52 protein-coding genes and 1 tRNA gene (1 of these 53 cut by a window edge) are annotated in these 57,083 nt (G+C 59.8%); 19 read left to right on the top strand and 34 right to left on the bottom strand.

The window, feature by feature from the left end; genetic code table 11:
• The first annotated feature begins 54 nt into the window (after positions 1 to 54).
• On the top strand, positions 55 to 270 hold the full coding sequence (locus tag ASD36_RS03045; RefSeq protein ID WP_060504732.1) for a hypothetical protein: 216 nt from the start codon (positions 55 to 57) through the stop codon (positions 268 to 270).
• Positions 271 to 295: 25 nt separating this feature from the next.
• Here the strand turns inward: ASD36_RS03045 and ASD36_RS03050 are convergent, their stop codons facing one another.
• Entirely contained in the window at positions 296 to 925 is a 630-nt protein-coding gene (locus ASD36_RS03050; RefSeq protein ID WP_060504731.1) for a DNA-3-methyladenine glycosylase I, read from the bottom strand.
• A 248-nt stretch (positions 926 to 1,173) separates the two neighbouring features.
• On the opposite strand from ASD36_RS03050, the gene ASD36_RS03055 reads away from it, so the two are divergent.
• Both ASD36_RS03055 and ASD36_RS03060 read left to right on the top strand, forming a co-directional pair.
• Complete coding sequence (locus tag ASD36_RS03055) at positions 1,174 to 1,935, top strand: L,D-transpeptidase (RefSeq protein WP_060504730.1); 762 nt, start codon at positions 1,174 to 1,176, stop codon at positions 1,933 to 1,935.
• A gap of 168 nt (positions 1,936 to 2,103) precedes the next feature.
• Positions 2,104 to 2,796 carry a L,D-transpeptidase gene (locus ASD36_RS03060; protein WP_060504729.1) on the top strand — a complete coding sequence of 231 codons (693 nt, stop codon included), beginning with the start codon at positions 2,104 to 2,106 and terminating at the stop codon, positions 2,794 to 2,796.
• Positions 2,797 to 2,957: 161 nt separating this feature from the next.
• On the opposite strand, the gene glcF is transcribed toward ASD36_RS03060, so the two are convergent.
• From glcF to ASD36_RS03075, 3 genes are all read right to left on the bottom strand, one after another.
• On the bottom strand, positions 2,958 to 4,265 hold the full coding sequence (glcF, locus tag ASD36_RS03065; protein WP_060508737.1) for a glycolate oxidase subunit GlcF: 1,308 nt from the start codon (positions 4,263 to 4,265) through the stop codon (positions 2,958 to 2,960).
• 193 nt (positions 4,266 to 4,458) lie between these two features.
• Positions 4,459 to 5,661 (bottom strand): glycolate oxidase subunit GlcE, encoded by a 1,203-nt coding sequence (gene glcE / locus ASD36_RS03070; RefSeq protein WP_060504727.1) that lies wholly within the window; start codon positions 5,659 to 5,661, stop codon positions 4,459 to 4,461.
• On the bottom strand, positions 5,658 to 7,097 hold the full coding sequence (locus tag ASD36_RS03075) for an FAD-linked oxidase C-terminal domain-containing protein (protein ID WP_060504726.1): 1,440 nt from the start codon (positions 7,095 to 7,097) through the stop codon (positions 5,658 to 5,660). The genes glcE and ASD36_RS03075 overlap by 4 nt, the downstream gene beginning before the upstream one ends.
• A 116-nt stretch (positions 7,098 to 7,213) precedes the next feature.
• Between ASD36_RS03075 and ASD36_RS03080 the strand changes: the two genes are divergently transcribed.
• The gene (locus tag ASD36_RS03080) at positions 7,214 to 8,110 is read left to right on the top strand and encodes a LysR family transcriptional regulator (protein WP_060504725.1); all 897 of its coding nucleotides are present in this window, start codon (positions 7,214 to 7,216) and stop codon (positions 8,108 to 8,110) included.
• On the opposite strand, the gene ASD36_RS03085 is transcribed toward ASD36_RS03080, so the two are convergent.
• A complete protein-coding gene (locus ASD36_RS03085; RefSeq protein WP_060504724.1) occupies positions 8,095 to 9,546 on the bottom strand; it encodes a DUF6880 family protein in 1,452 nt (483 codons plus the stop codon). The genes ASD36_RS03080 and ASD36_RS03085 overlap by 16 nt on opposite strands.
• Before the next feature lie 37 nt (positions 9,547 to 9,583).
• A complete protein-coding gene (locus ASD36_RS03090; protein WP_060504723.1) occupies positions 9,584 to 10,867 on the bottom strand; it encodes a DUF3422 family protein in 1,284 nt (427 codons plus the stop codon).
• 188 nt (positions 10,868 to 11,055) lie between these two features.
• On the opposite strand from ASD36_RS03090, the gene ASD36_RS03095 reads away from it, so the two are divergent.
• From ASD36_RS03095 to ASD36_RS03115, 5 genes are all read left to right on the top strand, one after another.
• The gene (locus ASD36_RS03095; RefSeq protein ID WP_112834558.1) at positions 11,056 to 11,850 is read left to right on the top strand and encodes a FadR/GntR family transcriptional regulator; all 795 of its coding nucleotides are present in this window, start codon (positions 11,056 to 11,058) and stop codon (positions 11,848 to 11,850) included.
• A gap of 277 nt (positions 11,851 to 12,127) precedes the next feature.
• Positions 12,128 to 12,634, top strand: coding sequence for an NUDIX hydrolase (locus ASD36_RS03100; RefSeq protein ID WP_060504722.1), 507 nt, complete (start codon positions 12,128 to 12,130; stop codon positions 12,632 to 12,634).
• A gap of 104 nt (positions 12,635 to 12,738) precedes the next feature.
• A complete protein-coding gene (locus ASD36_RS03105) occupies positions 12,739 to 14,244 on the top strand; it encodes an inorganic phosphate transporter (RefSeq protein WP_060508740.1) in 1,506 nt (501 codons plus the stop codon).
• A gap of 10 nt (positions 14,245 to 14,254) precedes the next feature.
• Positions 14,255 to 14,992, top strand: coding sequence for a 16S rRNA (uracil(1498)-N(3))-methyltransferase (locus tag ASD36_RS03110; protein ID WP_060504720.1), 738 nt, complete (start codon positions 14,255 to 14,257; stop codon positions 14,990 to 14,992).
• A 147-nt stretch (positions 14,993 to 15,139) separates the two neighbouring features.
• Positions 15,140 to 16,513, top strand: coding sequence for a glutamate--cysteine ligase (locus ASD36_RS03115; RefSeq protein WP_060504719.1), 1,374 nt, complete (start codon positions 15,140 to 15,142; stop codon positions 16,511 to 16,513).
• A gap of 3 nt (positions 16,514 to 16,516) precedes the next feature.
• Here ASD36_RS03115 and ASD36_RS03120 read toward each other — a convergent pair whose 3' ends face one another.
• On the bottom strand, positions 16,517 to 16,948 hold the full coding sequence (locus ASD36_RS03120) for a GNAT family N-acetyltransferase (RefSeq protein WP_060504881.1): 432 nt from the start codon (positions 16,946 to 16,948) through the stop codon (positions 16,517 to 16,519).
• Between the two features lie 180 nt (positions 16,949 to 17,128).
• Here ASD36_RS03120 and ASD36_RS03125 point away from each other — a divergent pair, with 180 nt between their 5' ends.
• A complete protein-coding gene (locus ASD36_RS03125) occupies positions 17,129 to 17,968 on the top strand; it encodes a DUF937 domain-containing protein (RefSeq protein WP_060504718.1) in 840 nt (279 codons plus the stop codon).
• A gap of 116 nt (positions 17,969 to 18,084) precedes the next feature.
• Here ASD36_RS03125 and ASD36_RS03130 read toward each other — a convergent pair whose 3' ends face one another.
• The gene (locus tag ASD36_RS03130; RefSeq protein WP_060504717.1) at positions 18,085 to 18,840 is read right to left on the bottom strand and encodes an alpha/beta fold hydrolase; all 756 of its coding nucleotides are present in this window, start codon (positions 18,838 to 18,840) and stop codon (positions 18,085 to 18,087) included.
• Positions 18,841 to 19,215: 375 nt separating this feature from the next.
• The gene (locus ASD36_RS03135) at positions 19,216 to 19,509 is read right to left on the bottom strand and encodes a DUF1127 domain-containing protein (protein ID WP_060504716.1); all 294 of its coding nucleotides are present in this window, start codon (positions 19,507 to 19,509) and stop codon (positions 19,216 to 19,218) included.
• A gap of 328 nt (positions 19,510 to 19,837) precedes the next feature.
• Between ASD36_RS03135 and ASD36_RS03140 the strand changes: the two genes are divergently transcribed.
• Positions 19,838 to 20,788 carry a LysR substrate-binding domain-containing protein gene (locus ASD36_RS03140; RefSeq protein WP_060504715.1) on the top strand — a complete coding sequence of 317 codons (951 nt, stop codon included), beginning with the start codon at positions 19,838 to 19,840 and terminating at the stop codon, positions 20,786 to 20,788.
• 394 nt (positions 20,789 to 21,182) lie between these two features.
• Here the strand turns inward: ASD36_RS03140 and ASD36_RS03145 are convergent, their stop codons facing one another.
• Complete coding sequence (locus ASD36_RS03145; RefSeq protein WP_244482198.1) at positions 21,183 to 21,347, bottom strand: NepR family anti-sigma factor; 165 nt, start codon at positions 21,345 to 21,347, stop codon at positions 21,183 to 21,185.
• A 286-nt stretch (positions 21,348 to 21,633) separates the two neighbouring features.
• On the opposite strand from ASD36_RS03145, the gene ASD36_RS03150 reads away from it, so the two are divergent.
• A complete protein-coding gene (locus ASD36_RS03150) occupies positions 21,634 to 22,431 on the top strand; it encodes a response regulator (protein ID WP_060504713.1) in 798 nt (265 codons plus the stop codon).
• Between the two features lie 5 nt (positions 22,432 to 22,436).
• Here the strand turns inward: ASD36_RS03150 and ASD36_RS03155 are convergent, their stop codons facing one another.
• The 6 genes from ASD36_RS03155 to ASD36_RS30985 form a co-directional block, all read right to left on the bottom strand.
• Entirely contained in the window at positions 22,437 to 23,684 is a 1,248-nt protein-coding gene (locus tag ASD36_RS03155) for an FAD-dependent oxidoreductase (RefSeq protein ID WP_060504712.1), read from the bottom strand.
• 50 nt (positions 23,685 to 23,734) lie between these two features.
• The gene (locus ASD36_RS03160; RefSeq protein ID WP_060504711.1) at positions 23,735 to 24,862 is read right to left on the bottom strand and encodes an AI-2E family transporter; all 1,128 of its coding nucleotides are present in this window, start codon (positions 24,860 to 24,862) and stop codon (positions 23,735 to 23,737) included.
• Positions 24,863 to 25,045: 183 nt separating this feature from the next.
• Positions 25,046 to 26,104, bottom strand: coding sequence for a histidine kinase dimerization/phosphoacceptor domain -containing protein (locus ASD36_RS03165; RefSeq protein ID WP_060504710.1), 1,059 nt, complete (start codon positions 26,102 to 26,104; stop codon positions 25,046 to 25,048).
• Entirely contained in the window at positions 26,104 to 26,550 is a 447-nt protein-coding gene (locus tag ASD36_RS03170; RefSeq protein WP_200954865.1) for a response regulator, read from the bottom strand. Before ASD36_RS03170 ends, ASD36_RS03165 begins: the two co-directional genes overlap by 1 nt.
• Complete coding sequence (locus tag ASD36_RS03175; protein WP_060504709.1) at positions 26,547 to 28,040, bottom strand: ATP-binding protein; 1,494 nt, start codon at positions 28,038 to 28,040, stop codon at positions 26,547 to 26,549. The genes ASD36_RS03170 and ASD36_RS03175 overlap by 4 nt, the downstream gene beginning before the upstream one ends.
• 160 nt (positions 28,041 to 28,200) lie before the next feature.
• Entirely contained in the window at positions 28,201 to 28,371 is a 171-nt protein-coding gene (locus tag ASD36_RS30985) for a hypothetical protein (RefSeq protein ID WP_164491954.1), read from the bottom strand.
• A gap of 184 nt (positions 28,372 to 28,555) precedes the next feature.
• On the opposite strand from ASD36_RS30985, the gene ASD36_RS03180 reads away from it, so the two are divergent.
• On the top strand, positions 28,556 to 28,942 hold the full coding sequence (locus tag ASD36_RS03180) for a hypothetical protein (protein WP_060504879.1): 387 nt from the start codon (positions 28,556 to 28,558) through the stop codon (positions 28,940 to 28,942).
• 65 nt (positions 28,943 to 29,007) lie between these two features.
• Here the strand turns inward: ASD36_RS03180 and ASD36_RS03185 are convergent, their stop codons facing one another.
• The 6 genes from ASD36_RS03185 to ASD36_RS03210 form a co-directional block, all read right to left on the bottom strand.
• Positions 29,008 to 29,352: a RidA family protein gene (locus tag ASD36_RS03185; RefSeq protein WP_060504707.1), complete on the bottom strand. Its 345-nt coding sequence runs from the start codon at positions 29,350 to 29,352 to the stop codon at positions 29,008 to 29,010.
• A 118-nt stretch (positions 29,353 to 29,470) separates the two neighbouring features.
• Positions 29,471 to 30,298, bottom strand: coding sequence for a dipeptide ABC transporter ATP-binding protein (locus tag ASD36_RS03190; protein ID WP_060504706.1), 828 nt, complete (start codon positions 30,296 to 30,298; stop codon positions 29,471 to 29,473).
• Positions 30,295 to 31,149, bottom strand: a complete 855-nt coding sequence (locus ASD36_RS03195) for an ABC transporter ATP-binding protein (RefSeq protein WP_082512169.1) — start codon at positions 31,147 to 31,149, stop codon at positions 30,295 to 30,297. The genes ASD36_RS03190 and ASD36_RS03195 overlap by 4 nt, the downstream gene beginning before the upstream one ends.
• Positions 31,149 to 32,042 (bottom strand): ABC transporter permease subunit, encoded by an 894-nt coding sequence (locus ASD36_RS03200; protein ID WP_060504705.1) that lies wholly within the window; start codon positions 32,040 to 32,042, stop codon positions 31,149 to 31,151. Before ASD36_RS03200 ends, ASD36_RS03195 begins: the two co-directional genes overlap by 1 nt.
• A 9-nt stretch (positions 32,043 to 32,051) precedes the next feature.
• On the bottom strand, positions 32,052 to 33,056 hold the full coding sequence (locus tag ASD36_RS03205) for an ABC transporter permease subunit (RefSeq protein ID WP_060504704.1): 1,005 nt from the start codon (positions 33,054 to 33,056) through the stop codon (positions 32,052 to 32,054).
• Between the two features lie 106 nt (positions 33,057 to 33,162).
• The gene (locus ASD36_RS03210; protein ID WP_060504703.1) at positions 33,163 to 34,758 is read right to left on the bottom strand and encodes an ABC transporter substrate-binding protein; all 1,596 of its coding nucleotides are present in this window, start codon (positions 34,756 to 34,758) and stop codon (positions 33,163 to 33,165) included.
• Between the two features lie 496 nt (positions 34,759 to 35,254).
• Between ASD36_RS03210 and ASD36_RS03215 the strand changes: the two genes are divergently transcribed.
• Both ASD36_RS03215 and ASD36_RS03220 read left to right on the top strand, forming a co-directional pair.
• Positions 35,255 to 35,959: a helix-turn-helix transcriptional regulator gene (locus ASD36_RS03215; RefSeq protein WP_162246373.1), complete on the top strand. Its 705-nt coding sequence runs from the start codon at positions 35,255 to 35,257 to the stop codon at positions 35,957 to 35,959.
• A 64-nt stretch (positions 35,960 to 36,023) separates the two neighbouring features.
• Positions 36,024 to 36,410, top strand: coding sequence for a response regulator (locus tag ASD36_RS03220; protein WP_060504701.1), 387 nt, complete (start codon positions 36,024 to 36,026; stop codon positions 36,408 to 36,410).
• 50 nt (positions 36,411 to 36,460) lie between these two features.
• Here ASD36_RS03220 and rirA read toward each other — a convergent pair whose 3' ends face one another.
• From rirA to ASD36_RS03240, 4 genes are all read right to left on the bottom strand, one after another.
• The gene (gene rirA, locus ASD36_RS03225) at positions 36,461 to 36,922 is read right to left on the bottom strand and encodes an iron-responsive transcriptional regulator RirA (protein ID WP_060504878.1); all 462 of its coding nucleotides are present in this window, start codon (positions 36,920 to 36,922) and stop codon (positions 36,461 to 36,463) included.
• Between the two features lie 273 nt (positions 36,923 to 37,195).
• A complete protein-coding gene (locus ASD36_RS03230) occupies positions 37,196 to 38,263 on the bottom strand; it encodes a M48 family metallopeptidase (RefSeq protein ID WP_060504700.1) in 1,068 nt (355 codons plus the stop codon).
• Positions 38,253 to 39,344, bottom strand: coding sequence for a YjgN family protein (locus ASD36_RS03235; RefSeq protein WP_060504699.1), 1,092 nt, complete (start codon positions 39,342 to 39,344; stop codon positions 38,253 to 38,255). Before ASD36_RS03235 ends, ASD36_RS03230 begins: the two co-directional genes overlap by 11 nt.
• Before the next feature lie 176 nt (positions 39,345 to 39,520).
• Positions 39,521 to 41,017, bottom strand: a complete 1,497-nt coding sequence (locus ASD36_RS03240) for a CoA-acylating methylmalonate-semialdehyde dehydrogenase (RefSeq protein ID WP_060504698.1) — start codon at positions 41,015 to 41,017, stop codon at positions 39,521 to 39,523.
• A 123-nt stretch (positions 41,018 to 41,140) separates the two neighbouring features.
• Here ASD36_RS03240 and ASD36_RS03245 point away from each other — a divergent pair, with 123 nt between their 5' ends.
• Together ASD36_RS03245 and ASD36_RS03250 are read left to right on the top strand one after the other, a co-directional pair.
• Positions 41,141 to 41,458: an antibiotic biosynthesis monooxygenase family protein gene (locus ASD36_RS03245; RefSeq protein ID WP_060504697.1), complete on the top strand. Its 318-nt coding sequence runs from the start codon at positions 41,141 to 41,143 to the stop codon at positions 41,456 to 41,458.
• 10 nt (positions 41,459 to 41,468) lie between these two features.
• Positions 41,469 to 42,350, top strand: a complete 882-nt coding sequence (locus tag ASD36_RS03250; RefSeq protein ID WP_060504696.1) for a LysR family transcriptional regulator — start codon at positions 41,469 to 41,471, stop codon at positions 42,348 to 42,350.
• Positions 42,351 to 42,356: 6 nt separating this feature from the next.
• Here ASD36_RS03250 and bcsN read toward each other — a convergent pair whose 3' ends face one another.
• The 4 genes from bcsN to bcsA are packed head-to-tail and all read right to left on the bottom strand — an operon-like array spanning position 42,357 to position 50,026.
• Positions 42,357 to 43,319, bottom strand: coding sequence for a cellulose biosynthesis protein BcsN (gene bcsN / locus ASD36_RS03255; protein WP_060504695.1), 963 nt, complete (start codon positions 43,317 to 43,319; stop codon positions 42,357 to 42,359).
• Complete coding sequence (locus tag ASD36_RS03260) at positions 43,316 to 45,406, bottom strand: bacterial transcriptional activator domain-containing protein (RefSeq protein WP_060504694.1); 2,091 nt, start codon at positions 45,404 to 45,406, stop codon at positions 43,316 to 43,318. The genes bcsN and ASD36_RS03260 overlap by 4 nt, the downstream gene beginning before the upstream one ends.
• The gene (locus ASD36_RS03265; RefSeq protein WP_060504693.1) at positions 45,403 to 47,769 is read right to left on the bottom strand and encodes a cellulose biosynthesis cyclic di-GMP-binding regulatory protein BcsB; all 2,367 of its coding nucleotides are present in this window, start codon (positions 47,767 to 47,769) and stop codon (positions 45,403 to 45,405) included. The genes ASD36_RS03260 and ASD36_RS03265 overlap by 4 nt, the downstream gene beginning before the upstream one ends.
• Positions 47,762 to 50,026: a UDP-forming cellulose synthase catalytic subunit gene (bcsA, locus tag ASD36_RS03270; RefSeq protein ID WP_060504692.1), complete on the bottom strand. Its 2,265-nt coding sequence runs from the start codon at positions 50,024 to 50,026 to the stop codon at positions 47,762 to 47,764. The genes ASD36_RS03265 and bcsA overlap by 8 nt, the downstream gene beginning before the upstream one ends.
• A 249-nt stretch (positions 50,027 to 50,275) precedes the next feature.
• Here bcsA and ASD36_RS30990 point away from each other — a divergent pair, with 249 nt between their 5' ends.
• A complete protein-coding gene (locus ASD36_RS30990; RefSeq protein ID WP_164491955.1) occupies positions 50,276 to 50,431 on the top strand; it encodes a hypothetical protein in 156 nt (51 codons plus the stop codon).
• A 102-nt stretch (positions 50,432 to 50,533) separates the two neighbouring features.
• On the opposite strand, the gene ASD36_RS03275 is transcribed toward ASD36_RS30990, so the two are convergent.
• The 4 genes from ASD36_RS03275 to ASD36_RS03290 all read right to left on the bottom strand — a co-directional run bounded on the left by ASD36_RS03275 (position 50,534) and on the right by ASD36_RS03290 (position 53,041).
• A complete protein-coding gene (locus ASD36_RS03275) occupies positions 50,534 to 51,169 on the bottom strand; it encodes a DUF1062 domain-containing protein (protein WP_060504691.1) in 636 nt (211 codons plus the stop codon).
• A gap of 399 nt (positions 51,170 to 51,568) precedes the next feature.
• Entirely contained in the window at positions 51,569 to 52,123 is a 555-nt protein-coding gene (locus tag ASD36_RS03280) for an NUDIX hydrolase (RefSeq protein ID WP_060504690.1), read from the bottom strand.
• A gap of 224 nt (positions 52,124 to 52,347) precedes the next feature.
• Positions 52,348 to 52,424 (bottom strand) — tRNA-His (locus ASD36_RS03285).
• A 167-nt stretch (positions 52,425 to 52,591) separates the two neighbouring features.
• Positions 52,592 to 53,041, bottom strand: a complete 450-nt coding sequence (locus ASD36_RS03290; RefSeq protein ID WP_037105817.1) for a phasin — start codon at positions 53,039 to 53,041, stop codon at positions 52,592 to 52,594.
• 250 nt (positions 53,042 to 53,291) lie between these two features.
• On the opposite strand from ASD36_RS03290, the gene ASD36_RS03300 reads away from it, so the two are divergent.
• Positions 53,292 to 57,083, top strand: partial view of a PAS domain S-box protein gene (locus ASD36_RS03300; RefSeq protein WP_060504688.1) — the 5' portion only. Its footprint extends 30 nt past the window's final position; 3,792 of the gene's 3,822 nt are visible here — the first part of the coding sequence; it begins with the start codon at positions 53,292 to 53,294; its stop codon lies beyond the right edge, outside the window.

Below are 57,083 nucleotides of genomic sequence, written 5' to 3' on the forward strand. Positions count from 1 at the left end.
TTGACCGAAAGCATCCTTCGGCACATAATTTCCTCCAGTGTGTGGGAGGACGTCATGAAGGTATTCAAGAATATCGCAGGCATCGTCATCATCTTGCTCGGCGGCCTTTGGATGCTGCAAGGTTCCAACATCATTCCCGGCATGGCCATGTCCGGCAACGGCGAATGGCTGGTGATCGGCGCCATGCTGGTGATCTTCGCCATCGGGCTGCTCTACCAGAACAACAGGCCCGCCACCCGGCTGCACGGCATGCCCGACGATCTCTTTTAGGTCACGTCCGTCTGAGGCGAGATATCTAGGGCCGAACGAACGCCCGCCGCAGGTCTTCAATCCTGCCGCGGCAGTAGCAGCCCTCGATGTGGTCGTTGACGAGGCCCATCGCCTGCATGAAGGCATAGACAGTGGTCGGCCCGACAAAGGTCCAGCCGCGCTTTTTCAAATCCTTTGATATCAGCGTCGAGGTCGGCGTGGTCGGGTTGGCGGCGATCGCCTCCCAGGTGACGACCTTCGGCCGCTCGTTGCCGCCCGGCTCGTGGCTCCAGAAATAGCGCGCCAGCGAGCCGAACTCGGCCTTCAGTTCCTGCGCCCGTTTGGCATTGTTGATGGTCGAGACGATCTTGCCGCGATGGCGCACGATCCCGGTATCGGCAAGGCAGCGGGCAATGTCGTCATCGCCAAATTGTGCCACAACATCGAAATCAAAGCCGGCAAAGGCTGCGCGAAACGCCTCGCGCTTGCGCAGGATGGTCAGCCAGGAGAGACCGGACTGGAAGCCTTCGAGGCATATCTTTTCAAACAGCCGGATATCATCGGCCATCGGCTTGCCCCACTCCTCGTCATGGTAGCGCTGATAGTCTGCCAGATTGGCATGCCAGCCGCAGCGGTCAACGCCGTCCTCTCCGGTGATGATACCCTTTGCCGTCATGCGTTTCTCCCTGAATTCTCTCGTTTTACCAATTGCCAACCATAGTCCTAAAGCCGGCGATAACCCTACCCAACGCTTTATCCGGACGCGCGGCTTTTAATGAGCCGGTATTTACCATTCGGTTGCTGCCGGGTGCCACGATCCCTCCATTCCGCCAATGTTTTTTTGGCGTCCATGCCGCTCGTCATCCGCCTTCACCGCGGACGGCGAAGCTGTGAGTTTCCGGCGAAAGGTAGTGAGTCCGTCCGATGATGAAGAAAACCCTGATCCTTGCCACATCCATGCTCGTTGCGTTTACCAGTCTTGCCGAGGCGCAGGACCGCTACCAGAACCGGCCCCCGGTCGTCATCAGCCCGGACCTGACCGCTCCCTGGGTGACCCAGCTGGGCGGCAAGCCCGAGCGTGTCGTCTATCGCCAGCAGCGGCCTATCGCGGTTCAACAGCCGGCCGCCACCCGAAAACAGTATCTGTTTCAAAAGCGTGTCCAGCGTTCCGGCGCCGGTGTCGCGCAGCCGGTGGCGATGACCCGTGCCCAGCGGCCGGTGCGCCAGCTGGATCCGCAATTCCTGCCGCAGACCGTTGCCTATGACAGCAAGGAGAAGGTCGGCACGATCGTCATCGATACCAACAACCGCTTCCTTTATCTGGTGACCGGCAATGGCGAGGCCCGCCGCTACGGCGTCGGCGTCGGCAAGCCGGGTTTCGAATGGGCCGGCGCCCACAAGGTGACCCGCAAGGCGGAGTGGCCGAACTGGACGCCGCCAGCCGAAATGCGCGCCCGCGAGGCGGCCAAGGGGCACTACCTTCCTGTCCGCATGGACGGCGGTCCGGAAAACCCGCTCGGCGCACGCGCCATGTATCTCGGCTCGACACTCTACCGCATCCACGGAACCAATGCGCCCTGGACGATCGGCTACGCTGTTTCCTCGGGTTGCATCCGCATGCGTAACGAGGACGTCACCGATCTCTACGAACGCGTGAAGGTCGGCACCAAAGTCGTCGTCATCTAAGCTCTTGTTGACCCGCCGGAGGGCCACATCGTGGCCTTTCGGCAACAGGGGTTCCCTGGGTTACAGCCCGACCGATCACATTTGCCCTAACCAGAACCCGTAAGACTTGCGTAAAACGCGATATTCAATAGCGTTTCGCAACTGGGGACAGGATGAGGGAAACTGCCTATGAAATATGCCTTGCAGACATTGGCCGCGATGGGGTTTGCAGCCGCGGTTACTTTTGGCGCCTCAAGCGCATCGGCTTTCATGCCGGGCGAACCGGCAGGGGCAAAGTCCAACTCCGACGTCACGCTGGTGGCGGCAGAGAAGAAGCCGGCCCAAAAGTTCTGGCGCACCAAGGTGCGGCTGAGCACGGATGAAGCGCCCGGCACCATCATCGTCGATACCAATAACAAGTATCTCTATTACATCGAAGGCCCGAACCGGGCGACCCGCTACGGTATCGGCGTCGGCCGCGAAGGCTTTGGCTGGTCGGGCGTCGTCAAGGTACAGCGCAAGGCCGAATGGCCGGGCTGGACACCGCCGAAGGAAATGATCGCCCGCGAGGCCAAGAAGGGCCATATCCTTCCGGCCTTCCAGGAAGGCGGCATCGACAATCCGCTCGGCGCACGCGCGCTCTATCTGTACAAGGGCAAGAACGATTCCGGCTTCCGTATCCACGGCACCAACCAGCCCTGGACGATCGGCCTCAACATGTCGTCCGGCTGCATCCGCATGATGAACAAGGACGTCGAGCATCTGTACGAACGCGCTTCGATCGGCACCAAGGTGATCGTCATCGGCCCCGGCAACAAGCAGGGCAACGTGTCCTACAATGACCGCGGCGTCGATATCCTGCGGACGATCTTTGGCGGCTGAGGGTCACCGCAGCCTCCCTCTTCTCCCCAGCGGGGAGAAGTGCCGAGCGTAGCGAGGCGATGAGGGGGATGCTTCGGTAAATTCGGAGCCTACCGCCCCCTCATCCGGCCCTTCGCTCCCCCTTCTCCCCGCTGGGGAGAAGGGGGAGCGATAGGCTACCCTCAAGGGGAGGGTAAAATGCCCGCCGGCTTTTCGCCGCCATAGGCCCAATCCAGCAGTTCCACCGTGTGCAGGATCGGCATGTCAGTGCCGGTGGCGATCTGGGTGATGCAGCCGATATTGCCGGTGGCGATGATGTCGGCCTTGGTCGCCTCGATATTCTTCACTTTTCGCGCCTTCAGTGTCGCTGAAATATCCGGCTGCAGGATATTGTAGGTGCCGGCCGAGCCGCAACAGAGATGACCCTCGGCCGGATCGCGCACGGTGAAGCCGGCATTCTTCAACAGAATCTTCGGTGCCATGGTGATCTTCTGGCCGTGCTGCATCGAGCAGGCGGAATGATAGGCGACGATGATCGCCTTCGGTTCCTGCCGCGGCAGGTCGAGCGTCGCCAGATATTCGGTAATGTCCTTGGCCAGCGCCGAGACACGCGCCGCCTTTTCCGCATAGGCCGGATCAAGCCGCAGCATATGGCCATAATCCTTAATGGTGGTGCCACAGCCGGACGCGGTGATGATGATGGCATCAAGCCCGCCCGCATCTGCGGCCTTGACCCAGACATCGACATTGCGGCGGGCGGCGGCAAGCGCCTGTTCCTCGCGGCCCATATGATGCACCAGCGCACCGCAGCAACCCTCGCCTTGCGGCACCACGACCTCGACGCCGAGCCGTGTCAACAGGCGGATGGTCGCCTCGTTGATCCCGGGTTTCAGCACCGGCTGGGCGCAGCCGGTGAGAATGGCGACACGGCCGCGTTTCTCCGTTTGGGCAGGGCGAATACCGGGCGTGGAAGCTGAGGATGCCGGGGCGATGCCTGCAGGCGCCAGATCCAGCATGATGCCGAAGCTTTTCAGAAACGGCACACGCTTCATTGCCGCCGCAAGTGGCTGGCCAAGCCGGGCTGCTTTCAGCGCGAGCCGGAACCGCCCGGGATAGGGCAAGACTGCCGCCAGCACGTTGCGCACCAGCCGATCCTTCAAGGGGCGCTTGTAAGTCTGCTCAATATGAATACGGGCATGATCGACTAGGTGCATGTAGTTGACGCCGGACGGACAGGTGGTCATGCAGGCAAGGCAGGATAGGCAGCGGTCGATATGGGTGACCACTTCCTCATCGGCCGGACGGCCGTTTTCCAGCATGTCCTTGATCAGATAAATCCGGCCGCGCGGACTGTCGAGCTCGTTGCCGAGCGTCACATAGGTCGGACAGGTGGCGGTGCAGAAGCCGCAATGCACGCACTTTCGCAGGATCCCCTCGGATTCGGCAACATGCGGATCGGTGAGCTGTTCGGGGGTGAAATTGGTCTGCATCAGGCGCGATGCTCCGAGTGTGCCGAGGCAAGTCCCCCTCTGTCCCTTCGGGACATCTCCCCCACAAGGGGGGAGATTGACGGCAAGCTTTGTGCCCGCCCTACGGAGAAACCGGCGTGGGAAAAGAATGATCTCCCCCCTTGTGGGGGAGATGTCACGCAGTGACAGAGGGGGGGAAGCTGCATACTCATCATCACCCCATCTTCCCCGGGTTGAATATTCCCTTGGGATCAAATTTTTCCTTCAACCGCACCGACAGCGCTGCAACGGGAGCAGGTTCCGGCTCGAAGGCCGGAGTGGCCGCGCGAACCGCATCCGAGGCGCGCACCAGTGTCGCATGACCGCCGCCGATACCCTTGATGAAGCGGCGCAGCATCTCTGACTCCGCGTCGGCCTCCATGCGCAACCAGACAAGGCCGCCCTGCCAGTCATAAAATGCATCGACACCGGTTTGCAGCCGCAGAGCTGCGACCAGCTGGTGGCCGGCGGTTGGCGCCACCGAGACGCGCCAGAGCGGTTTTTGCGTACCGTCAGCATAGGGTTTGACATCCCGGATATCCCGCCACAGCTTTTCCGTCGCCTCGTGGTCGAGCACCGTTGCGGGCGCGACCTGGGCGAAGGCAGCTTTCAGCTTTTCCGCCCGGACAGCGACCGAGGCCGGTAGCCCCTCAAGGCGCAGGACCGTTGCCGCGCCCTCCGGGTGACTGGTGCCGACAAAGCGGTACCGCACGCTCTCCGTCAGATGGGCGGCACCGGATACTTCGACCGGCATCGCCAGCGCATGCGCCATGGCGGCGGCAGCCTGCGCATCGTCGAGACCAAAAGCCACGATCGTGGCCGCAGCGGGCGGCAGGGGCAGGACCTTGAACGTGACTTCGGTCAGAAGCCCCAGCGTGCCGTGCGAGCCGCAGAGCAGCTTGACCAGATCGAGCCCGGTGACATTTTTCATCACCCGGCCGCCGGATTTGATCGCCTCGCCCGAACCGTTGATGAAACGGATGCCAAGCAGATGATCGCGCGCGGCACCGGCCGTGATGCGGCGCGGGCCGGAGACATTGGCGGCAAACACACCGCCGATGGTCGGCTCGCCGCTGGTGCCCATGACGCCGCGATGATCCATCGGCTCGAACGCCAGCATCTGGCGATTGCCGGCAAGTGCAGCCTCGATCTCCCGCATAGGTGTTCCCGCCCTGGCGCTCATCGTCATCTCGGCGGGATTGTAGCTGAGGATGCCAGACAGTCTTCGCGTCGAGAGGCCCCTCTCTGCGCGGACGCTATTTCCAAGGCCCGAACGGGTGCCGCCTCCGGTTATTGCCAGCGGCACTGCATGTGCGGCGGCCTGCCGGATGATATCGGCGGCTTCCGCTTCTGATGTCGGCTCGAAATTCATGCTCATGCGGCCGGGCGTCCTTCCAGCGGAAAGACCTTTGAAGGGTTCATGATCCATTGCGGATCGAAGGCGGCGCGCGCCGCCATCTGCTGGTTGAGATCGACTTGTTCGAACTGGTGCAGCATCAGGTCACGTTTCTCGATGCCGACGCCATGTTCGCCGGTCAGGCAACCGCCAGCGTCAACGCAGAGCTTCAGAATGTCATTGCCCGCCGCTTCGGCGCGTGCGGCGTCTTCCGGATCGTTGATGTTGTAGAGGATCAGCGGGTGCATGTTGCCGTCACCGGCGTGGAAGACGTTGGCGACGCGCAGGCCATAGCTGTCGATGATCTCACTCGTCTTCTTCAGGACATAGGACAGCTGCCCAAGCGGCACCGTGCCATCCATGCAGATATAATCGGCGATGCGGCCGGTGGCGCCGAAGGCGGATTTGCGGCCTTTCCAGATCAGCGCCGCTTGCGCCGCCGACTGGCTTTCGCGGATGGTGGCGACGCCATGGCGGCGGGCGATCGCGATGATGCTCGCCAGCATCGCCTCCATCTCGGCTTCCGATCCCTCGACCTCGACGATCAAAAGAGCCTCGACATCCATCGGATAACCTGCCTGCGCGAACGCCTCGCAGATGCCGATCGCCGGCTTGTCCATGAATTCGATGGCAACCGGGATGATACCGGAACCGATGACTTCGGCAACGCACGACCCTGCCTCTTCCGACGACATGAAGCCGAACAGAACCGGCCGCGACCCTTCCGGCTTGGCCAGCAGCCGCACGGTCGCCTCGGTGACGATACCGAGCTGGCCTTCCGAGCCACAGACCAGGCCGAGCAGGTCATAACCCGGCGCATCCAGCGCCTTGCCGCCAAGCTCGATCACCGTGCCATCGAAGAGGACCATCTTGACGCCGAGCAGATTGTTGGTGGTGACGCCATATTTCAGGCAATGGGCGCCGCCGGAATTCATTCCGATATTGCCGCCGATGGTGCAGGCAAGCTGCGAGCTCGGGTCCGGCGCATAGAAAAACCCGTCAGCGGAGACCGCTTCGGAAATATTGATATTGGTGACGCCCGCCTGCACTGTCGCGGTGCGGTTGGCAAAATCGACATCGAGGATGCGCGACATCTTCGAAAGGCCGATCACCACCGCGTCGGATTGCGGAATGGCGCCGCCCGACAGCGAGGTGCCCGCCCCGCGCGGCACGACGGGAATGCCGTAGCGGCTGCAATATTTCAGAACGGCCGCCACCTGCGCAGTGGTTTCCGGCAGCGCGACGGCCAGCGGCACCTGGCGATAGGCGATAAAGGCGTCCGTCTCAAACGGAACCAGTCCACGTTTTTCACTGATCAGACAACCGGGTGGCAGTATATCAGCCAGATCCTCGACGATCTGTTGGCGGCGTGCAAGCACGGATGGTTTCGGCTCCAGAAAGGCAATCGTTTCCGGCATATCGGCCTCCCGGCATAGTCACGCTGCGCATGATTGGTATTTTTTCTTTACCACTTTCATGACGACGCAGCAAATGCTAATCAGTTTTTCTGTTTTCGAAACAATGGTCAAGATTGATGACAAATCTGGGCGATCTTGAGGTGTTCACGCGTGTCGTATCCACCGGCAGTATGTCGGCGGCGGGGCGGACATTGGGGTTTTCCCCAGCTGTTATTTCCAAACGCATCAAGCGGCTGGAAGACCGGCTCGGAACGCGGCTCTTCCAGCGTACCACACGGCAGATATCGCTGACCGAAGCCGGACAGGGTTTTTATGACCGCGTGCTCGGGATCATGGCCGGGATCGAGGAAGCCGAGGCCTTTGCTTCCGGCCGCTCCGGCCAACCGCAAGGCACGCTGCGCATCACCGCCCCCACCTCCTTCGGCCGCATGCATGTCGCGCCGCATCTCGCCCGTTTCATCGAGGCCCATCCCGATCTCATTGTGAATATCGTGCTGTCGGATGAGTTCACCGACATCGTCGCCGAGAGTTTCGACCTTGCCATCCGCATCGGCGAACTCAGCGATTCGACACTGGTGGCGCGCAAGCTGGTGCCGGTAAGGCGTATCCTCTGCGCCTCACCGGCCTACATCGCACGCTACGGCACGCCGGAGACCATCGACGATCTCGGCGACCACATCTGCCTGCGCCAGCACAATCACGACACCTGGAAGCTGGAAAGCGAGGCGGGCTCGATGAGCTACAAGCCACAAGGCAGACTAATCACCAATTCTTCCGAAGTGGTGCGCGAAGCGGTGCTGTCCGGCGCGGGCATCGCGCTCCGGTCCACCTGGGATGTCGGCAGCGACCTGAAATCGGGAAAGCTCTTGCAGGTGCTGCCCGCCTGGGAGGGCTCCCGCAATCTGTTCGTCTCGGCGCTCTATCCCAGCCGCCAGTTCCTGCCCGCCAAAGTACGGCTGTTCATCGATTACCTCGCCGGGCTCTACGGGCCGGATCCCTACTGGGAACGGTAGGTTTCCGGCGGGATACGGTCCCAGAAACCGTGGCGGCGGATATGCTGCCTGCGCAGATCCGCGACATAATCGGCGTGGGACACCAGGCCGTCATTGCCGTGGGGGCGTTTTGCCAGGGCTGACAGCCGTGCGAGATAATCGGCACCATACCCATAGGCCTCTGACAGGCCCCGGCCGATGATACGGTCCAGAAGCGCACGGTAAAGTGCGGTTGCCGCCGCCGGATAATCGGCGGCTTCGAACGCTTCGGCGGCAGGCAAAAGAAACTCGTAGAACTCACCCTCCCAGACGCCCCAGCGGGCAACGACATAGCGGGCAGCCAGATCGAGCCTTGGCCAGACAAGATAGAAGCGCAGCACGGCATGCGGTTCGCGGTGCTGCTCGGCAAAGGCGAAAGCCTTGTCCAGCGCTTCGAATTCTTCGAAATCACCGGCCTTGGCAATATATTCGCGCAACATCTCCGCATCGAGCCCCTGCTCGAAAATCTTCCAGCGTATGGCCTGCGATGCCGTGCGGTCCTTGAGACCGTCGAGGATCGCAGCCTCGAGCCGGTCCCTGTCAGACAGCGCCTTTACATCGCCGCTCAGAACTTCGGCACGGCGGACAAAGCCGACACGCGATTTACGGGGCTTCCGGACCCAGATCAAAGCCTCCGCGTGACGGCCAGCGGCGTGCAACCGCTCGGCAATAGCGACCGGCTCGCGCAGCGAGTCCGGCAGGCTTTCCTCGATCGCGATATACGCATCGAGATCGCCGCGCGCATCGGCAATGGCCCGGCGCACGTAAACGATCGCAGGAAGCAGCGTGGTACCGGCGGGGATCTTCATCGCTGCTGCCAGCGTTTCGTCCCAGGATTTCAGCACATCCGGCGAAAGCGCGGCCGCAATCCGCACGGCAAGCAAGGTTCTGACGCCGTGATAATCCATGATCGGCAAACCCGGCGTGATCAATGCGGGTATGCGCGCCTGCTGATCCGTAGGCACGGTCAGTGCCAGACGGCCAGCGGCTTCGCAGGCCTGAACATAAAGCCCGGCAATGCGGCCGCTGGAATCGTTGACGCGGTCCGAGATGCCCTCATAACCGAAGACGAAGCGGATCAGCCTTTCCAGCGCCATGCCCGGATCGACGGCACCGAATTCCTTGATGATGCTGGCGGAGATGCTGTCGAGGTCGTTGCCGAAGGCACGCTCCTTCTGCCAGCGGATACGGGTCTGCGACTTTTCGAGTGCATTCAGGCGGCTGTCGATCAGCTTGGCCACATTGGCAGCACCGGCCGCGCCGCCGATGCCGGCCAGCGCAGCATTCAGCCGCTTCTTGAAAGAAGGATTGAGGGCTGCCTCATCCAGCGCGATCTCGATCAACCGCTCCAGCCCGAGCGCGGTCAGGCCGTCCCTATCGAGTTTTGCCTTTTTTGCTGCTTTTACAACTTTTGCCATGGTCTTGCAGATCGATTCGTTTCGAATATCCCAAGACTTAAAGGCTTTCGCGGTCCTCGTCTTCATGATGCTTGCGGATACGCCGCACGACAAACCATATGGCAAGCACCGCAACCGGAACGAAGAAGCCGGTCAGCACGCTGGATTTGACCGGAATGCCTTCACTTTCCACGGCCTTGGCGAGATAACCGAACAGGCCGACCACATAATAGGAAATCGCAGCAACCGAGAGCCCCTCGACCGTCTGCTGGAGACGAAGCTGCAGCTTGGCGCGGCGGTCCATCGAATTCAACAGCGCACTGTTTTGCCGTTCAAGCTCAACATCAACCCAGCTCCGAAGCAGTGCCGTGGCGCGGGTGAGCTTGCGCGACAGGTTGGCCTGGCGCTCCTCGACCGACTGGCACGTGCGCATGGCCGGGGCCAATCGCCGCTCCAGGAAGGTGCCGAGCGTTTCATAGCCTGGTACGCCGGTTTCGATCAGTGAACGGATGCGCTCCTGAACGATGCCGTAATAGGCGCGGCTGGCGCCGAAACGGTAGAGACTGAGGGCCGCCCCCGCCTCGAGCTCTGCTGCCAGCAGGGTGATTTCGGCCAGCATCTCGTCCGCCTTTTCGCGGGCGCTGGTACGCATGCGTTGGGTGACACCGGTAAGCCCATCCTCGATCCGGCGGATATCCGGCGACAGCGACTGCGCCAGCGGCAGCCCGAGCATGGCAAGCGTACGATAGGTTTCGATGTCGAGCAGGCGCTGCACAAGCGCGCCGGTTCCAGCCTCCGTCATGCCCCGGTCTATGACGAGGATCTGCGTCAGGCCGTCGCCATTCTGGCGAAAGTCCGTCAGCACCACCGACTGGCCATTCTTGATATCGCTGTAACAGAGGCTGGTGGGGTCGAACGCAGACATTGCGGCGCGGGTTTCCTCCGTATCCGGCCGGATTTCCAGACGGATACCGGAGATCAGCGTTCCCGGCGGCGAAAAGCCATCGCCGAAAGGATGGGTGGTAACGTCGCCGCCAAACTGATCGGGAATGACGCCATCCCAGAAATAGGTCGAAAATTCGGTATGGCGCTCCCAGCGTAGCGTGCCCTGCCCCCAGGAGATCGCATGATGGCTGGCCTCGCGGCTGGGCGGCGAGACGCCGCGCGCGCGTGACAGCTCAGAGAGCACGGCATGATCGACAGCCGCCCCGCCATCGGTCATGAAGGCAAGCTGGAAAATGACGCGCGGCGACGTCACCAGCGCATATGGACGCGCGTGAATCTCGCCCAGCGCCTGCGCGCGGGCCGGAGCCGACGGAAATGCAAAACTGCGTTTGGCCATGAAGCGTTTTCCCCTCTCACGCATCAATCAGCACTGTCTTATCAACAGGCCGGGCAAAAAGGAAAGGACGCTTTGACGCAGGCCCGGCTTTGTTTCGCTTAAGCGTGGGCAGGCCTGATCTGGAAAAGTGGCTAAAGAAATTGACCACTTTCGAGCCGGTGACTAAGTTGGCATCGAGGAGAGCCGCCGTGACCGACGACACCATCGATGCTTTTGCCCGCATCCCGCATAGCCGGACCTCCGGCGAAATCATCCAGCAAATCGAACTTCTGATCCTTGAAGGCGTGCTGCGCGACAGCGAGCGCCTGCCGAGCGAACGGGACCTTTCGCGCCGCTTTGACGTTTCGCGGCCGATCCTGCGCGAGGCCCTGAAGGAACTGGAGGCGCGCGGGTTGCTGATCAGTCATCATGGCGGCGGCACGTTCGTTGCCGACGTCATCGGCCAGGTGTTTTCCAAACCTGTGATTGACCTGATCTCCCGCCACCAGAAGGCGACGCAGGATTATCTCGAATATCGCCGCGAACTGGAAGGCATGACGGCGGAACTCGCCGCACGCCGCGCCACCCGCTTCGACCGGGACATGCTGACCCGGATCATGGAAGAGATGCGGGCGGCGCATCTGTCCGGCTCGGCGGAGGGCGGGTTAAGGACCGATGTCGAGTTGCACAGCGCCATCGGCGAATGCGCCCACAACATCATCCTGTTGCATACGTTGCGCGCCTGCTACCGGCTTTTGAGCGGCGGCATCTTCTTCAGCCGAGAGGTGCTGTTTGCCGCCCCCGGTGCCGGCGACATGCTGCTTGCCCAGCATGAGGCAATCTACGAGGCGATCATCGCCGGCAATCCGGCACAGGCGCGTGAAGCCGCTCAGGCCCATATCGACTTCATCATCACCGCCACACGGGATGCCGAGCGCTCCGGCGAATGGGCGCGTATCTCGCAGCTGAGAATGCAGCAACGCGACCGCCTCACCGGGGCCTGATCGTTACATCCGCAACACAGAAGACACGCACCGGCAAATTACGGTGCGCGTCTCGCCAATGCCGCAAACATGCTCTATAAGGCCGCTATCGGCACATTTTGCTGGCGCAATCACACTAAATTGCCCGTCTTTCGCGTTGCCACGCCCTTCATACGGAGCGCCGCGATAACTATATGTGCTTCACCAAATCTGCGCGTTTACAGGCTGCTGAAAGGGAGCATATTGAAACGATATTGCAGACTAAATTGATTCGTTTGTTTGAAAGGATGCCCCCACGTTGAATATTCTGAATCGCATTGTCACTGATGTACGCCTGATGTTCCGCCGTCCGGTGCGAATGCAGTGTGCTGCACTGTGCTACCGGTTCAAGAAGAAGAGCGCGGCGCCAGAGATGCTTTTGATCACCAGCCGCGATACCGGCCGCTGGGTCATTCCCAAGGGCTGGCCGATGGAAGGCAAGATGTGTCATCAGGCTGCCGAACGCGAGGCGTATGAAGAAGCTGGCGTCAAAGGCGAGACCGGCGCGGAACGGATCGGCTTTTACATGTACGACAAGGGCATGGATCAGGGGCTGAAGGTTCAGTGCATGGTTCAGGTCTATCCACTGGTCGTTCTGGACATGCTCAAGAGCTTTCCGGAAAAAGGCAGCCGGAAAATGGAATGGGTCAGCTTCGCGGAAGGCGCCAACCGCGTCGCCGAGCCGATGCTCAAGGACCTGATCCTCGGTTTCGAGCAGCGCCTGCTTGCCACGATGAACCCGGCTCAAGAGGCAGTGACCCGATAAACGCTGAAGTCAATGGAAGAACGACGCGAGGCATCCCCGATCCTGCTGCGCCGGACAGTGCCTACCCGAATTTCGGGCAGGCAGCCTGAATTGGAGAACAGACGGTGACAAAACCGCGCCCGAGCCTCGAAAAGCCAACCCTCGACAAATACCTGGACAGAGTGACCCTGACAGAGGAAGCAACGCATCATGTGCTGCGACCTTGGGCTGGCCTCGGCCTCGGGCTGCTGTTCATGCTGATCAGCGTGATCTTCGCTGCCGCCTATGTTTCCGAAGAGCCCAAATATCTGATCATTCTGGCCGCCGCTGCGGTCGCCGGATATATGGCGATGAACATCGGCGCCAATGACGTGACCAACAATGTCGGCGCCGCGGTGGGATCCAAAGCGATCACCATGACGACCGCGCTGATCATTGCCGCCATCTTCGAGGTCGCCGGCGCCGTGTTTGCCGGTGGACGCGTTGTTTCGACGATCGAGGCCGGCATTGTCGATGCGTCCCAGATGCCGTCGGGAGAGACCTTTGTCTGGGTGATGATGGCGGCGCTGGTTTCGGCTGCGGCATGGATCAACATTGCAACATGGTCCGGCGCACCGATTTCAACCACCCACTCGATCGTCGGCAGTATTCTCGGATCAGGCGTTGCGGCTGCGGGTTTTTCCTCGATCCACTGGATATCGCTTGCGGGAATAACGGCAAGCTGGACGATTTCGCCGATCCTCGGCGGCGGCATCGCAGCCCTGCTTCTGGCCTTCATCAAGACCTTCATCATCTACCGCGAAGACAAGATCGACGCGGCAGTCTTCTGGACACCCCTCCTGCTCGCCCTGATGATGGGAGCCTTCGCCACCTATTTTACCGTGATCGGCATCGAGAAAGTGGCGCATCTTTCGATGATGACCGGCCTTTGGGCTGGCCTCGCAGTGGCCGTCATGACTGTAATTGTCAGCAGGCCCTGGATCGCCCGCCAGGCCCGTGGGCTCGACAATCGCAACCAGTCGCTGCGCAAGCTGTTCCGGATGCCGCTCATCCTGTCGGCGGCGCTCCTCTCGTTTGCGCACGGCGCCAACGACGTCTCCAACGCCGTCGGTCCGCTGGCGGCAATCGTCGCCAACGTCAATGGGCTTGCCATCGCCCAGACCACCTATGTGCCGCTCTGGGTTATGCTAATCGGTGCCTTCGGCATTTCCTGCGGCCTTTTGCTGTTTGGTCCGAAACTGATCCGCGTCGTCGGTGAGGAGATCACCAAGCTCAATCCGATGCGTGCCTATTGTGTGGCACTGGCAACGGCGATCACCGTGATCATCGCCACATCGCTCGGGCTGCCCGTCTCGACCACGCATACCGCCGTCGGCGCCGTCTTCGGCATCGGCTTTTTCCGCGAATGGTACACCCGCAACTCGAAACGGCGGCTGGAATATGTGCGGCGGAAAACCGGGCAACTGGACTTCGAGCGCCGCGTTCAGCACAGTCCGGAGGAATCACACCGCCGCCGTCTGGTGCGGCGCTCGCATTTCATGACAATCGTTGCTGCCTGGGTTATCACCGTTCCGATTTCAGCGCTGTTGTCGGCGGCGGTCTACCTGGTCTTCGCAGCACTCTTCATCTAAGGACTGATCTATGCGCGCCAATTTCCGCATGCAGCGGCTCTTCATCGATGTGCCGCTGGCAAAAGGTACGATCTATGAGGCGACGCGGGAGCAGTTCAACTACCTCGTCAACGTGCTGCGCTTCGAAGCCGGCGACGCCGTGCTCGTCTTCAACGGACAGGATGGCGAATGGCAGGCGGAACTGTCCTTCCCGACCAAGAAGCGCCTGTTCCTGACGGCGACGGAGCAGGCCCGGCCGCAACCGGCACCCTGCGACCTGCACTACCTGTTCGCCCCGCTGAAGGTCGGCAGGCTCGATTATCTCGTGCAGAAGGCTGTCGAGATGGGTGCCGGCCTGCTTCAGCCGGTGATGACCCAGCATGTGCAGGGCAAGATCAGCAATCTCGACCGGGTCCGGGCCAATGTCATTGAGGCCGCGGAGCAATGCGGCGTTCTGGGCATTCCGCAGGTCACGGAGCCGCGCAAGCTGGAAGACATTCTCAACGGCTGGCCTAAGGATCGCCGGATCATCTTTTGCGATGAAGGCGATGCCGGGCAAAACCCGCTGCCGGTCCTTGCGGCGGTGAAAGAACGCAAACTGGCGCTGCTGATCGGTCCAGAGGGTGGCTTTTCCGATAGTGAACGGTCTTTGCTGCGCAGTCTCGATTTTGTGACCGCCATCCCACTTGGGCCGCGGATTCTGCGGGCAGATACGGCAGCAGTGGCAGCGATGGCCGTGATCCAGGCATCGATTGGCGACTGGCATTAAGACATTAGAATTTCAAGTCCCATTGAGGTGTTGAAAATTTGAACCGCCCTTGAAAGAATTTCACTTGCACCACATGTGAAACCGGTTCAATCACCCTTCCTAATATCTGCCGTCCGGCAGGTTCCGCCCGTTCAAAAGAAGACGCCCATGGCCAGAGATACCACCGACCAGACGCCGGTTACCTCGCTTGCAGACCTGACCGAATATTTGGCAGAGGGTAACAAGCCGAAGGATAAATTCCGCATCGGCACGGAGCATGAGAAGTTTGCCTTCTTCAAGGCGGACAACAGCCCGGTTCCCTATTTCGGCGAAGCCAGCATCTCGGCTCTCCTGAACGGCATGGCGGAAAAGACCGGTTGGGAGCCGATCATCGACGCCGGAAACATTATCGGCCTTGCCGAACAGTCCGGCCAGGGCGCGATTTCGCTGGAGCCCGGCGGCCAGTTCGAGCTTTCCGGCGCACCGCTCGAAAACCTGCACCAAACCTGCAAGGAATCCAACCGGCACCTCGCCGTCCTGCGCGAAATTGCCGAGCCGCTCGGCATCCGTTTCCTCGGTATCGGCGGTTCGCCGAAATGGACGCTCGCCGAAACCCCGCGCATGCCGAAATCCCGCTACGACATCATGAGCCGCTACATGCCGAAGGTCGGTACGCAGGGCCTCGACATGATGTATCGCACCTGCACGATCCAGGTGAACCTCGACTTTTCGTCCGAAGAGGACATGCGCCGCAAGATGCAGGTGTCGCTGAAGCTGCAGCCGCTGTCGACGGCGCTGTTTGCCAGCTCGCCGTTTACCGATGGCAAGCCGAACGGCCTGCTCTCCTGGCGCGGCGATATCTGGCGCGATACCGACAATCAGCGGGCCGGCGTGCTGCCCGCAGTCTTTAATGCCGATTTCGGCTTTGAGGATTACGTCACATGGGCGCTCGACGTACCGATGTATTTCGTCGTGCGCGACGGCAGGTATCACGACTGCACGCATATCACCTTCCGCCAGTTCATGAAGGGCGCGTTGAAAGGCGAGCTTGCCGACTGGGAGCCCAACATGGGCGACTGGACGAACCATCTCTCGACGCTGTTCCCCGATGTTCGCCTGAAGCGCTTCCTTGAAATGCGCGGTGCAGACGGTGGTCCGTGGCGCCGCATCTGCGCGCTGCCGGCCTTCTGGGTTGGCCTGCTCTATGATGATGCAGCCCTAGACGCCGCCGAGGACTTGACCCGCAACTGGACCTACGAAGACACGCTTGCCATGCGCAATGCGGTTCCCGCGGAAGGCCTTTCGGCCACTCATCGCGGCACGTCATTGTTCGACGTCGCCCGCGAGGTCCTGGCGATTTCGCGCCTTGGTCTGAAGAACCGCAACCGGCTGAATGGTGACGACGTTGACGAGAGCATCTTCCTTGCTCCGCTTGACGAAGTTCTGGCCAAGAAGGCGACGCTCGCCGAGGATCTGCTGGCGCTCTACAAGGGACGCTGGAACGGTTCGGTCGAACCGGTCTTTACCGACTACCAGTATTAAGCCTCAGAAACGTTTCTTGAGGAAATACTGTGGAATGACGTTCGGCGCACCTTCGAGTTCGCCGAACACGGTGTAGCCGAGCTTTTCATAGAATGGTTTTGCCTGGAACTCGAACGTGTCCAGCCAGACACCGACATAGCCGCGCGTCCGCGCTATCGCTTCCGCCTCAGCAAGCAGGCGTGAGCCGAGGCCCTGCCCGCGATATTCATCGACAACGGCAAGATACTTGACGAAGGCCCAGCCGAAGCTGTCCATTCCGTAGAGTCCGCCGACAACCGCCTGCGTGTCCGGATCGCGCGCGAGAATGGCAAAATCCGGCTTTTCCTCGACTTCCCCCATATGCAGCGCTGCATGCTGATCGAGCACAGCGATGACCGGCGCAATATCCTGCTCACTGGCGTTTTCCGAAATGACTTCGATGACGGGGCGTTTCATGCGGATTCCGCTCATAGCTTCAACGAACCGGAGAATAAGTGAACACCTCAACGTTGTGGAGCGTGAAATTCTCCCGACATGGACGGGCTTGTCCCGGCTAACAAAAATCGGTGTTCTCGTGGCCTTTTCCCGTTATAGTGCAAACACATGCGATGCGCTGCCTGCTGGAGAGGATAAAAGATGATCCCGCTGTTTGACATGATGATGCAGGCGCAGAACGGCAACGCCATGGATGTGATGGCCAAGCAGTTCGGCCTCGCCCAGGAACAAATGGCCAAGGCGACGGCCGCCTTGATGCCTGCCTTTTCCACGGCGCTCAAGCGCAACACCGCCAATCCCTATGATTTCGGGGCCTTCCTTACCGCGATGTCGAGCGGCAACTATGCCCAGTATTTCGAGGACATGAACAAGGCCTTCACCCCGCAGGGGCTAGCTGACGGCAATACCATTCTCAACCAGCTTTTCGGCTCCAAGGACATGCTGCAGGCTGTCTCTGCGCAAGCCGCACAGATGACCGGCATCGGCCAGGAAATCTACAAGCAGATGCTGCCGGTCATGGCGAGCGCCATCATGGGCGGATTGTTCAAGCAAGCATCGGGGCAGATGGGCGGGGCGCAAAACCCGTTCGCCAATACGCCGATGGAAGCGATGATGAAACCGTGGCTCGAAGCCTCCGGTTTTGCCAAAAAGCCGGACCCCGCACCCAATCCATTCGACAACCCCTTCACCCAGGCGATGCAGGGTTTCTTCGGCATGGGAAAGCCGGAGGAAAAGCCAAAATCCGCCCCCGACATGTTCGCCGCCAATCCGTTCATGAAAGCATTTCAGGACATGATGAGCGGTAAGCCGCAGACAACAGCCGCGCCGGAGCAGGAAAAGAAGCCAGCAGACGCCAATCCGATGGCCCCCTTTTCCGAGATGTTCAACAGCATGTTCGACAGCGGGCTTGAGGCGCAGAAGGAATACCAGAAGAGCATCGACGGGCTGTTCGAGACGTATCGAAAGAATGGCAGCGCCTGACCGGCGGTTACCCTGATTGTGGGCGTTCGGCCCGGTTTGTGGCCAAGAGGCGATCCGAGGGTTGACCAGTAATTGATCCGCGGTCACGGCGGCTTTCGGCCCGAAGCGGACGACGATCAATGGACGGGCGCCACGGGCGCGAATACACGGGTAAGGAAATCTCGGAGAATGGGAGTGACCTGCTCGCGGGGAAGGCGATGGCCGCCGTCAAGTGCTTGGAACCTTACAGGAACCCCTGCACGTGCAAGAGCCTCGGAAAATCGTTCAGCCTGATCGATCGATGCACGATCATCATATTTGCCGTGAAGAAGTAGGGTTTCTGATCGGATGCTATCAGCATAATAGAGTGCGGAACGCTCCAGAAAGGCCTCGTCTGAGAGACCAGCTTCGTTCTGGATGGCCTGTTGCAAGCCTCGCGAACTGTTCCTGTATGCGTCTCTCAAATCATAGACGCCCCCTGTCAAGATGATTGCTCTAAGATCAGGCACCTTAGTGGCCGCCATGGCGGAGGCCACAGCCCCACGGCTATTTCCATATAGGACGATACGCTCTGGATCGACGGACGGCTGCTGCTTGAGGAAATCCAACGCCGCAATAATCGTTTGTTGAGTAGACGGTCCACAGAAATCCGGCGGACCGTCCGATCCGCCGAAGCCGGGCTGCGATACGGCGGCCGCTGTTACGCCGAGGCGAGAGGAAAACCGGACAAGCGATCCATCATCGACCGCCTCCTTCCCACCTAGAAGAAGTCCTCCCTGATTGCCGTGAACGAACAATATCGCTCCGCTCCGTCGATCTGAAGCACGCGTCTGGAATAACTGAACACGAGCGCCATTGCCTCGATCAATGGTGTGTTCTGTGACCTCAGACATGGTAGTCATCCCGTTACATCTTCTGGCGAGAATACGGCGGCAAGGCCTACTGTCAACGACCACTGTTGGCGCAGTGCAGCCGTAATCACCCCAGATCAGGAAAAGCCGCCGACCGCCCAACTCTGGTCTTTTGCCAAAGTCACGGTTTCGTTTCATCGCCCCCCAAAAAAGAAAAAGCCCGGTACTGGTCTTGGGGACCGGGCACCGGGCAAGCAGCAGGGCAATTGGCTCTAACCCTGCGGGGAACGGTAACGCGCAGAGGCGGCTGCGCGTCCCTGTTGCGTGGAACGTTTTTTGGAACGTCTGAGGCACGCAACAAAACTCATCATCGTGCGGGACCATCCGGCCTTCGGTCCCGCGTCGTGAACGCACGCCTCAGTCGAGGCGCGCCTTCCGGTAAAACGTGTTCGCCCGGTCGCGGGACGCCTGTGTCAGATGGCGGCCCGGATCGTCGAAGAACGGCGAGGTCATCGCCTCGCGCACTTCATGGCGGCAAAGCCCCATGTCGAGCAGCTGATGATCATCGAGATCCTGCAGGCGGCCGATGGCATTGCGGTTTCGCAGCTGGCGCCATACCGACACCAGCACGCCCGTCAGTCCCGTCTGGCGGGATGTCGCGGACAGCTTCCCGGCTAGGGTGAGGTCAAGTGCGTGGTCGGTCGTGCGCATTGTACTGCTCCTTTTCGCAGGCACGCCAGCGCCGCACGTCTTTCAGACGTGCAAAGGTCGCTGTCATTCAAGATTTTGCATAATTTTCTCCCAGATCGATTTCGATCTGGGAAATTATGCAAGGGCGGCCCCTCCCCTGCAGGGAGGTCAGCGCAGGGTTTGGGCCGAAACTATGATGGTGGACCGGCTTTTTTGGGAGGCTCGCCGGGATGGTTCAGGATGCTATTTGCCCGGCCAAATTCGCAAATCCTTATTGATCAGTCCAACGAATGTTTCTAATGGTATTCATCAAACAATTTTATGTGTGCTCTTTTTGAGGACCAGGACCATGTCCGCACCGCTCGATATCGATCAATTGCAGACCTTCGTTGCCATCGCCGACACTGGCAGCTTCACCAAGGCCGCCGATCGTGTCTTCAAGACCCAGTCAGCCGTCTCGATGCAGATGCGCCGTCTGGAAGAGCGCATCGGCAAGCAACTGTTTGCCAAGGATGGCCGCGGCAACCGTCTGACGACGGAAGGCGACCGGCTGCTCAATTTCGCCCGCCGGATGATCCGCCTCAACAACGAGGCGATCGCTTCCTTCGACGACAACCGGCTGGAGGGCACGCTGAGGATCGGCACGCCCGACGACTATGCCGACCGGTACATGCCGGAAATCATCGTCCGCTTTGCCAAGACCCATCCGAATGTGGAGCTCAACATCGTCTGCGAGCCCTCGGTCGACCTTGCCGAGAAGATGGCCAAGGGCGAACTCGACATCGCGCTCGTGACACACAATCCCCGCGCCCGCGCCTCCGACGTGGTGCGCACCGAGCCGCTTTGCTGGGTCAGTTCGATCAACCATCCGCTGCCGGAGAATGCGCCGGTACCGCTCGCGGTCGGCAAACGCGACTGCGCGTGGCGCCAGGCGGCCTGCTCGGCGCTCGATGCCACCGGCAAGGAATACAATATCCTGTTTACGAGCTGGTCTTCGACGGTGGTGGCCGCTGCGGTGCTGGCCGGCATGGCGGTTTCGGTTCTGCCTGAATCAGCGCTTCGCACCGGCATGAAGGTTCTGACCCAGGCGGATGGCTTTCCGGCACTGGCTCCGGTGCAGATCGGCATCATGAAGCGGCCGGGGCTATCGCCATCGCTGTCGAATGCGATCACTAATCACATCACCGCCTGTCTCGACAATATCACACCGACGACCAGCACCGATGATCTTGATGGCGACATGAAGAACTTTCCGCGTTACCCGCGGCTGCGCCAGAGCCACATGCTGCCTGGCTGGTAAAATCCACAGCTGCAAACCAGCAAAAAGGCCGTGCTCCTTTCGGAGGCGCGGCCCTCTTGTATTTGCTAATATGCATACTCGGCCATCAAGCGCGGCCTAAAAGTCGACTGTAATATAATTAGGTTATCCGCAGCCCCAAAAAGTTCTGCCGAATTTTTATACGCCATTTTGAATATATGCCCAAGGGGTCGAAATGGACCATTTTTGGTGAAATCCCCTATCAAATTAGGGGCTGATTAACGGCAAAAAGGGTTTTTCAGGCCTCAAAACTCCAAAACCGAGGCCTTTCAGAGCCCAGAAGGCCGCTGACACCCACTGGTCCTGGCTGGGGTTTATGGTTCGGACATGACATTTTCTGCGTCTGGAAAGTCGCGGAAGCTGAGGGTACAGTCGGTCAGCCCGGTGTTTTGCCCAGCCGCTCTGCCTGGTCGAGTTTTTCCAGGAGATCGAGAAACGTATCCGGAATGGGTTCCTGTTCGATGGCGCTATAGAGAGCTTTCAGCTTGGAGGCGATTTGTCCGTTGGGATCGGTGGCGCGGGCACCCGCTCTCCCGCCCATAGCGGCACGCCGCTGATTTTCCGGTAGGTCGACCATGGACAGTTTCACTCCTGAGCCCGCGCCGGCAATCGCCCCGCAGCGACGCTTATATGCGTCCTTTTTGGTACATTAAAAACGTTGCTATATTCCGAACTTTCAGCCGGCCCTGTTGAAGCCGGCACACAATTCATTCAGTGGGAAAACTTCCCTTAAACTATAAAACATGTTCAAACCAATGCCATGGTTCGTAACGCGATAGCGTCGGCACCGGTAAAATTCGGTGCCATCATACTGAAGGAAGTCATAAATGTCACTTTCCATGCGGATCGCAGCCCATCTTCCCTATCTGCGCCGTTTCTCCCGCGCCGTGACGGGGTCTCAGGCCTCGGGCGACGCATATGTCGCCGCCGTCCTGGAGGCATTGATCGCGGACATCACGCTTTTCCCGCAGGGCTCCAACGACCGGGTCAACCTGTTCAAGCTGTTCTGCTCCGTGTTCGATACGCTGGTTATCAACGTGCCCGAAGCAGCTTCACCTTTCGGTTGGGAGGCACGCGCGGCAGCAAATCTTTCGGTGATTTCACCGGCTGCTCGCAAAGCCTTCCTACTGGTCTCCGTCGAGGGTTTCTCGCCGGATGAGATGGCCGAGATTCTCGGCGTTACCGACGCAGAAGCGGCCAGCCTGCTGCGCGAGGCATCCGAGGATATTTCCCGGCAGGTTGCCACCGAAATCCTGATTATCGAAGACGAACCGCTGATCGCCATGGATATCGAAGACATGGTGAGCAGTCTGGGTCACACGGTCTCAGGCGTCGCAAGAACCTACGGCGAAGCAATCACACTGTTTGAAAAAACGGCTCCGAAGATGATCCTCGCCGACATCCAGCTTGCCGACGGCAGCTCAGGCATCGACGCCGTCAACGAAATCCTGAAGAGCGCGACGGTTCCGGTGATTTTCATCACCGCCTTCCCGGAACGCCTGTTGACGGGAACCAAGCCAGAGCCGGCCTTTCTGGTGACAAAGCCGTTCAATCCGGAAATGGTCAAGGCGCTGATCAGCCAGGCACTGTTCTTCGACGAGAACGCCCGCGCCTACAAAGGCTGACCTCTCTATCCCGCTGGTGAAGGCCGATCGATGGCAAACGCGTCGAACCAGCCTTCCCGGCGGCCGGCGCAAAGTTCAGCCAGAATGCGCGATGCCGTGAAGCTGAAGGTGATACCATTGCCGCCATAACCATAGGCGGCAAGAATGCGCGGCATTCCGGGAACTGCGCCGATCAGCGGAAGACCGTCATCGGTTTCACCAAATGCACCGGACCATGAAAAATCAATGGCGGGGTTGGCGGCAGGCCATAGCTTGACGAGGTCGCTGGCCAACTTTTCCGATTTCTCCGTCATTTTTTTGTCGCGCGCGACGGGATCGACCGTATTGTCGTCCCCTCCACCGATAATGATCCGTCCATCGACCGTGGTGCGGGCATAATTGTAGGTCTGTGAGGCTTCCCAGATCAGCTCGCCACCGGGCCAGAGCGTACCGGCCGCTTGCGGCACCGTCGCAATCGCCCAGCTCGATGCTGTCCGATGGATTTCACTGCGGACAAAATCCGGCATGACATATCCCGTTGCCAGAACGACGTGACGCGCCTCTATGACGAACGGGCCATCAGTCTCGACAGTCACAGCCCCCGGCGCATCATGGTAAGCCGTCACCATCGCATCAACCAGCCGCGCACCACGCCCCTGCGCATCACGCAACAGCCCCCAGGACAGGAGAAGCGGGTCGGCATCGGCAGAGCCGGGCGAGAGGATAGCCGCCGCCCGGTCGATGCCGAAGCGGGATAAAAGGTCTTTGTGATCGAGCAGCAGTCCGGGCAGACCGGCGCGCTCACGCAGCACATATTCGTCGCGCAGAACGGAAGGACCAGCCTCTGCCGCTGAAATGTAGAGGGTCGAACGCGGCCGGAAGCTGCAATCAAAGCCCAGCCCACCCACCAGACCGGCAAGCCCCTGTACAGCTGCGACACTTCGCCGGTAAAGCTGGGCGGCCCGGTCAAAACCATAGAATCCCGTCAGTTCCCCCAATGTGCAGTCGATCTCCCACTGTAGCATCGCCGTACTGGCGGCGGTGCTACCAAGCCCGGGCTGCTCGCGATCGACGACCGTCACATCCACTCCGTGGGCTGCCAGATGTTGTGCGGCAAGCGATCCGGTGATGCCGCCGCCAACGACGAGCACGTCCGTCTTCATGCTTTGCGAGAGAGGGGGCTTGCCGGGCGGGCGAAAACCCCTTCCCCAGGGTGCGCGGCCACCATGGAGATCGGCCTGCACGGTATCGGAGGAATCGAGCATTGGGGGCATGAATTTGCCTTCGGTTGGCGTAGGCCGGAACGATCTTGGGGTATGCCTGATCAGCCCGGTAGTTGCCGTTCCGGCGGCTGGGTGCGGACCTCGTTGAAGATGGTCATGGCGATCAGCGACAGCGGCATGGCCAGCATGGCTCCGACCGCACCCCACATCCACGTCCAAAAGATGATCGCAAGGAAGATCAGGAACGGGTTGATCTCCAGCCGATGACCAAGAATGGCGGGTGTCACTAGATTTTCCATCACAAGATGCAGGATGAAAAAGGCTGCCGCAGGAGCCAGCGCCAGCAACAGCGCGTCATGGGTCATGAGACCGGCGCAGAGCAGTGCCACCGTCATCACCGTGACGCCGAGATAAGGAATGAAGCTGGAAACAAAGGCGAACAGACCCCAGAGCGGCGCCATTGTCAGGCCGCCGACAAAGGCGATTGCGGCAGTGATCGTGCCGAGAACGAGATAGATCAGGCTCGCCGTCGAGAAATAGAAACCTACAGCGTTCTCTGTGGCATTCATGATCCTGATCGCGGCCAGGCGGCGGTCGCGGGTGGCAAAAGCAAGGATGATGGTCTTGCGCAAATGCCCACGCCCGACCAAAAACAGGCCGAGCGCTGCCATGAAGATCAGCGTCTGGATGAACGCCGGGGTTACGCCTGCAGCTACCAGCCCGAGCATGGTGCCTGCATTTTGAATAGCCACATCGGTCACGGCTTTTTCGTCCGTTCCGGCTATCGCGACCTTTGCCCATTCAAACCGCTGGATATAGGGCAGGATACGCTCGATCGCCCGTTCAAGGATACCGGGCGCCTGGCCTGCGAGTGACGTCAAAGGCTCGATCAGGGCATTGATCAGGAAGAAAAGCCCGACGACGAAAATCGCTGCCAGCAGCAGGCCGCCGAGCGCCGGTGGCAATCCGAAATGTGCCAGCCGGTCGGCTGCGAGGCCCAGCACCATGCCAACGACGATGGCGAGCGTGACCGGCATCAGGATCGATTCCATCATGTAGATGACGCCGGAAGCGAAGATGATGAACGTGCCGACAATGCTCCAGGCCACCACCAGATCAAGACCGGTTTTCGCTGACGTTTCGGGAATATCCGCCGCTGCCACCTGCGCTTCAAGCTCCGCCAGTTTTCGCTTCCTGAAAACCCCACTCCCCGCCAAGGCAGCACCCATTTCGCGTCTCTCCATGTGCCCGGCCACGGCACGCAGGCTGCCGGACGAACGATAAGATCAATATGCGGAAAACACCGGTGCAGAGGCAGCATCGGTGTGTAGCGGCTGTTAACGCATTGCTTGTGAAAAAGTTCCCGCGGCGGCGGCGGCGTCAAACGCGCAGCCTTTATCGCGGCACTGAAGCTAGATCGGGAAAGTCAAACACGCACGCGTGCCGGCTGCGGAGTTGCGATCGTAGGTGAGATCACCACCCATGGTGGAAGCCATGGCGTTGAGAATTTTCGTGCCGAGCCCGGTTCCCTTCACAGGAGCATTGGGATCAAACCCCGTCCCGTCATCCTCCACAAGAAGCTCGATCATATCACCGGCACGGCGTGACAGCCGGACGCGGATTTCACCCGCCTGTCCCTTTGGGTAAGCGTATTTGAAGGCATTGGTCACCAGTTCGCTGACCACCAGCCCAAGGGAAATCACCTTGTCGGTCGTCAGTTGCAGCGGATCGGATACCAGCACGATATCATGGGGCCGCGCCTCATCGCCCATGGACGATTGCAATTCATCAAGCAGGCTTTTCAGGTAGTCATCGAGATCGACCATGCCGACCTGGTTGTTGGCGTACAGATGACGATGCACATTGCCGATCGCGTGGATGCGTATCTGGGTTTCCTGCAACGCGCTGACCGCTGCCTGATCGGCGATCAGGGAGGTCTGCAGGCGTACCAGTGAGGCCACGAGGCTCAGACTGTTGGCGACCCGGTGATTGACCTCGCGCAGCAACAGTTCGGCGCGATCCCGCGCCTGGCGCATTGCCTCATGCGCGGCCTCCGTTTCACGGCGAAGCCGCGCCCGCTCCAGTGCCTGATTGAGTGCGGCGACGAACAGGTCGACAAAATCGGTGGAGATGCTTTTCGTCACATAATCATCAGCTCCGCGCTTGAGAGCTTCCACGGCGATGCTGGCATCTCCCGAGCCCGTGACATAGACGACAGGCGGATGGTCTGGCATGTCGGCGATAATCGGGAGAATATCCAGGCCGGTTTCGCCGAGCAGATAATGATCAAGCGCGATGACATCGATACCGCCCTCCGCCAGCCGGGCGAGACCGGATTTCCGGTCGATGGCGTTGATGACCTTGAAGCCCTGCCGGGCGAGGTTTTTGCGCAGGAAAATACCGAGCGCCTCGTCATCATCGATATAGAGGATTGTTGTTTCACAATGATCGGCAGACATGTCCCCACCCATCACGACACCTCCGGCACGGTCACGACGGAGAGGAACAGGCCGAGTTGCTGGATGGCGTTGACGAATTTTTCGTATTCCATCGGCTTGGCGACATAGACATTGGCACCGAGATCATAACAGCGGTGGATTTCCACAGGATCATCCGTGGTGGTCAACACGATCACCATCACTCGCTTGAGGTGCTCGCTGTCGCGCACCCGGGCAAGAATATCCATTCCGGTCATATCCGGAAGGTTTAGATCGAGAAGAACGAGAAGTGCTCTTCCGGCATGCACTTTCCCGCTGCCGTCGGGGCCTAGCAGATAGGACAACGCCGTCAGGCCTGTCCCGAACGGTATGATGTCATTGGTAACGCCTGCGCGGCGGATGTTCTTCTCGATCAGGCGGGCATGCCCTTGATCGTCCTCGATCATGATGATGGCGACCGGTTGCAGTCCGTTGTTCATGTCTCCTCCCCGTCTTTTATCGATGCGATATCGGCCGCAAACGTCACGGTGAATGTCGTTCCCTCTCCCAGGACCGACTGCACGGTGACGTCTCCTCCCAGCCGGCGAACCAGCGCGCGGACATGGGCAAGGCCAATTCCCTCACCCGGCCGGTCCTGCGGTCCGGAGCGCCGGAACAGTTCAAAGATTCGCTCCAGATCGCGCTCCGAGATCCCTCTTCCATTGTCGCTAACCTGAATGACCGCATTGCCGCCCATGGCCATTCCAGACACATGGATAAGCGCCTTTCGGGATGGATCGGCATATTTTAACGCATTGTCCAAAAGGTTGCTGAAAATCTGCTGCAGGGCAAGCCGGTCCGAAACAACATGCGGCAAGCGTGGTGACAGCACGATGCTCGCACCGCTTTCGTCAAGCCTATGCTGGAGATTGGCGACGGTTTCCGGCAGCAATTCAGCAAGGTCCAGATGCTCCCCGGCCAACTGACGGCTTCCGGCCCGCGCGAGCCTTAAAATCTCATTGATGAGATCGTCCATGCGCCGCATGGAGGAGCGGATGAAGCCAAGCGCCTCGGGAATATCGACGTCAACGGCCTCAAGAGCAGCTTTTTCAGTCAGCGCATCACGGGCCGCGGGCGGCTTTTTCATATAACCGGCAAAGATGCCTGCCGCCCGCTCAAGCTCGGATGTGAAGCCCATGATATTGACCAGAGGCGCCCGCAGATCGTGGCCAACAATGTAGGAATAGCTTTGCAGTTCACGATTGGCGCGCTTGAGGAAGCGTGTGCGCTCGCCAATCCTGACTTCGAGCATTTCATTGTGCTCTGCCAGGGCGTTGCTGGCGGCTTCCAGTTGCCGTGCATGAGCAATCGCAAGGTAGACCGCGCCGCCGACCAGAATGATCAGCAGCACCGCGCCGCCAGCGATAGAGATCAGCAACCACCGGGCCGCGTTGTCGAGGGACATGCCTTTCTGGAACGAGATATTGTGTGTAATGGCATCGATCCTGGTCATGATCTGGCGGATCTCGTCCATCGCGAGCTTGCCGTTGTCGCTCCGGACTACCGCGCTGGCGTCGGCGTCTTTGCCCGCCGTTTTCAAGGCGATGGTACGGCGCATCTCGGCCAGCTTTTCATCGACCAGGCGTTTCAACCGGTCGATCGTGACGTCACTGATGCCCAGTTTCATCATGTCGCCGGTAATACTCGTGAATTGAAGGTTGATCAGCGCCTCGGCACGCTTGAACGGCCCCAGATATTTTTCTTCACCGGTGATCAGATAGCCGCGCTGGCTGGTTTCTGCGTCCTGCATCAGGCTGAAAAGCAACAGTGCCCGATTGTTCAGACCCGACGCATCAAGCGCATCGTTGGAATTCTGACGGGTCTGATTGGCAAAACGCAGCGAAAGGAGGACAACGGCGAGGAGCAAGATAGCGCCCGCTAAGAGCATGAGCGGCACGGCTCTGGAAAAGGCCGGCCGTGCGATCACCATTCCCCAACCCCAAACATTCCCTTCGCCCACGCAGCCTGACCGACCGCAAGGGCTGTGGGAATGATGTCAATATTCGTTTTTTCTGAGCGGCTCACAAGATGAGCCTACAACGTCCACTAGAAAATGAAACAGATTTGTCCCACCTTGCGGCCCCATCACGTCAATGGCGTTCCGGAGGGAAAACGTGCAGCGTCAGCGAGAACAGGCCGAGGCCCAGGATCACGACGATCAGCGTGTTGGCAATGTCTTCCGACGTTGCGTGCAGGACACCCAGGCCCAAGGCAGCACCGACGAGCAGGAACAAGCATAGCCTTGGCAACCAGTACAGCATGGCACATTCCTTTATGTTGGAGAGCATTCTCTTGAAATGCCCAGTTTAACGCGGTTTGAGCCGAATGGTTCCATAGCCTTGTGTTGATCCTGGCGAACCATTTGGCGTATGCGCCGTTAATCCAATTGCTGAGTGATCCAGCCGCAGAACGTCGCGTATGGAGTACAATGCGATGGAGACTGTCATGCGGAAAACTGCAATCGCCATTCTGTACGCCACGATCTCCAGCGTTGCAGTGGCGGCTGAGGCCACGCCGATGAAGGAGGCCGATATCCGCAGTCTCATCATCGGCAAGACGATCTATCTTGCCGCGCCGATGGGCGGAGAGTTTCCACTCAACTATCGTCCCTCCGGTGAGGTCGATGGCAGCGGCAAGGCGCTGGGTCTCGGCAAATTCATCCAGCCGACTGACAAGGGCCATTGGTGGATACAATCCGACAAGCTCTGCCAGCAGTTCACGGTCTGGTACGATGGGTCGCCAATGTGCTTCGACCTGACGGAAACCGGCGAAGGCAAGGTCAGGTGGGTGCGCGACAATGGCGAAACCGGCACGGCACGCATCGGCGACTGATGCGGAGACACAAAAAAGCCGGCGCTCCTCGAAAGGACGCCGGCTTTCTCAATCGATGACAGCTCTTAGAGAGCGGCGATGACGATGACTTCGACCAGGTATTCCGGTGTTGCAAGCTTGGCTTCGCCAGTTGCACGTGCCGGTGTGTTGCCCTGCGATGCCCAGGCGTCCCAGACAGCGTTCATCTTCGGGAAATCAACCATGTCGGCCAGCCAGATGGTTGCCGACAGGATACGGGACTTGTCGGTGCCGGCTTCAGCCAGCAGACGGTCAACCGATGCGAGAGCCTGCTTGGTCTGCTCCGTAACGTCGGAACCGGCTTCGCCGACCTGACCAGCGAGATAGACGGTACCATTGTGCACAACGGCCTGGCTCATGCGCGGACCGGTTTCGAAGCGTTTGATTTCCATCTTCATATTCCTCGTAGAATGCGGCGGGCCGCATGTGAATTGAGTTGACGCAGGCGCTTTACCGCAGATTTCCGGCCAGTGGAACCGTCATCGCGCGATTGCCACACCAACGTTCCGTTCAAGCCGCGTTTTTGCGGGCAAGCCGTGCCTTGATACTGTCGACATCGGCGCGTGGCGTCGCGGCAAACAGCGTCTTGGTGTAATTGTGCTTGGGATCGCTGAAGACCTCTTCACGGCTGCCGTATTCCACGGCCTCACCGTAATACATCACCATCACGTCGTCGGCGATGTAGCGCACCACCGACAGGTCGTGGCTGATGAAAACGTAGGTCAGCTGATACTCGTCCTGCAGATCGGCGAGCAGGTTGAGAACCTGTGCCTGCACCGACAGGTCGAGCGCCGAAACCGGCTCGTCCAGCACCAGAAGCCGCGGGTTGAGCATCAGCGCACGGGCAATCGCCACGCGCTGGCGCTGACCGCCGGAGAACATGTGCGGATAGCGCCCGTAATGCTTTTCCTCAAGCCCGACCTTCTTCAACATGGCCATGGCCTTGTCGCGGCGGTCGTCTGCTTTCATGCTGGTGTTGATGATCAGCGGCTCGGTGAGGATTTCGCCGATCTTCTTGCGCGGGTTCAAGGTGCCGTAGGGGTTCTGGAACACGATCTGCACCTTCTGGCGCATCTCCGGCGTCAGACGCTCCTTGGCGATATCGACCTTTGCACCATCGATCAGCATCTCACCCGACGTCGCCGGGTCGATCATGGTGACGATACGGGCAAGCGTCGACTTTCCACAGCCGCTTTCGCCGACAATGGCCAGTGTCTTGCCCTGATCGACTGAAAAGCTCACGCCCTTGACGGCATGAACGGTCCTGGCCTTTTTGAAAAGGCTGCCCGGGATGTGATAATCGCGGGTAAGGTTTCTGGCTTCGAGAACATGGGTCATCGAACAGCTCCTGCAAAGATCTGGTCGTCGCTGAGGAATTCCGCGATCGTCGGCAGCCGGTCGCCGGTGGCGTTGTCCGGAAGGGCCGACAGCAGCGCGCGCGTGTACTCGCTCTTGGGAGATTCAAACAGCGACAGAACGTCGGCTTCCTCGATCTTGCGGCCCTTGTACTGGACAATAACGCGATCGGCGGTTTCCGCCACCACACCCATGTTGTGGGTGATGATGATCAGGCCCATGCCATGTTCGGCCTGCAGCCGCATCAGGAGATCGAGGATCTGCTTCTGAATGGTCACGTCGAGCGCCGTGGTCGGCTCGTCAGCGATCAGGAGCTTGGGATTGCATGACAGCGCAATCGCGATCATCACGCGCTGGCACTGACCGCCCGACATCTGGTGCGGAAAATGGCCCAGCCGCTCGGCAGGGTTGGGTATGCCAACCAGGTCGAACAGTTCGATGGCCCGCGCCCGGCGCGCCTTCTTGTCGAGACCGAGGTGAATGCGCAGCACTTCCTCGATCTGGAACCCAACCGTGAAGCACGGATTGAGGCTGGCAACCGGCTCCTGGAAGATCATGGCAATATCCTTGCCAACGATCTTGCGCCGATCCGACGGCGACAGTCCGAGCAGATCGATGCCATTGAAACGCAACGTGTCGGCGGTCACCTTGGCCGTCCAGGGCAACAGGCCCATGGCAGCCAGCATCGACACCGACTTGCCGGAGCCGGATTCACCGACAATCGCCAGCACTTCGCCGGCATTGACCTTCATCGATACACCATCGACGGCACGGAAAGGACCGGCAGCCGTCTGGAATTCGACAACGAGATTTTCGATTTCGAAAAGCGACATCACGACCTCTTCAACTTGGGATCAAGCGCATCGCGCAGGCCGTCGCCCATCAGGTTGATGGCAATGACGGTGACGAGAATGGCAAGACCGGGGAAGGTGACGACCCACCAGGCGCGCTGGATGAACTCGCGGGCTTCGGCCAGCATCGTACCCCATTCCGGTGTCGGCGGTTGAGCGCCCATCCCGAGGAAGCCGAGTGCCGCCGCATCGAGGATCGCCGCCGAGAAGGCGAGCGTTGCCTGGACGATCAGCGGTGCGAGGCAGTTGGGCAGGATGGTCAGGAACATCAGGCGCAGGGTGCCGGCACCGGCAACCCTGGACGCGATGACATAGTCTTTCGTGCGTTCAGACATGACGGCAGCGCGCGTCAGCCGCACGAAATGCGGCAGGTTGACCAGCGAGATCGCAATCATGGCGTTGACCAGGCCCGGACCGAGCACGGCGACCAGCACGAGAGCCAGAAGCAGCGACGGAAAGGCGAGGATGATATCCATGACGCGCATGATGATCGTATCGGTACGGCCACGGAAATAGCCGGCGATCAGGCCGACGAGAACGCCGGAGATGACCGAAAGCGTCACGACCACAAGGCCGATGAACAGCGAGAAACGGGCGCCATAGATCAGGCGAGACAGGATATCGCGGCCGACAGCATCAGTTCCGAGGAAATAGGTCCATTGACCGCCCGCCGCCAGGGCCGGCGGCAAGAGAAGAACGTCACGATTCTGGATGCTGGGGCTATGCGGCGCCACGAACGGCGCAAAGATTGCCAGAACCAGAATGATCAGGAAGATAGCAAGCCCCATGACCGCGCCCTTGTTGCGCGAGAAATAGAACCAGAATTCGGCAAAGCCGGTCTGCGGCTTGGTAGTTTTGATTTCAGCGACAGCCATCAGACCCTCCTAATGCCGGATACGCGGGTTGATGAAGCCGTAAAGCACATCAACGATGAGGTTGATGATCATGATCATGGCGGCGATCAGCATCAGCCCGCCCTGCACGACCTGATAGTCACGCTTGAACACGGAATCGACCATCCATTTGCCGATGCCCGGCCAGGAGAAGATTGTTTCCGTCAGGATCGCACCGGCCAGCAGCACGCCGACCTGAAGGCCGATTGTGGTGATAACCGGAATAAGCGCGTTCCGCAGCGCGTGCACGCCAATGACGCGGAATGGCGTCAGGCCCTTGGAGCGGGCGGTACGGACATAATCCTCGCCGAGCACTTCCAGCATGGCCGAGCGCGTCTGCCTGGCGATGACGGCGAGCGGGATGGTCGCCAGCACGACGGTCGGCAGGATCAGGTAGCTGACCGCCGATTTGAAGGCGCCCGCCTGCCCCGAGATTAGACTGTCGATCAACATGAAGCCAGTGACCTGCGGGAAGAAATACATCATCGAGATGCGACCCGAGACCGGCGTCCAGCCGAGATAGCCTGAGAAGAAGATGATAAGCAGCAAGCCCCACCAGAAGATCGGCATCGAGTAGCCGACGAGGGCGACGCCCATGAGCGATTGGTCGAGCCAGGTCCCCCGTTTCACCGCAGCGATCACGCCAGCTGGAATGCCGAGCAGCACCGCAACGATGATGGCGCAGAGCGACAGTTCCAGCGTTGCCGGGAAGAGGTTCATGAAATCATCGAGAACCGGCCGCTTGGTGACGATGGACGAACCGAAATCGCCCGTCACAAGACCGCCGAGATAATCGAAATACTGAACATACATCGGCCGGTCGAGACCGAGCTGGTGCATGAGTTCAGCATGCCGTTCCGGAGCCATGACGCGCTCACCCGACATCAACATGACCGGATCGCCCGGCAACAGTCGAATGAAGGAGAACGCGATCAAGGATACCCCGAGGAACGTGGGTATCAGGACGGCAAGCCGCCCGAAAATAAAGCGCAACATGGGAGCCTATCCCTTCTTTCTTTGAAAAACCGACGGCCCGAATGTCTTCGAGCCGCCGGCCATTGCACGCTCTTTGCGGCGTGCCTTTCTTTTGTTTTAGCCGATCTTACTCGGCGATGTCGACGCCTTCGAAGACGAAGTCACCGAGCGGAGACTGGACGAAGCCAGAAACCTTCTTGCTCATCGGAACAACGGCGAGCGAGTGGTCGAGCGTGTTCCAAGGGGCTTCCTTCTTGAAGACGACCTGCGCCTCTTCATAGAGCTTGGTGCGCTCGGCAACGTCGGACGTTTCCTTCGCCTTCGTTACCAGGTCGTCGAACTCCTTGTTGCACCACTGAGCGCGGTTGTTACCGCCGACAGCGTCGCAACCGAGCAGGGTGTCGAGGAAGTTGTCCGGATCACCATTGTCACCGGTCCAGCCGAGGATAGCCGCACCATCGCGGTCCTTGGCGGACGAGAGCTTCAGGTATTCAGCCCATTCGTAGGAGACGATTTCGACGGTGACGCCGATCTTGGCCAGGTCAGCCTGCATCAGTTCAGCTGCACGGCGGGCGTTCAGCATGTACGGACGAGCAACCGGCATTGCCCAGATCTTCATCTTCAGATCCTTGACGCCAGCGTCTTCAAGCATCTTCTTGGCAGCTTCCGGATCGTACTTGTCGTCTTCGACCTTGTCGTTATACGACCACATTGTCGGCGGGATCGGGTTCTTGGCTACCGTTGCGGCACCCTGGAACACGGCATCGACGATGGCCTGACGATTGACCGCCATGTTGAGGGCCTTGCGGACTTCAACCTTGTCGAACGGCGGAACGAGCGTGTTGTAGGCGAGGTAGGAAACGTTCAGACCGGCCTGCTCGGAGATGTTCAGGTTCGGGTCGGCCTTCAGTTCGGCAACGTCAGCTGCGTTGGGATAGGACATCAGGTGGCATTCGCCGGCCTTCAGCTTCTGGGCGCGAACAGCGGCGTCCGTGGTGATCGCGAAGACGAGGTCATCGATCTTCTGCTTGCCACCCCAGTAATCAGGGTTGGCCTTGTAGCGGATGGCCGCATCCGGCTGGTAGGCGACGAACGTGAACGGACCGGTGCCAAGCGGCTGCTGGTTCATCAGTTCCATCTTGCCTTCAGCCTGAAGCTTGTCGGCATATTCCTTCGATAGGATCGAGATGAAAGGCATGCCGAGGTTGGCCAGCAACGGCGCTTCCGGACGCTTCAGCACGATCTTGACCGTCAGGTCATCGACCTTCTCGACCTTTTCAAGGAGGTCCGGCAGACCCATGCCGGAAAAGTATTCCCATGAGGCGCCCGGAACGTACTTGTTCCATGCATTGTCGGCCTTGTACTGGCGCTCGAAGGAGAAGACCACGTCATCGGCGTTCAGTTCGCGCGTCGGCGTGAAGTATTCGGTCGTCTGGAACTTTACGCCCGGACGCAGCTTGAACGTGTATTCCTTGCCGTCAGCAGAAATTTCCCAGCTTTCGGCCAGCGCAGGTTCGATTTCCGTCGTGCCGCGCTTGAATTCCACCAGACGGTTGTAAACCGTATGTGCGGCAGCATCGAAGGTCTGGCCGCCGGTATACATGCCGGGATCGAAGCCTTCCGGCGACGCTTCCGAGCAGTAAACGAAGGTCTTTGACCAAGCAGAACCGGCCATCAAAGTGGCGATTGCGGTTGCAGCAAGGAGAGTAGAGAGCTTTTTCATGAATTTGCTTCCCAGCTTTGTTCTTGTTCTCGTATTTTTCTGACGCAGAAGCCGTTGTTCCGGTCAAGGCCGGATGGAACGACATTTGATCGGGCAATGCAATAAGCGACCCGAAAAATTTGTCCAATTGGAAAATTCTCCCATATGCGACAAAGCGTGAGGCTATACACGACTTTCTTTCCGTCACCAGCATCGCCACCCGAATCGATTTCGTTTTACCGTTAAAGTCAATCCCAAATTGCACTGATAGCTTGGGAAGAGCTGCCATGGCATAAGGCACACGCGGGGCGGGGAGGACTGTTCAGCTTTTATCTGCCAGGCGGGGATGAGATGAAAGCAACTATATTCAGCCCTCCCCCTCGCCACTGCCACCCGGGCTAACAACGTCTGCTTTCAAAACTGCCGACAACTCCCCTTTTCCATTCCGATGCGGTTGCTTATCGTGAATCGCACGTTAAAATGGTGTTCGCGGAATACGTGGGGGGACGGCCGCGACGTGACGACCGATTTGAAAAACCACCGGCAATACTATTGTGACAGCGATTTGGAGAAGGCTCTCAATCGTGTCGATTTCTTTCGGATCTTCCATACAATGGCGCTCCGCTATGGTTTCGACCATTTCGGTATCCTTCAACTCGGAAACGAAGGCGACGCCTGCACGCTGACCAACCGGCTGGCTCTACACGACCTCCCCTCCGGACTTTCCGACGCCTATGACAAGCGCCACCGATTTGGTGATTCAGTCGTTTTCAAAAGCCTTCATACATCATCCATTCCGTCCACCTGGAAGGCCGGCGATCTCCATCCGGGCGGCAATCTTCTCGACCAGCTCGGTTTCGACGTGCTGATATGCGTGCCGGTTGCCGGCATCACCGGTGCGCGTTATGCCGTGCTGTTTCTCGGCGATGGCGAAGGTATGGAACGGCAAGCCCATTTCGCCCTGTGCTACGACGCCATTTGCGCCTTCGATTATTTTTACCGGCTGGTTTTATCCAACAAGGCGGGACTTGGGCTGACGCCGCGCGAGACGGAAATCCTGCGCTGGATTTCCCATGGCAAGACGGCGAGCGAAATCGCACTGATCGTCTCCGTCTCGGAACACACGGTCAATTCGCACACGGCGACGATCCTCAAGAAGCTCGATGTCGTCAACAGAACCCAGATGGTGGCGAAAGCGATCCGGGAACAGATCATTCAATGACGCCGGTGGGCGTCCGCATAATCACACGCCGTACTCTAAGCCATTCACCAAGTGAAACCGCCAGATGACCCACACGATCCATATCCTGCTTGTCGACGACGATCCGGCGGAAAACCTGATCATGCGCGGCGTGATGAAAAAGGTCTCAAGCGTGGAGATTCACCTACACTATTGCCAGACGATCGGCGAGGCGCTGGCCTTCATCGCCTCGGGAACATCTGTCTCGATGGTCTTGATGGACAACCGACTTCAGCAATGTGATTTTCGCGAGACGGTTCCGGCGCTACGCCAGCAAGGCTATATCGGTCCGATCGGGGTGATTTCCTCATCGCTCGCCGACCCCTATTTCCAGAAGTTTGAAGAATATGGCGCCGATTTCCGGATCGACAAAGGCGAGCTCGATCCGACCGCGATCGAATTCATCCTGCGTGAATATGTGACCAGAGCATAAACAACAAAAAGCCCGGACGAGCCGGGCTTTCTGCTGGACTGGAAACAGTATCAGGCCGCTGTTTTCGGATGGGTGAGCTGGTCAAGGCCAAGCAGGAAGTTGATCTGCGGCCGGGCCTTCACCAGATCATCGATCGAATACTGCTGCAGGACTTCGAAGAACGCATTCAGCGCTTTGCGCAGGGCAGCGTTGAGGCCGCAGCTGTCAACCAGCGGACAATCGATCTCGCCAGCCTCGAAACATTCCGCCATGGCAAAACTGTCTTCGGTAACCTTGACGATATCGAACAGGCTGATTTCGGCCGCAGGCTTCGGCAGGCGCACGCCACCATTGCGGCCGCGCACCGTCTCGACGAGGCCGGCCTTGTTGAGCGGCTGAAGAATCTTGAAGAGGAAAAGCTCGGACACCCCATAGGCCTTGGCAATTTCCGGAATGCGGCTGAGATGGCCGTCATTGGCAGCGCAATACATGAGCATGCGGACTGCGTAGTTCGTTTGCTTCGTCAGACGCATCATTAACTCCAGGCTTCGATCATTCGGCGCCCCCGGTTCGAATGAACCTGCGAGCCCATCAGAGGCACTCAAGATTTCGTGGTCACATGGCCGATTCGACCGGCATCCCACATTCTGCTTCCCATATAGGACGGATGATAGTTTGGAACAATTCCAAAAAGCAGAAAATCTTGATTGAAGTGATCATGATCAGCTTCCAGCGGTCTGTCCACCCTCCAAACGGGAAAAGCTGACATGTCATCTCAAGTTTAGGTGGATTACCACCCTGAGAATCTAGTTTTCCGCCCGTTTCTCACGCAACTCGGCCCCATATTCCCGGATCGCCTTCCGGCGCCCGGGCGTGCCTGGATGCGTCGACAGAATGCTGGCATCGGATGTATCGCCGATTTCCTTCTCGACGACCTCAAAGAAGCGTGCGAGCGCCGTGGGATCGTAACCCGCCTTTTGCATTAATTCGACCGAGTGCCGGTCTGCTGCCGCCTCCGCATCCCTGGAATAGGAGAGCGCCAGAAGACCACTCCCCTGGACAAGCAGATCCTCGACGCTATCGCCGATATCGCCCGCGATCAGCATGATCAGGCCGGCCATCCCCGCCGCGCGGTAAATCTGGCGAAGACTGTGTTCCAGTTCGACATGACCGATTTCATGCGCCAGAACGCCGATGAGCATCTCCGTATCACCGTCCGCAAGGCCGACCAGCTCATCGGTGATAATCAACGTGCCGTCCGGCAGTGCGAATGCATTCGGGCCGATCGATCCACCCTCGCGGAAATTCAGCGTATAGGCGGACAGACCACGGGCCGACTTGAGCGCGATGCGGGCAAAACCGTCCGATACCGCCCGACGCTTTGCGTCGTCCAGCTTGGTCTCGCCGAGAACGGTGTGATCCAGTGTTTCCAGCGTACTGGCGGACATCAGACGCGGCACGACCGGCGGGGTGACCGCAACGGCGACTTCAACCAGCACCGGCAGGGCATAGCGGTAGACCAGCCCGGACAGTAGGAACACCGCAACGACAAAGGCGAGGAGGCGCGGATGAAACCGCTCGAGCCCGTGGATAAACCCTGCCCGCTTGCGCCCGTTCGCCACGTGCAGACCGTCGATCGCCGCATTGTCCGTCGTTTCAAACAGCGAGCCATCAGGAAATTCGATACGGCGCGGGATCGAGCCGACGCGGGGAGAGATGCCGAGGTGTGAAAAGACTGCGGAGGCGAATTCACTGCCGTCTTCCGCAACAGCAAGGATCTGCCCTTCCCTCTCGACCAGGCGGGATGGGACTGAACGGCTGGAATCACGCGGATGCCAATCGCCCCGGCAGACCGTGTTTTCGTCAGAAGCCAAAATCGAAACCCTCGAATTCCATGAACTCCGCCCCGACCGCAGAGCCTTCCCGGCCAGCCGTGGCCAGAACTTCGCCGACATCTCCGTCGAAGCGGACCGCCGTGTGCTCGTTGACGTAACGTGCCATGCGAACCGCGGCCCAGGGACGCATCAGGCCCAGCGTCAGAACGGTCACGACCACATTCGACAGGGCAATCCAGACATAGCGGAACCGCGACAGATCGCTTTTCAGCTCATGCTTGCCGTCAAAGCGCGTTGCCGACCAGGCGATGTTGCGCACACCCGCACGGTAAAACAGCGCCGCGATGCCGAAGGACAAGAGCACGGCCAGATAGCCGACGACGCCGAAAACAAACATCGATGCCTGGAATTCGGGCGGCAGTGCATTGGGGTGATCGATCAGGGCAATCAGCAGCGACATATTGGCAAAGGCGACGACCGCAACGATCAGCAAGCCAAGAACGATGATCAGCGCCGAGAAGAACCAGGTCTGGTAGATCGACCCGAGCTTCGGATCCGTCGCAAACGACCGGCCGCCATAGCGCAGATTGTTGCCGAGATAGCGATACATCCAGCGGCTGGCGAGCGGCGCCAGGATGCCGAGCGACAGGACGGCCATCACCGGCGCAGCCATGAAGGCGATGAACGCACCACCCATCTTGCCGACGAAATCGAACCGGACGTTGCGGTAACTGGTGACGCGGGCGCTGAAGCGCAAGCCGCGCATGATCAGCCAGGGAAAGAAGCACAGGACAACAAGACCCACGACAAGACCGGCAACTGGCAACACCGCCAGGATGATATTGTAAACCACAAGATATCCAAGGACGATCAACCGGCCGATGAGGATTTGCTTGCCCTTGGCGTGATATTCGAAAGCGCGGCCAAGCAGTATCGTATTGCCGTAGAAATAGCGGTTGCGGCGCACCTTCGCCCAGGCCGAATAGATGCCGAGCGTAATGATGGTCAAAAGGATATTGACGATCCAGATGCCGAAATATTCTGCGGCATTACCAGTGAACGACAGCCGGTGAAAATCCTGCGATGCAGCCGGTAATGGTGCCGTGTCGGTTGCGCTCATCGTTGCCCCTCTTGCGTATCATCAGATGCAATTCAAGAACGGCCGGCAATCCCCCGATATTCGGCCGCTCGGGCCAAGTCTTAAACTGTCACCCCCGCAGGTCAACCGCACCGGCAGGCCACAACAAAAAGGGCCTCCGTGAGGAGGCCCAATCGAGGAGTATCCGAGGATACCAATTATTTCATCGTCGGGATGGAGAACTCGGCACCATCCTTGATACCGGACGGCCAGCGCGAGGTGATCGTCTTGGTCTTGGTCCAGAACCTGATCGAGTCCGTGCCGTGCTGGTTCAGGTCGCCGAAGGACGAGGACTTCCAGCCGCCAAAGGAATGATAGGCCAGCGGAACCGGGATCGGCACGTTGACGCCGACCATGCCGATGTTGATACGCGAAGCGAAATCGCGGGCCGCATCACCATCGCGGGTGTAGATCGCGACGCCGTTGCCATATTCATGCTTCATCGGCAGATCGAGGGCTTCCTCGTAATTCTTGGCACGAACCACGGAGAGAACCGGTCCGAAGATCTCCTGCTTGTAGATGTCCATGTCCGGGGTGACGTTGTCGAACAGGCAACCGCCGATGAAATTACCGTTTTCATAACCCTGCAGCTTGAAATCGCGGCCATCGACGACGAGGTTTGCGCCTTCTTCGACACCCTTGTTGATCAGGCCGAGAATGCGTTCCTTGGCTTCCTTGGTGACGACCGGACCCATATCGGCCTTTTCGTCAGTGTACGGGCCAATGCGCAGGCTTTCGACCATCGGGGTCAGCTTTGCGATCAGGCGATCGGCGGTTTCCTTGCCGACCGGAACGGCAACCGAGATCGCCATGCAGCGCTCGCCGGCCGAACCGTAACCGGCGCCCATCAGGGCGTTGGCGGCCTGGTCAAGATCGGCATCCGGCATGATGATCATGTGGTTCTTGGCGCCGCCGAAGCACTGGGCGCGCTTGCCGTTCGTTGCAGCCGTGCCATAGACATAGCGGGCGATCGGCGTCGAGCCGACGAAGGAGACGGCCGAGATATCCGGATGCGTCAGGATCGCATCAACCGCGCCCTTGTCACCGTTGACGACGTTGAGGATGCCGGCCGGCAGGCCTGCCTCGATCATCAGTTCGGCAAGGCGGATCGGAACAGACGGATCGCGCTCGGAAGGCTTCAGGATGAAGGCGTTGCCGCAGGCGATGGCAGGAGCAAACATCCACATCGGGATCATGGCCGGGAAGTTGAACGGCGTGATACCTGCGCCGACGCCGACAGCCTGGCGGATCGAATACATGTCGATGTTCGGGCCAGCGCCTTCGGTGAATTCGCTCTTGGAGAGGTGCGGAATGCCGATGACGAACTCACAGACTTCGAGGCCGCGGATGACGTCGCCCTTGGCATCCTCGATGGTCTTGCCATGCTCGCGCGACAGCATTTCGGCCAGTTCATCCATGTTGTCGTTGAGGAGCTGGACGAACTTCATGAAGACGCGGGCACGGCGCTGCGGGTTGGTGGCAGCCCACTTCGGCTGTGCAGCCTTGGCATTCTGAACCGCTGCGTCCATTTCCGCGTCGCTGGCCAGTGCCACCGTGGCCTGAACTTCGCCGGTTGCCGGATTAAAGACATTGCTGGTGCGGCCGCTGGTGCCGGCAACCTTCTTGCCGCCAATGAAATGACCAATCTCGTACATGGGTGATCCTCCTGATCTTGATTATGGCCGGAGTGTCGCACTACAATATGCACAAATCAACGCGGGATATTCAGGAACCGTTGTGCAAAAATTGATGCCACTGGTATCTGTGGAGGCTCTTTGATGAAAACCGGTTCTGAAAAGATCGTGAGAATGGCGGAGCTGGAGATCGATCCTGCCCAGCTTGAGGCTTATCTCGCCCTTCTGGCCGAAGAGATCGAAGCATCCGTGGAGAAGGAACCGGGCGTGCTGATGCTGCATGCCGTCTCGGTGAAAGGCGCGCCTGAGAAGGTTCGTATCCTCGAAGTCTATGCCAATAGGCAGGCTTACGAAGCGCATATCCAGACGCCGCATTTCCTCAAATACAAGACGCTGACGGCTGGCATGGTGCTGTCGCTCAACCTTGTCGATGTCGATCCCATCGTGCTTTCGGCCAAATGAGGATTGCTCGATGAACTGGGATGATGTCCGCATGTTTCTGGCGGTTGCCCGTAGCGGCCAGATCCTGTCGGCCTCCAAGCGGCTGGGGGTCAACCATGCCACCTTGAGCCGGCGCGTCACGGCGCTGGAAGAATCCCTGAAGACCCGGCTTTTGATCCGCCGCACCAATGGTTGCGATCTGACGGCCGAGGGTGAGATCTTCCTGCATGCGGCAGAGCGGATGGAAACCGAGATGCTGGCGGCACAGGCGCAGATCGGCCGCATCGACACTGCCGTTGCGGGGACCGTGCGTGTCGGTGCGCCGGACGGATTTGGAGTCTCGTTCCTGGCCCCGCGGCTTGGCAAGCTGACTGCCCGGTTTCCGGAGTTGCGCATCCAACTGGTCCCGATCCCCCGCTCCTTTTCGCTGTCGCAGCGCGAGGCTGATATCGCCATCACCCTTGAGCGGCCGGAACAGGGACGGCTGATTTCGTCGAAGCTCACCGATTACACACTCGGGCTCTACGCCTCACAGGACTACCTGTCGTCCTATGGTGCTCCCGACACGGTCGATGATCTGAAGAACCATCGCCGCATCGGCTATGTGGAAGATCTGATCTTTACGGCATCGCTGAATTTCACTGGCGAGATCATGCGCAGCTGGGATGCCTCGTTCGAAATCTCCAGCGCCACGGGCCAGACCGAAGCCGTGCGCTCAAGCGCTGGGATCGGCATCCTGCATAATTACATCGCCCGCCAATATCCCGAGCTGATCCGCATCCTGCCGGAGACCACGATACGGCGGGGCTATTGGACCACCTATCACGAAAGCGCCCGCGAGCTCGTTCGCGTCCGCACCGTCGTCGATTTCCTTCAGGAACTGGTGACGGAGGAGCACGGCATTTTCATTTGAGACGATCTATTGCGCCACGGAGGCAACAGCTTCCGGAAGCGGCACGAAGGATGGCTTCGCCGCCACCTTGGACACTTCCGGCTGCACAACAACCGGCACAGGCTCTGCCGCAGCCATCACGGCCGCCTCTCCCGGCATCGGCACCTTGACGGCGTTGGTGATCGTTTTTTCAACCTTCCCTGCTGGTTCGGCCGCCGTCGTTTCCACCGATGGATTTTCAAGAACTGCTGGCCGCTTCACCCGGCGTACAGGTGCCGCAATGGCGGTCTCCGCCGCAATGGGCCGGGCTTCCTGTTCCACGAAAGGCACCGGCGCAAAAGCGCCCGGCCCCACTGCATATCCCAGAGCCTGAGCGTTTTGCGACGAGGCCGGATGGAGCCGCAATCCCTGCATCAGCGCGACGATCCGGTCGGCTGCAATCGACGGACTGCAATAGCGCAACCGGATCTGCGCTGCGCCACCTGCCGTGGCGAACTGCCCGCCATCATAGGGCCGGATGTTCTTTGCAAACTGCCATGCGTAAACGCAGCTACCGCTCTTGCCGATGGAACCGGTCGCGTAACCGAAGACGCCATAGGCGTTATCGGCAATCACAGGGCTGATCTGCATCTTAACGCCGGACAACGCGCTTCGCATTTCCGCCTGAACCTGCGAGCGTGATGGTGCGCCGTTGCTGCGGGTGATCTTTGCGGACGGATCGATCGTGATGCTCAGCATGTTCTCGCCGGCAAGGTCCGTTGCGTTGGCATAAACGATCGTCTGTTCGATTTTTCCCTTGGCTCCCGTCTGCCTTACCGTCGTCGCTGGGAGCCCGGGAAGAGTGGCGGCTGCATATTCGGGAGAAACCGTGGTGGCCAGCGACGGCCAGTTGCCTTCGACAGCACCTGTACGCAGGAAAGGATCGTCGACCACCGACGTGCAAGAGGCAAGCATCAAGGCCAGAGCGATTGCGGAGAAAATTTTTTTCATCGGCGTGTATCCGTCCAACTTGTGGCAACAAGACCGCGTCTCACGCCTGCATCCGAGAGGTGATCGTTAAGGCGCTGGAACACCTGCTTGGCGATCTGCTTGTTCCCGAGATGATAGTAGGCCCAGCCACGCAGCTGGCTGAGATCGGCAGGCTCCGCGACCAGGCTTGCCCGCGCATTCAGCGCGTCGAGCGTCTTTTGGTACTGCTTGCGATCGAAACTTGCCCGGGCGCGCTGGAAATAGATTTCCGCCCGGATTTCCCGGTCCCGTTCGGCGCTGAGCGGATAGGCCCGGATGATCGCTTCGGCGTCATCCGTCAGCCGTCCGCGCAACAGGGTCAATGCCGTCCCATAGGCAGCATCGGCGCGCACCTGTCCCCCGGCGCTCAGACCATCCGCAAAGGCGGCGCGCGCCTCGGCAAGACGGCCAAGGCCGAGATAGCACCAGCCACCGATCTGCGCCGCGTCCGCAGACAGTTGTCCCCGGCTGCGCAAATCAGTGAGATCGTTGATGCAGGCGGCATAACGCTTGGCCTGAAAATTGCGGAAATAGTTGGCCTGGATTATCCCGCGCGGCTTGACGACCGATGCAGCCGCCCTCCCCTTCGGCGGCGATGCGGTGCGGATTTCATCCCAGATGTCAGGATAGGTTTGGCCATATCTTTCCTGCAGCGCGGCAAATTCCGGCTTTTGCGATAGCCGCAGGTAGGACAGTGCCAACCCCTTGACGCGTGCGGGCGCCACTTTCCAGTCGACGGCCTTCTGGAACCAGGCGGAAGACGCTTCGTACTGCTTGGAATTATAGGCATACCAGGCGAGAATTTCGGCGTGGTCGGCATTCAACGTCTGCAGGATCGTCGTCGAATAGGACGCAACGATCCTTTCGTCGATGACGGCCATATCGGGCTTGGCAAAGCGCAGCGACAGCGCGTTCATCAGGAATTCCGGATCGCCGGACAGGTCCTGCAGGTAGGTGGCCGCCACCTTATAGGCTTCCTCCTCGAGGTTCTGTGCGGCGAGGCTGAGATACAGTCCCTTCGCATTCGATGCATCCGCCTGGACTGCCAGCGCCTTGCCGAACCACTGCGCACTGACGGCCGGCTGCTTGACCTTCAGGTAATACCAGCCGAGCAAAGCCATATCCTCGACCTTCGGAGGATTTGTTGCCTTGAGCGGGGCGAGCTGATCGTCCGACAGCGGCACCGTCTGCTTTTCATCGGCATTGAAATCGGCCACCGTCTTGCGCATCAGATCGAAGGACACCGGCTGCAGGCCCGCCTGCATCGCGGGCGTCACCGCAAGCTTTTGCATCACGGCCTGGACTTCAGCGGCCGGAAAATCGCGGATGGCCTTCTGCAGTGTTGTCACCAGCACCGCGTCGGGCAGACGCTTGTCACCGTCACGCAGCAGGATGCCGCGATAGATGTCTGCGAGCGGTTGTTTCATGCCTGTCTGCGCATAGGCATCGATCAGAGTCCAAAGCAGGTCGACCTCTGTTTCGGTCGCGGGATCGATACTGCCGCCAGCCTGGATGACATCCGTCCAGTCGTTGTCCTTCGCCGCCTCCGTCATCAACACCCGCTGTTTGCGGCGCGCCAGCTTCTCGGCGAAATCGGCTGTCGGCTGCCAGTCCGGCGTCTCGCTCTTGCGGCGGATGATTTCGGCGTCGATGCCTGTGAAATCGCTTCGATCATAGAGTTGCCAGAGCAAGGTCTCATCGATACCACGCGCCGATTGCGGCAGGTACAGGTCCTGCGGCATTTCGAATTGCGGGAATTTCAGCCGCAGGCGCGCAGCCTCGGCGGCAACGCGATCATCCTGCTTCTGCCCGGCATAATAATAGAGCGCTGCCATTTCGACATCATCGGGCTTGTTCGCGGCCGGCAGTGTCTTGGCGGATTCTGCATTGTTCACTACCGCAGGGTCAGCCTGTCCCGCGATCGCCGAGGTCATCGCCTGATCGATGATGCGGAAGGAGCCGGCCGCCTGCGTTAGAAGCTTTGCCGAATCCTCGGAAAAAGCCGTTGCCGGCACAAGCAGGTTGGAAGCGGCCAGAAGGGCGAGCCAGTGTTTCTTCATGACGATCATTGATCCGACCTCACACCCTTGCGCGGAATGGCAAACCCGAGCCACACGGCGAAGACGCCCATCAACCCGACGATAAGCACAACGTAGAATTGGAAATTGTCCGAGAACCAGGCGGCCGCCAGGCGGCGCAGGTTGCTGGGGCTCTGGTCGGTCATCCCGGCGATGAAATGCGCTCCGGCCGGCACCGTATTAACGGCGAGGCTGGCAGTTTCGATCTCGGCAGACCCACCATTCAGTCCCTGCCAGACGGCAGGCTCGACGAGCCGACGAACGCCAAGCGCGATATCGGCGGGCGATGCCGCATGGACCACAGTCCAGACTGCATCGCCGGAGGGTGACGGAGTTTGCGTCAAGGTCAGAAGCGAGTGTCCCGGCCGGAGCTTGGCGGTGGAACCAGACCCATCCTGGTAATTCAGCCATTTGCCAAAACGTGTGCCCGCACCTGAAAACCAGTCCTGCATCTTCGATGTTACGGACAATTCGTCCTGCGGCCTCGTGGTCGATTTGCGGAACGCATCCAGCAATGCGGTCGAATCGTCGTCATTGTTTTGCTCCGGGCCGGCTTCGAACATATTGCCGATGGTCGCTGTTCTGATGGGATCGACGTCTGCGGTGGATACGGTCATCGGCTGGAAGGCATTCACAGGAAAAGCGCTCTTACCGGCATTGCCCAGCTCGGCAAAGGCATTCTGCGTGGTGATCACCAGCGCATTGCGCTCTCCGGATGGAGCGGCGCCGCTCAAGCGAATATCGGCATTCAGCGGATTGCGGGCGGCAAGCGCCAGGCGGGACAACATGGTCAGGGCGGCACTTGTGGACTGGGCATCCGGGCGTTCGATGAATATGTCGAACGGTCTGCCATCGGCATAGGGATAGGCGGTACCGGCGAGACCGCCGATATCCGGAAGACGGCCGATCCGGGCGAGCGCCGGGATTTCGATCTTCGTCTCCTTCAGGAGAATGAACCGCGGCGCGGTATCGTCGCGGGCCTCGGGCGCGCAGGTCTCGTCGGCATCGACAGGCAATTCGGCCAGAAGCTCGACCTTGTTATTGCCCGGACGGAACGCCCGCAGCGGCAGTTCGATCAGCTTGCCGTCAAACTGTTCTCCAGCGGTATTGCGGAAAGGATAGCTGGTTACGACGCGGTCATTGACCCGCACCAGAAACTGCGCCGTACGCTTCAGGCCCGGTGACGTGGCGGCGCTGAGCTTCAAGCCGATCGTTGCATAGTCGGCCGGGTAGAAATCCGCCGGCATGACCATGTTGAAACCGGTGCGCGACAGGCGACCGGAAAAGACGCGGGTCTCATATCCGGTGTCGGCCAGTGTAAAGCTCGTTGATGCGTCGGCAATAATCGTCCCCGACTGGCGTGAAAAAATGCCGCTATCGAGGCTTTCCTTCAGTGGCCCCTGGATGGCTTGAAGCAGCTGGCTGCTCATATCGGCGCGGGTGGCGCCTCGCAGGCTGACCATTGCACGGCCCTCTGGTCCTGCGTCGCGGACGGAAAGGCCATAGGGTGCCGCCTGTCCATCGGCACCACGCGCCTGCGCCCGCGTCTTGTCCGAAGACACATAGAGATCGACGCCAGGGCCGGTGCCAGGCTTTTCGCCGACCGTGACCGCGAGATCGTCCCGATTCATGAATAGCGCCAGCGTCTGTAGAACGGGAGCCGCATCATTCAGCATTTCGGCAGTCGCCGCCTGCGGCAGGATCAGCCGGATGTCAGTGACATTGGCTTCGGTGCGCGCGACGGTGAGGAGATCAGCGAACGACTGAAACCCATGCTGCCGGGTTGCGGCAAAACCGCTTGCAGAAGGATCAAACTCGCTCCACAGCTCATAGGTAGCCTCCAGCGAGCAATCGACCCGATGGAACTGGCGCGCCCGCAGAACCACCTGATTGCGGCCGGGTCTTAGAAAGTCCGCGCCGATCGCCAGCGCTTCTTGTTTAAAGCCATTCGGCGAGGCGATCTTGAATGTCCCGGCCGATTTGCCGTTGACCTCCACATCCATCACGGACGTATCGGGCAAAACCGAGACAGCATTTCGGTAAGACAGTGTCAGCTGCCCGCCGCTTGCGGCCTGATCGGCGGCGAGATTGAAGCTCAGCCGTGCGACGGCATCTTCGCCGGAGAGGTGATAGGCCGGCAGCGCCTGTTCGAACGGAACCAGACCGCTGACCTTGGCAGCCGCGGCTTCCGCCGGAACCGGCCGGGTCGACAGGATGCTCTCGCTGTCTCCAGGCAGGATGCGGGCCGCAGACGGGGCTGCATCCAGCAGGCTCTGGGCGGAAAGCGGCAGCGTCTGGGCCATGATGAGGGCGAGCGACAGGCCGACTGTCCGGGTGCGAAAAGGCTTAGCCATAGAGCTGCTCTCCCTTGAGAACCGGGGCATGGTCGGCTGTTTTGACAGGCAAAGGCACCGGAACGATCTTGTTGTCGTTCAACACCATCGGCGCATCGTCGAAGGACTGGACGACGCTCTCGCGGATCAGGCCAGCGCTGTAACGGATGGCACGGAGCGATTCCGTCAAGCTCCAGAGCGCAAAGCGGCTGGTGCCCCAGAAGAAGTTTTTCCGCGTCTGGCGGCGCTCCAGGCGATCCTGCAGCACGGACTGGTCGGAATACATCAGCTCGGCAATCGCCATCACCGTTTCCGGCGTCCTTTCGGAATAGGCAAAGCCGCAGATCGCCGTCTGGTCGAGCATGCGCCGCGAGCGATAGACGACGTTGAAGTTGATCGTCTGGCCACCACGGCGGACTTCGACCTTGGCCATCGTTGGAGTGACGAGGTCCAGCTTCGGTTCCTTGTCGACAAATTCGATCGACACGCCGCCGCTTGAAGCATCCTGGATGATGACATGGTGGATGATATCATCGACATGCATCAGGGCGTGGCGCTTGACCGGCAGGCGCTGGTTGCGGCGCAGTTCACGGCGTTCCGCAATCGCCCCGAGGGCCGCACCGGCGAGACCGAGATTGATCAGGTTCCACATCGCAACGATCAACAGTAGCTCGCTGGCGACCGGCTCGGTCAGGACGCGATATCCGGAATAAAGGGCTGCAGCGAGCAGCAGGAAGAAGATGGCAAAATACGGCGTTGCCAACGGCGACAGCTTGCTCTTGTCCAGAGTCTGGCCCTTGGCTGTCACATTGAACGTCGGCTTGCGCGGATTGCGCACGACGCTGACGATACTGCCAAACAGGAAGACGGCCTGGACATATTCGTAAAGCTCAGAAATCCACGGCCAGCGGACACGGCCATAGAGATAGCTCTGCATCGCAAACGAGCTGATCAGATAGGTGACCGCATAGGAGGCGAACTCGAGGATGTTGGCCTTATAGATCTCGAGAGAGAAGAAGATGTAGAGCAGCGGCGAGAACATGAAGGCCAGCCGCGACAGCGGGAACAACCAGAACATGTTGATGCCGGCATAGCAGATGCGCTGCGGGATCGAGAGGCCCTTGGCGAGGAAAGGCCGCTTGAGGATGAGGATCTGCAGCATGCCCTGGCACCAGCGGGCACGCTGGCCGATGAACGAGACGAACGTCTCCGGCTGCAGCCCGGCGATCAGCGGTTTGTCGACATAGACCGAGTGCCAGCCCTGGCAATGCAGCGACAGCGCCGTTTCGCAATCCTCGGTGATCGACTGGCCGGAGAAACCATCGGTGGTCTCCAGCGCCTTGCGGCGCAGCACGGCCGCTGAACCGCAGAAGAACGAGGCGTTCCACTTGTCGAGCCCGCGCTGCAGGATCGAGTAGAACATCTCGTTTTCCGACGGCATACGGGCAAAGGTCTGGAGGTTCTTTTCCAGCGGGTCTGGATTGAGGAAATAATGCGGGGTCTGGACGAGGAAGAGCTTTTCATCTTCCTTGAAGAAGCCGACCGTCTCACGCAGGAAGTCGCGCACCGGCGCGTGGTCGGCATCGAACACCACGACCAGTTCACCGTTAGAAACCTTCAGGCCTTCATTGAGATTACCGGCCTTGGCGTGATCGTTCTGCTTGCGAGCATGGTAGTGCACGCCCATGGCGGCGCAGAGCGCCTTCAGCTGTTCATGACGGCGAATGGCGGCGACCGAGACATGCGGGTTCTTGTGGTTGCGCTTGGCATCCGTGCCGCCGTCATCGAGCAGATAGATGTTCAGCTTGTCCTTCGGATACGCCATCGACTTGGCGGCGGCCAGCGTCACCGCCAGAAGTTCGGCATCTTCATTATAGCTCGGGATGAACACATCGACCGTCGGCAGATCGGGGGTAGCGCCCATGTCCGGCGTCTTGCGCTTGATCGGATCGATGACCATGAAAAAGCTGATCGCCAGCATTGCCAGGCAATACATCTCGGCGAGATAGAGCAGGAAGCCGGGGATGAAATTCAGCGGCTCGGTGATGTCAGGCAGCGTCTCGGTTGTGCGCCAGAAACCGTAGCGCAAAGCAATGATGCCGGCGAAGACGAGGGTGACCACACGAAACGCGCTGTTGTCGGGACGCGTCATCCCGATGAACATGATGCCCAGAACTGCGAAGCTGAGCATAAGCTGCGCCTGCAGGCTCATCGGCAGCAGAATAAGAGACAAGCCGACTGCCCCGGCCGGAAGTGCCAGATATTTTCCGCACGTCATGTGCCACCAACCCCATCGTCATCTTCAGCGGCGCATCATGCGTGCCGGTTCTACATCGAACAGCCGGAACCTAAGCGGCGAAGGGTCAACAGAATCCTAATTTGAGGCGTGGTGGATGGAAACGGTACAGGACTAGGTAAACACAAGGTTTACGCGGCGCGCCAAGATATGAGGAGGGGCGGCTTTTGGCAGCCGGAAGGAACATGCGGGCCGTCATCGCGTTGATATTTCTGAAAACAGGAGACAGAGATGACGCTTCCCGCCGATCCCATTCCAGGCCCTATTCCCCCCATTGAGCAGCCGCCACCCGTCAGGGAGCCGGAGCCCGACCGGCTGCCGGACGAGGACCCCTTGCCCAATCCGGACGAAAATCCGGAACCGCCGCAACAGGTGGGACACTGCTGACATTGCCCGATCAAGAATGCAGACCAGGCGGTAAATCCCCCTCACCTTTGCACAAAACCACAAAGGCCCAGCAATCCAGGCCCTTGTGCTGTCGTTTGGAGCCTATGCAGCACCACCCGCTGCAACAGGCCTCCACACCTGCTCCCGGTTCCCCTCGGCGGCGAGATCGATCGTGATACGGGTGCCATTCCTGATCCGCCGGCGCAATGCATCGGCACCGCCCGGTCCGGCCCGAAGCACGTCACCGTCGTGAAGCGCCTGCAACCGCGAGCGCGATACCGGCAACTCTCCGGCCAGCAGGCGGTCAAGCCGCAGGCTGACCGGAAACGGCACGTTCAGTTCGATGTCGAGCACCGTCCAACCGGAGGGTTCCTCCAGAAGTTCCTTGCCGATTTCGAAGCCGGGAAACTCCTCGATGCGTTGCGACTTGCGCCGCAGCGCCTCGATGTTGAACGTTTCGGCCCGGATCCAATCCGCATCGTTGGACTGTAATGCTTCAAGGACCTTAGGATCGATATCGCCGACGCCCCGCCGTTCGAAGATCGGCCGGTTCCAGGTCTTTTCGCAGGCCAGGCATCTATAAATCAGCCAGGCATCAAGCCTGCGGCCGTTGGCGTTGAGGCGGATTTTGCCGCTGCTCTGGAATGGCCTTTGCATTCCGCATCCGCTGCAGGCGATCCAGGGTTGGGGCGCCGTTTGCGGTGTAATGGTCCATCGGACCCGAAGTAGATTGCACATATCGTCTTGGTCTTCCGTTCGGAAGTCCACCAAGATGGTGCAGGAGAAACCCTTTGCGGGCGCGGCGTGGCGATGTTTGGGGCGGCTGAAGAGCTGAGAGCGCAGAGCTGCACACGGCACATTGAAACAATGCCAGACCGGTCTCTCGCCACCACCCGATGAACACATCTGTACGCCGACGGCATCGCCATCGCGCAGTACGGGGTGAAACTGGATTGAGACCGGTATTACTTAGGCAAACTGCAACCTCTGTGCGCCAACGCTCTTGGTCGTCAGGTTAGCAAATGATTTGCGCGGCGTGGAGGCCTGCGGCCTATTCGGAAATAGAAAACATGGCAGTGCGGCGTTTATGCAACTTTGCGCTGATCACAGATCGACGGCGGTCAACGAATGGCCGCGTTAAAGCAGCCCTTTGAGGTGCAGAAGCCCAAACGCCGCCACTGTGGCAGCATCCTTGAGTTCACCACGAACGATCATGTCAATGACCTCTTCAATTGCAAAGCCGCGGCTGATCAGCCCTTGTTCTTCCGGATCCAAGTTCGTTGAAAGCGGGCGCAGACCGCGCGCGAGGAAAATATGGCACCTCTGAGTCGAATAGCCATACGCTTCGAAGAGCTGGCCGACATATGTCATTTCATCGGCGGCAAGACCGGTTTCTTCTCGCAGTTCACCATGGGCCAACTCCAGGGGATCGACATCCTCGTGCTCCTCCCAGGAGCCCTGCGGCAACTCCCAAAAGCGCTTTCCGACCGGATAGCGAAATTGTTCGACCAGATAGACAATCCCAGCCGCATCGATGGGGACGATGAGAGAAAAGTCGTTCTTCTCGACAACCCCGTAGATGCCCTGCGAACCGTCACGGCGCTCGACTCTATCCTCGCGAACTTTCATCCAGCGGTTCTGATAAACAATCTTGGTGCTTAGCGTTGTGATTTCGAGAGCATCGTCAGTCATCTGTTCCCCGATTGGTCACCTCGGTAGTGAATCACTTCCGGTCCCCAGTAGGCCATTTATTGATAGCTTACGATAGGGAAGACTGCCCAAGATCACCAAATAGCCGGGAAAGCATGACTTGCAGACAGCAGGGAGACGCAATGTCAAACGTGAAGGGAATTTCAATGCGTTCAGCCAAGATCAGCAAAACCGCAGTGTCGTCGGATATTTGACTGTGGAAAGAATGGTACGGTTGGGGGGTCTCGAACCTCCGACCTCAGGTGCCACAAACCTGCGCTCTAACCAACTGAGCTACAACCGCACAAAACAAAGCTGACGAAACAAAGTCGCGCCGCGCTTTCCGGGTCAAATACGGGCAGTCCGGATTTTTTGCAAGCCATAACTTGCCCGTAGATGTGAAAAAACCGGGTAAACAATCACCCGGTTCTTTTTATCGTGCTGCGCGAACAAAGTCCGCGCCCGCAGAAATCAGTTCTTCTTGAAGCCGGAGATGGCCTTTTCGGCGGCATCCTTGCCAGGCTTGGTCACGGTTTCGGCAACTTTGCGGGTGGCTTCCTGCATCGACTTTGCCTGTTCCATGGCAAGCTCGGCCTGCTTGCGGATGAAGGCCGTCTGCAGTTCGAACAGTTCCGAAACCGACTTGACGCCGAGCAGCGCTTCCATGTGCGACAGCGAGTTTTCTGCATTGGTGCGCAGGGCGTCGATCGCCTTCAGGCCGAGTTCGACGGTGCCGGACTGCGCGCTTTCGATGGTCGCTTCAACAGTCTTCGTCGCATCTTCGGCGGCGGTCTTCATCTTGGAATAGGCTTCCTTGGACTGGGCAGCACCCTTTTCAGCGAAATCGCGGAAAGTTTCGGTGACCTTTGCCGGGTCGAACGAGGCAAGCGAAAAGACGTCGTCGGTTTTCTTGGTAGCCATGATCTGCGCTCCTTGGTTTCAGGCCCTCTCATGAGGCACCCGTTGTTCAGTGATGTCTATATAGGCGATTTCGTTGTGCATTGCAATATATTTGTGCAATGCAGCATTCATTAAAATCACCGACATTAACCTTGCGCGGCGAAAGGCCTGTGCGCCATGGTCAGCAAGCTGGACCCCTGCCCCCCCGGCGTCTATTAATAGACTGTTAACAATCCCGCCCCTATGGCGGTTGCGCAAACCAGGTCTGCCGATGCCCGCAAAATCGTATCCCTTTATCGACATCGCCGTTCATGAACGGGTGCGGGAGCATTTTGCCAGGGGCGATGCCGCCGTCCTGTTTTCGCCCGACATGAGCCAGGTGCTGTGGTCGAATGGCGAAGGTGCCTTCCTGTTCGGGCTGCCGTCGATCTACGATTTCATCGATAGCGGCGCCAACCGCAACGATGCCGCCTACCGCCAGATGGAGGCGGCTGCCCGTCAGCTGAAGCGCAGCGGCGACAGCCGGACATTCCTGATGCGGATCGCTTCCGGCTTCCAGCGCGCCTCGGTCAGCGCATCCGTCGAGATGATCACCGTGCGGCCTGGCGAGACGGCCATCCTCTTTGCAGCTCCTCGCGGCGGCAAACTGCTTGCCATTCAGGATCGTGCAGCACGGATGATCTCGGGCTTCGACGACCCGGACACGCATATGGCTGTGCTGGACGGCGACGGCGCCGTGCTGGCCGCCTCGCCGGGGTTCAGGGCTTTGGCCATGACACCGCAGACATGCCGCTCGCTGGTGACGGCTGTCAGCCGCGACAGCGACTGGCTGCTCAAGCGGCCGATCCCGACGGGCAAGGGCCATCTGCCGGCGGCAATCGGCAAGCTCTCCGAGCGCCCTGCCCTGCATCTGCTGTTTGCGGTCGAGACCATTTTGGGTAATCTCGATCCTGGAACGGATTTTCAGGAGATTGCAGATGCCGATGGTACGCCGGCCGTGCCAGAACCAGATGCAAGCCAGACCGCCGCTCCACTTCTGTCACCAGTCGCGCTGCCTGCCGATGTGATCGACGAGATCGGGCAGATCGAGGAAATCACGCCGGAAGACGATGGCTTCATCGATGCCGGTGATGACAGTGATTCAGCCGCAGAAACAGAGCAGCCTTCCGCTGAAGATACCGCGGCTCCTGCTGACCCTGTGACCGAAGAGGCAGCCCCGCATCTGCCGGCGCCATCTCAATCACAGCCGGAACACATCGTTTCTGAGACAGCCGGGCCGGAGGAGACGTCCGAAGCTCAGGTGCTTGACGAAGCCACCATTCTACCGGAAGCCGATGAAAAGGCGGCCGGCGAGATCGAGCGTGGCGAAACACCACCGGCAGAAACTCCGGAAGAGCCCGTCCAGGGCAGCGTTGCGCCGGATGAGACGATGGCGGCCCAGAGCGCGAGAGACACCGCGGATGGCGAAATCGCCGCGGATGGCGTGGCAGACGATGTTCCCCTCCCTCCTGCCGATAGCGCACCAGATGAAACCCTTGGAGAAGACGCTGGCGTAACCGGGCCTGTGCAGGGTTTCGTCTTCAACCCGAACAGCCGCGCCGTCCGCTTCGTCTGGAAGATTGATGCAGACGGGCGATTCAGCGAGATTTCCGAGGAATTCGCAACCGCCGTCGGGCCGAACGCGGCCGATATTACCGGCCAGAGCTTTAGCGATCTGGCGGACCGTTATAACCTTGATCCCGGCAATACGATCAGCGAGCTTTTGAAGCGGCGCGACACCTGGTCGGGCAAGACGATCTACTGGCCGGTTGAGGGTACGCGCCTGCAGGTACCGGTCGATCTTGCCGCCCTTCCGACCTATTCGCGCAACCGCGAATTCGACGGTTTCCGCGGCTTCGGCATCGTACGCGTGGCCGATACGATTAATGACGATCAGGCCATGGGCCTGACGTTCAGCCCGCCGGCTACTGCCGAAGAGACTGTTGCAGACGAAGTGGATGGCGCGGCGGAAGTTCTGCTGCCCGCAGATCACGACGTGGTGGCAGAAGCCCCGCACGAGGCGGAAGAACATGCCCCGTCAGCGGAGCATAGTGAGGCTCTGAGCGAACCGGCGGACAGCGCGGCATCCGAACCGGCCGCATCTGAGGAGGATAGCGCGAGCCAACCTGCCGAGCCGACCAACGAACCGGCGGCAGTTGACGACCAGGAAGACCCTTTCCGCGGCGAACGCCCGGCGCTGAAGCTCGTCGAGACAGCGGGACGCCGCATATCCGACAAGGTGGTCCAACTCGACAATCACCGCCCGGGCACCGAACCCTTGAGCCGCAGCGAACAGGCCGCCTTTCGCGAGATCGCCCGTCAACTCGGCGAGAATTTCGGCAAACGTCCGAACGAGGCTGTGGCTGCCACAGACGGGACGACCGTTCAAACGCCGGTACGCGAAGATGCTTCGCCGAACATCGAGGCGGCCGTCGAGGATGGCCGGAACGGAAGCGAGGATCGCGCAGGCGGCAACGAGATCGTCGAGCCGCCTGCCGAAGAGGTCCAGCCACCCGCTCCGATCGTGCCTGCCCGTACCAGCGGCAACAGCAGCCTGACGCCGGAAATCCTCGACAATCTTCCGCTCGCCCTTCTGGTCCATAGCGGCGACGACCTGTTTCACGCCAATTCCGAATTCCTGGCGCTCACGGGCTATTCCGATCTGGACGAGCTGCGCGAGGAAGGTGGGATCGACGCCCTTTTCGCTGGCGACGAGGATGACCTGTTCGACTTGCCGGATGGCACGATGATGCTGATCCGCAATGACGGCCAACTCGTGCCAGTCTCGGCACGGCTCCAGTCGATCCGCTGGGAGGACAAGAACGCGCTGATGATGGCGCTTTCGGCAACGCAGACGGCGGCTGCGCCTCTCGCTGCCGAAATCCAGCCGGCCGACGCAGCCGAAGAGCCTGCCGAAGTGCTGGAACTTCAGGCGCTCCGCATGGAAGCGGAAGAACTCCACTCCATTCTTGAGACGGCAACCGATGGCGTTGTCGTCGTCGGTGCCGAGGGTGAGATCCGCTCGGTCAACCGGTCAGCCAGCGCCCTGTTCAATTATGATGACGGCGAAGTCCGCGGCAAACCTTTTGCCATGCTGTTTGCCCATGAGAGCCAAAAGGCCGTGCTCGATTACCTCGCCGGGCTTTCCGGCCATGGCGTCGCCAGCGTGCTGAACGATGGCCGGGAAGTGATCGGCCGCGAAGCGTCCGGCGGCTTCATCCCGCTGTTCATGACCATGGGCCGCCTGTCCTCCTCCAATGGTTTCTGCGCCGTCATCCGCGACATCACGCAGTGGAAGCGGACGGAGGAAGAATTGCGCAACGCCAAGCGGGCCGCCGAAACCGCCAACGCCCACAAAAGCGATTTCCTCGCCCGCGTCAGCCACGAAATCCGCACGCCGCTCAACGCGATCATCGGCTTTTCCGACATGATGGCAAGCGAGCATTTCGGCCCGATCGGCAATCCACGTTACGTCGAATATGCCGGTGACATCGGCCGCTCCGGCCGTCATGTGCTCGATATCGTCAATGATCTGCTGGATATCTCGAAGATCGAAGCCGGCGAGATGGACCTCGACTTTACCGCCGTCGAGATCAACGATGCCGTCTCGGAAGCCGTGTCCCTGGTTCAGCCGCAGGCCAACAGCCAGCGGGTGATCATCCGCACCTCCCTGTCGGGATCGGTTCCGAACGTGGTTGCCGACAACCGTTCGATCAAGCAGATCGCGCTCAACATCCTGTCCAATGCCATCCGCTTCACCCCGTCCGGCGGCCAGATCGTCGTGTCGACCGCCTATGAGGCGAATGGCAGTGTCATCCTACGGATCCGCGACACCGGCGTCGGCATGACACGCACCGAGCTTGAGCAGGCCATGAAGCCGTTCCGCCAGGTGACCACCGGCGCCCGCAAGCGCGGCGACGGCACCGGCCTTGGGCTACCGCTGACCAAGGCGATGGCGGAGGCAAACCGCGCGCATTTCTCAATCAACTCGGCCCCCAACGAAGGCACGCTGGTGGAGATTTCC

Source organism: Rhizobium sp. Root1334, assembly GCF_001426665.1.
In the GTDB taxonomy this organism is placed as follows: domain Bacteria; phylum Pseudomonadota; class Alphaproteobacteria; order Rhizobiales; family Rhizobiaceae; genus Pararhizobium.

Coding starts and splice junctions, on each gene's coding strand:
- ASD36_RS03045 (WP_060504732.1), top strand. CDS start 55: ATGAAGGTATTCAAGAATATCGCAGGCATCGTCATCATCTTGCTCGGC.
- ASD36_RS03050 (WP_060504731.1), bottom strand. CDS start 925: ATGACGGCAAAGGGTATCATCACCGGAGAGGACGGCGTTGACCGCTGC.
- ASD36_RS03055 (WP_060504730.1), top strand. CDS start 1,174: ATGATGAAGAAAACCCTGATCCTTGCCACATCCATGCTCGTTGCGTTT.
- ASD36_RS03060 (WP_060504729.1), top strand. CDS start 2,104: ATGAAATATGCCTTGCAGACATTGGCCGCGATGGGGTTTGCAGCCGCG.
- glcF (WP_060508737.1), bottom strand. CDS start 4,265: ATGCAGACCAATTTCACCCCCGAACAGCTCACCGATCCGCATGTTGCC.
- glcE (WP_060504727.1), bottom strand. CDS start 5,661: ATGAGCATGAATTTCGAGCCGACATCAGAAGCGGAAGCCGCCGATATC.
- ASD36_RS03075 (WP_060504726.1), bottom strand. CDS start 7,097: ATGCCGGAAACGATTGCCTTTCTGGAGCCGAAACCATCCGTGCTTGCA.
- ASD36_RS03080 (WP_060504725.1), top strand. CDS start 7,214: ATGACAAATCTGGGCGATCTTGAGGTGTTCACGCGTGTCGTATCCACC.
- ASD36_RS03085 (WP_060504724.1), bottom strand. CDS start 9,546: ATGGCAAAAGTTGTAAAAGCAGCAAAAAAGGCAAAACTCGATAGGGAC.
- ASD36_RS03090 (WP_060504723.1), bottom strand. CDS start 10,867: ATGGCCAAACGCAGTTTTGCATTTCCGTCGGCTCCGGCCCGCGCGCAG.
- ASD36_RS03110 (WP_060504720.1), top strand. CDS start 14,255: ATGCGCGCCAATTTCCGCATGCAGCGGCTCTTCATCGATGTGCCGCTG.
- ASD36_RS03115 (WP_060504719.1), top strand. CDS start 15,140: ATGGCCAGAGATACCACCGACCAGACGCCGGTTACCTCGCTTGCAGAC.
- ASD36_RS03120 (WP_060504881.1), bottom strand. CDS start 16,948: ATGAAACGCCCCGTCATCGAAGTCATTTCGGAAAACGCCAGTGAGCAG.
- ASD36_RS03125 (WP_060504718.1), top strand. CDS start 17,129: ATGATCCCGCTGTTTGACATGATGATGCAGGCGCAGAACGGCAACGCC.
- ASD36_RS03130 (WP_060504717.1), bottom strand. CDS start 18,840: ATGTCTGAGGTCACAGAACACACCATTGATCGAGGCAATGGCGCTCGT.
- ASD36_RS03135 (WP_060504716.1), bottom strand. CDS start 19,509: ATGCGCACGACCGACCACGCACTTGACCTCACCCTAGCCGGGAAGCTG.
- ASD36_RS03140 (WP_060504715.1), top strand. CDS start 19,838: ATGTCCGCACCGCTCGATATCGATCAATTGCAGACCTTCGTTGCCATC.
- ASD36_RS03145 (WP_244482198.1), bottom strand. CDS start 21,347: ATGGGCGGGAGAGCGGGTGCCCGCGCCACCGATCCCAACGGACAAATC.
- ASD36_RS03150 (WP_060504713.1), top strand. CDS start 21,634: ATGTCACTTTCCATGCGGATCGCAGCCCATCTTCCCTATCTGCGCCGT.
- ASD36_RS03155 (WP_060504712.1), bottom strand. CDS start 23,684: ATGCCCCCAATGCTCGATTCCTCCGATACCGTGCAGGCCGATCTCCAT.
- ASD36_RS03160 (WP_060504711.1), bottom strand. CDS start 24,862: ATGGGTGCTGCCTTGGCGGGGAGTGGGGTTTTCAGGAAGCGAAAACTG.
- ASD36_RS03165 (WP_060504710.1), bottom strand. CDS start 26,104: ATGGGTGGGGACATGTCTGCCGATCATTGTGAAACAACAATCCTCTAT.
- ASD36_RS03170 (WP_200954865.1), bottom strand. CDS start 26,550: ATGAACAACGGACTGCAACCGGTCGCCATCATCATGATCGAGGACGAT.
- ASD36_RS03175 (WP_060504709.1), bottom strand. CDS start 28,040: ATGGTGATCGCACGGCCGGCCTTTTCCAGAGCCGTGCCGCTCATGCTC.
- ASD36_RS30985 (WP_164491954.1), bottom strand. CDS start 28,371: ATGCTGTACTGGTTGCCAAGGCTATGCTTGTTCCTGCTCGTCGGTGCT.
- ASD36_RS03180 (WP_060504879.1), top strand. CDS start 28,556: ATGCGGAAAACTGCAATCGCCATTCTGTACGCCACGATCTCCAGCGTT.
- ASD36_RS03185 (WP_060504707.1), bottom strand. CDS start 29,352: ATGGAAATCAAACGCTTCGAAACCGGTCCGCGCATGAGCCAGGCCGTT.
- ASD36_RS03190 (WP_060504706.1), bottom strand. CDS start 30,298: ATGACCCATGTTCTCGAAGCCAGAAACCTTACCCGCGATTATCACATC.
- ASD36_RS03195 (WP_082512169.1), bottom strand. CDS start 31,149: ATGTCGCTTTTCGAAATCGAAAATCTCGTTGTCGAATTCCAGACGGCT.
- ASD36_RS03200 (WP_060504705.1), bottom strand. CDS start 32,042: ATGGCTGTCGCTGAAATCAAAACTACCAAGCCGCAGACCGGCTTTGCC.
- ASD36_RS03205 (WP_060504704.1), bottom strand. CDS start 33,056: ATGTTGCGCTTTATTTTCGGGCGGCTTGCCGTCCTGATACCCACGTTC.
- ASD36_RS03210 (WP_060504703.1), bottom strand. CDS start 34,758: ATGAAAAAGCTCTCTACTCTCCTTGCTGCAACCGCAATCGCCACTTTG.
- ASD36_RS03220 (WP_060504701.1), top strand. CDS start 36,024: ATGACCCACACGATCCATATCCTGCTTGTCGACGACGATCCGGCGGAA.
- rirA (WP_060504878.1), bottom strand. CDS start 36,922: ATGCGTCTGACGAAGCAAACGAACTACGCAGTCCGCATGCTCATGTAT.
- ASD36_RS03235 (WP_060504699.1), bottom strand. CDS start 39,344: ATGAGCGCAACCGACACGGCACCATTACCGGCTGCATCGCAGGATTTT.
- ASD36_RS03240 (WP_060504698.1), bottom strand. CDS start 41,017: ATGTACGAGATTGGTCATTTCATTGGCGGCAAGAAGGTTGCCGGCACC.
- ASD36_RS03245 (WP_060504697.1), top strand. CDS start 41,141: ATGAAAACCGGTTCTGAAAAGATCGTGAGAATGGCGGAGCTGGAGATC.
- ASD36_RS03250 (WP_060504696.1), top strand. CDS start 41,469: ATGAACTGGGATGATGTCCGCATGTTTCTGGCGGTTGCCCGTAGCGGC.
- bcsN (WP_060504695.1), bottom strand. CDS start 43,319: ATGAAAAAAATTTTCTCCGCAATCGCTCTGGCCTTGATGCTTGCCTCT.
- ASD36_RS03260 (WP_060504694.1), bottom strand. CDS start 45,406: ATGATCGTCATGAAGAAACACTGGCTCGCCCTTCTGGCCGCTTCCAAC.
- ASD36_RS03265 (WP_060504693.1), bottom strand. CDS start 47,769: ATGGCTAAGCCTTTTCGCACCCGGACAGTCGGCCTGTCGCTCGCCCTC.
- bcsA (WP_060504692.1), bottom strand. CDS start 50,026: ATGACGTGCGGAAAATATCTGGCACTTCCGGCCGGGGCAGTCGGCTTG.
- ASD36_RS30990 (WP_164491955.1), top strand. CDS start 50,276: ATGACGCTTCCCGCCGATCCCATTCCAGGCCCTATTCCCCCCATTGAG.
- ASD36_RS03275 (WP_060504691.1), bottom strand. CDS start 51,169: ATGTGCAATCTACTTCGGGTCCGATGGACCATTACACCGCAAACGGCG.
- ASD36_RS03280 (WP_060504690.1), bottom strand. CDS start 52,123: ATGACTGACGATGCTCTCGAAATCACAACGCTAAGCACCAAGATTGTT.
- ASD36_RS03290 (WP_037105817.1), bottom strand. CDS start 53,041: ATGGCTACCAAGAAAACCGACGACGTCTTTTCGCTTGCCTCGTTCGAC.